This window comes from Nonomuraea sp. NPDC050547 (assembly GCF_044457345.1).
Classification (GTDB): Bacteria; Actinomycetota; Actinomycetes; order Streptosporangiales; family Streptosporangiaceae; genus Nonomuraea.
Map to the genome: position 1 here is coordinate 280,554 of NZ_JBITGW010000018.1, position 42,402 is coordinate 322,955.

The following is a 42,402-nucleotide window of genomic DNA, read 5'->3' on the forward strand; positions in this document are numbered from 1 at the left end:
CATCGGCGGCGGCCGGATCGTCGCGACCGCCGGCCGCCGCACCCTGCCGGGCGCGCTCACCACCGAACTCGTCACCTTCGACCCGCAGGGCAAGGTCGTGTCCCGCGCGCCCTTCGACCCCTCCCTCGACGTACGGCTCTCGCCCGACGGCAGGACACTCGCCGTCGTCACCTCCGCCGACGTGCTGACCATGGACCCGGCCACCGCCGAAGTGCTGACCCGCGAGCCGCTGAAACTCCCCGGCCCCGGCTACGAGCTCGCCCTGCTGGGATGGTCCGCTGACGGCCGGCTGCTGCTGCGCGCCGACATGGAGGAGCCCCACGTGTCCGGCCACTACCTGGTCGACCCGCTGACCGGCACGGCGCGGCGCCTGGAGGAGTGGCCGGAACCCGGCCAGATCGTGGCCGCGGGGAGAATCACGTGATCCGCAGAGGGCTGGCCGCCGGCGTGCTCGTGATCGCGGCGTGGGTCGTGCTTCCCGTCTGGCAGCCGCAGGATCAGGGCCCGCCGATGGCCAGGAGCATGCCCGGCGTCACCGCCACCCTGCCCCCCGCCACCGAGCTCAGGGGCCCGGCCCCCGCACCCATGCGCTACGCCTACCAGCCGGAATGCCCCGACCAGAGCGGTCCCTGCCTGCGGTGGCATCTGGTCTCCACGGGCGGCGAGCAGTGGTGGCTGCCCGGCGCGAGCGGGGAGGACACGTTCGTGCTCAGCGACGACGGCACCCGCGCCGCCTACTGGCGTGGCAAGGGATACGTCCTGCACGATCTGATGACCGGCACGGTCACGCCGCTGCCGGTGAGGGGCGAGCAGGAGCCGATCTTCTCCCTCGACGGCCGCCATCTGGCTGTCGGGCGCGAGGTCGCCGACCTGGCCACGGGCCGCGTACACCGGCTGAACGGCGAGGCGCGCGGCTGGACGTCCAGCGGCGTGATCACCTCCACGCTGAAGCCCGACGACCGCACCCCGGGCCAGGTCAGCGTCACCTTCTTCACCGTCAGCTCGCCCGAGGGCAGGAGGCTGCGCAGGTTCACCGCCCCCGGCGACCTGTCCTCCGACGGCGTCCTGTCACCCTCGGGCCGCCAGTTCGCCACGTTGACGAGGGAGGTGACGCCCACGTCCGTGACCACGACGAGCATCCTGATCAGCAGGGAGCGCTCCGTGACCCCGCGCCTGCCCACGGGCTGGACGATCACCGCGATCCTGCGCTGGACCGGCGAGGACACCCTCCTGGTACGGCTGCGCGGCCCCCTGAGCCGCATCGCCTACAACGTCGTCGACCTGACCACCGGCCGCCCGCTCCCCGGAGGCGTCGAGGAGCGGGGCCTGTCCACGGTCATCGGCCGCCTGGACTAGTACGGCAGCGCCCGCGCGGTGAAGTTCTTGCGCAGGAACGGCGCCTTGAACTTGGGAAAGGCCACCGTCTCGACGTCACCGTCGGAGGTGAAGCGCATGTCCGGGTTGTTCTTGAGCCAGTCCAGCCAGGCCGTCGAGCAGAACTGGGAGCAGTCGCCCTTCTTGTCCATCGCCTTGATCCGCGGGATCCCGAGCGGGTCGAACGTCTTGGTGTAGGGCGCCGGCGCGGGCGTGTACCCGGCCAGGAAGACGCCGCTGTGGTTGTAGGGCCCGTCACTGCCCTTGCCGCGCAGCGCCCACTCCTTCTTGCGCGGCTGGCTCCCGTACGGCAGGGCCAGCGTCACCGGGTCCTGCGAGGCGAGCGAGTGCACCTGCTGCCGGATGGCGGCGATCTGCTCGGCCACCTCCTTCTGCGAGCGGGTGCCGAGGTTGACGTGGTCGAGCGTGTGGTTGCCGATGTCGAAGCCGTTGTCCTTGAGCCAGAGCAGCGTCTGCGCCTGCTCCTCCTTCAGGGACTTGCCGAACATGTCGCGGGTGACGTAGAAGGTCGCCACGGGACGGAAGCCGGGGTTCTTCGCCGCCACGTCCTGCAGGATGGCGACCGCCGTGTCGGCCCTGGGGACGCCGAGGTCGTCCAGGGCGAGCTGGGAGGGCGAGGAGTCGTCGAAGGTGAGCACCACGGGGTGCTTGCCGGCGGGGATGCCGATCTTCCCGGTCGCGTACTCGGCCGCGGTGACGGGCACGTAGCCGTCGCGCACCAGCCGTTCCAGGTCGGCGCGGAACTTCTCCGGCGTCCTGTCGTCGTCGGAGCCGGGGTTCTTCACGATCCGGTGGTACATGAGCACCGGGACCTGGCCCAGTTCGTTGGCCTTGACCTTGGCCGCGGCGGCGGCTTTGGCCTGCTTGGCCTGCTGCACCTTCATGGCCGCGTCGGCTTTGCTGACCGTCTGCACGGCCGGCTGCGAGCCGCAACCGCCGACGATCGCGCCCACCGCGACCAACCCGAGAACACCCAGACGCATCGGGAACCTCCCTCATGACGCGATCGTCAATTACGCCCTGTGACCTCCCCATCGCTCCGCGGAACCACTCCGAACCGCTCCAAAAGAGATCGCCAAGCCGGGGACCTGAGGCCGCCACGGCCAGGTCGCGGGCGGCGCGGCCACCGGATATCTTGATGTCAAGCAATCTCAGACGTGGAGCGGACATCCGGTGACTGATTCGACCATCATTTACACGCACACCGACGAGGCCCCAGCGCTGGCCACGTACTCGTTCCTGCCGGTCATCCAGGCGTACGCCGCCAAGGCCGGAGTGCGGGTGGAAAGTCGGGACATCTCCCTGGCCGGGCGGATCATCGCCGGCTTCCCCGAGCGGCTCACGGAGAGCCGGCGCATCGGCGACGCCCTTGCCGAGCTCGGCGAGCTGGCGAAGACGCCCGCGGCGAACATCATCAAGCTGCCCAACATCTCGGCCTCGATCCCGCAGCTGAAGGCGGCTATCGCCGAGCTGCGCCAGCAGGGCTACGACCTGCCCGACTACCCCGAGGACCCGAAGACCGACGAGGAGCGCGACATCCGCGCCCGCTACGACAAGGTCAAGGGCAGCGCCGTCAACCCGGTGCTGCGCGAGGGCAACTCCGACCGCCGCGCCCCCGCCTCGGTGAAGGCCTACGCCAGGCAGCACCCGCACAGGATGGGCGCGTGGTCGCCCAGCTCCAAGACCGACGTGGCGCACATGACCGCCGACGACTTCCGCTCCTCCGAGAAGTCCGCGATCCTGCCCGAGGCCACCGAGCTGCGCATCGAGCTGGTCGGCGACGACGGCGCCACGACGGTCCTGCGCGAGTCCGTACCCGTGCTGGCCGGCGAGATCGTCGACTCCTCGGTCATGCGCGTGGCCGCCCTGCGCGAGTTCCTCACCGCGCAGATCGCCCGCGCCAAGGCCGAGGACGTGCTCTTCTCCGTCCACCTCAAGGCCACGATGATGAAGGTCTCCGACCCCATCATCTTCGGCCACGTGGTGCGCGCCTTCTTCCCGAAGACCTTCGCGCAGTACGGCGAGGCCCTCGCGCAGGCCGGTCTCAGCCCGAACGACGGCTTGGGCGGCATCCTCGGCGGCGCGAGCGACGAGATCAAGGCGTCGTTCGAGGCCGAGCTCGCCGAAGGCCCGGCGCTGGCCATGGTCGACTCCGACCGCGGCATCACCAACCTGCACGTGCCGAGCGACGTCATCGTCGACGCCTCGATGCCGGCGATGATCCGCCAGTCCGGCCACATGTGGGGCCCCGACGGCAACGAGGCCGACACCCTCGCCGTCATCCCCGACAGCAGCTACGCCGGCATCTACCAGGTCGTCATCGACGACTGCCGCGCCCACGGCGCACTCGACCCGGCGACCATGGGCTCGGTTCCGAACGTCGGCCTCATGGCGCAGAAGGCCGAGGAGTACGGCAGCCACGACAAGACCTTCGAGATCCCGGCCACCGGCACCGTACGCGTGGTGAACGCCGCCGGCGAGACCGTCCTTGAGCACGCGGTGAGCCAGGGCGACATCTGGCGCATGTGCCAGACCAAGGACATCCCCGTCCAGGACTGGGTGAAGCTGGCCGTCTCCCGGGCCCGCGCCACCGGCGACCCGGCGGTGTTCTGGCTCGACGCGACCCGCGCCCACGACGCCAGCCTCATCGAGAAGGTCAACGGCTACCTGGCCGAGCACGACACCAGCGGCCTGCAGATCGAGATCATGGCCCCGGTCGAGGCGATCGGCTTCTCGCTGGAGCGCATCCGCAAGGGCGAGAACACGATCTCGGTCACCGGCAACGTGCTGCGCGACTACCTGACCGACCTGTTCCCGATCCTGGAGCTGGGCACCAGCGCCAAGATGCTCTCGATCGTCCCGCTGCTCAGCGGCGGCGGCCTGTTCGAGACCGGCGCGGGCGGCTCGGCCCCCAAGCACGTGCAGCAGCTGGTCAAGGAGAACTACCTGCGCTGGGACAGCCTGGGCGAGTTCCTGGCGCTGGCGGCCAGCTTCGAGCACCTGGCGCGCACGACCGGCAACGCGCGGGCGCAGATCCTGGCCGACACGCTCGACCGGGCGACCGCGACGTTCCTCAACGAGAACAAGTCGCCGGCCCGCAAGCTGGGCTCGATCGACAACCGCGGCAGCCACTTCTACCTGTCCCTGTACTGGGCCCAGGAATTGGCCGCTCAGACCGACGACGCCGTGGTGGCGGCGGCGTTCGCCGGTCTGGCCAAGACCCTTGCCGAGCAGGAGCAGGCGATCGCGGCGGAGCTGCTGGCCGTACAGGGCTCGCCGGTGGACCTCGGCGGCTACTACCAGCCGGACCCGGCCAAGGCGGCGGCCGTGATGCGGCCCTCGAAGACCTTCAACCAGGCGATCGAGAGCCTCTAGGCGACATCGGAAGGGCGGTGGGCTTCGGCCCGCCGCCCTTTGTCATTCTCCCCCGAGGAGCTGGAGCACGGCGGGCTTGAGCACACTGCCGTATTCCAGGAACATGCCGACGGCCACCAGGCCCACGCCGAATCCCCCGTAGACCACCATGTCGGTCTTCCTCGTCCGGACGGCCATGAGCCCGCCGTACCCGGCGAAGCGCAGGGCGGCGGCGACCATCAGCACGGCGCCGAGCGCGAACGCGCCCCACTCGCCGTCCACGAAGAAGATCGTGAGCATGGCAAGAGCCGCTCCCGCCAGGATCAGCGGAAACGGCCCCCACTTCTGATCATCGTTCGTCAATCGGCTTCCACTTCTGGTCGCGTTCCCCGATGTACTCACTATCGGGCCGGATGAGCCGGTTGTCCGCGTGTTGCTCGATCACGTGGGCGGTCCAGCCGGACATGCGGCTGATGGAGAAGACCGGCGTGAACAGATCGGTCGGGATGCCCAGGTAGTGGTACACCGAGGCGGCGTAGAAGTCGACGTTGGGGTAGAGGCCCTTGGTCTCGAAGACGACCTCTTCCATCTCCTTGGACATCCGGTAGAACTTCGGCTCGTCGCCGGACAGTTCCTCCGACATCCGGCGCAGGTGCGTGGCGCGCGGGTCCTCGGTCTTGTAGACGCGGTGGCCGAAGCCCATGATCTTCTCGCCGGCGGCCAGCTTGTCGCGTACGGTCTGGGCCACGCCGTCGGGCGAGATCGACTCCAGCGTCTTCATGACCTGCTCGTTGGCGCCGCCGTGCAGCGGGCCCTTCAGCGTGCCGATCGCGGCCACGATGGCCGAGTGCATGTCCGACAGCGTCGCGGCGCAGACGCGGGCGGCGAACGTCGAGGCGTTCATCGTGTGGTCGGCGTGCAGCACCAGGCAGGCGTCGAAGATCTCCGCCTCGCGCGGGGAAGGGGTACGGCCGGTCACCTGGAGCAGGAAGTTGCCGGCGATGCTCAGGGCCGGGTCGCTCTCCGGGACACCCTTGCCCGAGCGGGCGGCGTGGTAGCGGGCGACCAGCAGCGGCTGCTGGGCGGTCAGCCGGGCGGCCTTGCGCAGGTCGGCTTCCGGCTCGATGGAGTCGCGGTCGGGGTCGTCGGCGCTGGCCAGCGAGACCAGCGAGCGCAACGCCTCCATGGGCTTCTGCTTCTCGGCGATCTCCGCGACGTTGGCGGAGACCAGCGGGCCCAGTTCGCGCCCGGCGACGAGCTCGTCACCGTAGGCCTGGAGCTCGGCACGGTCGGGGAGCGTACCGCGCTGGAGCAGATGGGCGGTCTCTTCGAACGTCGCTCGGCCGGCCAGATCGTGGATGTCGTATCCCCGATAGAACAGACGGCCGGCCTTCCCGTCGATGTCGCTGAGCGCTGTGGACGCGGCTACGACGTCGGCCAGGCCTTTGGTGGGCTTGTCCATCGTGCTCCTTGGCTCGCTCCGCTCGCGGTTGTGGCGGAGTTATCCGCTCTTCGTGGCAGATGTCCCGCCACGAGTGTTTCCTCCGCTTATCGTGCCTGGAAGTCTACCCGTGAGCTGGCAAAACCGTCCGCAAAGGTCCAGACCAATTTCACGCTGGATTCTCCTTATGGCAAAGGCGATTCCGCATCCCCTCGTTTGGGTAAGCCGGAGCTGTAGTAATAGTTACGGCGGGCTACCCGAGGAGGAACTGCCGCCGTCTCACGCTGCGTCCGCTAACGGAAGGGAACTGCCGTGGAGGGGCCGTTCATACGCATCGAGGACACTGGCGAGGTCGTCCCGTTGCGCCCCGAGATCACGACGGTCGGCAGAGGTCGCGGTGTCGACATCCGACTCACCGATCCCAGCGTGTCTCGGCTCCATGCCGAATTCGTCCGGAGAGGACCCTACCTGTACGTCGTTGACCTGGGACTGTCCCGCAACGGCACGCGGGTGAACGGCAGGCCGATCGCCCGGAGGGTTCTCGACGACGGCGACGTCGTCTCCTTCGGCGCCGCGCGTGGCCGGATCGGCGGGGTTCCGCGCGAGGACTTCACCCCCGAGGTGGAGCTGAGAAGGGCGGCGGCCCCCGAGCTGACCCGCAGAGAGGTCGACGTGCTGACCTCCCTGTGCCGCCCCGCGCTGTCGGACGAGGCGTTCGTCGCACCGGCGACCGCAAGGGAGATCGCCGACGACCTGGTGGTGACCGAAGCCGCGGTCAAGCAGCACCTGCTGCGGCTGTACCAGAAGTTCAGGATCCCTGAGGGCACCAACCGGCGCACGCGGCTGGCCAACGAGGTCGTCGCGCTGGGTCTGGTCCGCCCCACCCCCGTGGTGCCGCCACAGCGGTCAGGTTCCCCCACCGAGCAACCATCGGCGGCGGGGCGCAGGGCTTCATAGGAATCGGATCGCTACCGGGGCTTCGGCGAGGGGTTCCGGCAGCACGAGTGGCCCGGAGCCCGGCGTTATCGTGCCCAGGACGCGTGGCCCGGCTGCACCTGTGCAGCTGGGCACGGTGGCCGGCAGACCGTGCGCGGTCAGCCAGCCGAACAGCGAGAAGGCGATGGCCTCCTTCGCGTCCGAGGGCACGCCCAGCTCGTCGCTGGGTACGAGGCGGGCCGTCGTGCGTGCGCGCAGCATGCCCATGAGCGTGGGGTTGCGCACGCCGCCGCCGGAGACGACGACGGTGTCGAGTTCGTGCCGCCGGATCTCGGCGGCCACGGTCTCGGCCGTGAGCGCGGTCAGCGTGGCCACGAGGTCGGGCCGCGCGATCTCCGCGCGCCCCGCCAGCGCCCGCCGCACGTACCCGGGCGTGAACAGCTCCTTGCCCGTCGTCTTGGGCGCCGCCTCGCGGTAGTACGGCTCGGCGAGCAGCGCCTCCAGCAGGCTCTCGTCCACCGTCCCCGCGGCGCCGAGCACCCCGTCCTTGTCGTACGGCGGCGCCGCGGCGTCGATCAGCGCGCCCGCCGGCCCGGTGTCGTAGGCGATGGCCGCCCCGGCCACGGTCAGGTTGGCGATGCCGCCGAGATTGAGCGCCCCCGAGCGGCCCTCGACCCCGTTGAGCATGAGCAGGTCGAGGTAGGACACCAGCGGCGCGCCCTGCCCGCCGGCGGTCACGTCACGCACGCGTACGTCGGAGACGACCGGCAGCCCGGTGCGCTCGGCGATCCAGGCGGGCTGGCCGAGCTGGAGCGTGCCCAGGACCTGCCCGCCGGAGACCCAGTGGAAGAACGTCTGCCCGTGCGAGCAGATCAGGTCGGCGGGCCCGGCGTCACGGGCGGCCTCGGCGAACTCCTGGCCGATCAGCGTGTCCAGCGCGCAGACCTCACCCATGCTCACGTCGCCGGGCGGGAGGGCGGCGACGATGCGGGCTCTCAGGCCGCCGGGGTAGGGCCGCTCGCCGGTGGCGAGGATCGTCCCCGAGAGCAGGCCGTCCTCCATCGACCAGTCGACGATGGCGCTGTCGATCCCGTCGTGGGAGGTCCCCGACATCAACCCAAGAACCCGCATAAATCTCCCTAAAACACCACGCGGAAGGGGTTGCTGGGCCGGGACGTCCTGCTCACCCGGTCCACCGCCACCACGTAGTAGTAGTCGCCCCGCTTGCCGTCCGGGTCGGTCCAGCGCACGATCCGGTCGCCGGGCACCACGGCCACCAGGTTGCGCGCGTCCTCGAAGGAGGTGAGCCGGGTGGCGGAGCGGAAGACCGCGAACTGGAACGGCTCCTCGCGCCCGGTCGCCACCATCTTGACCTCGACCCCGTCCCCGACCTTGCGGGCCAGCGCGAGCACCGGACGACCGGGCGCGCGCCCGCCGGCCAGGCGCGGCAGCAGCGGCGCCAGCGCGGGCCGCTGATGGTGGTCGTTGACCGCGGTGGTGACGGACTTGAGGCGGTCCGCCCGGACGTCGCCGGCGCTGAACCAGATGTCGCCGGTGATCTCCGGGTGGTTGCGGTTGAGCGTGAGGTGCTTGGACAGCTCGCCCGTCTCCTGCCACTGCGGCGCCTGGGCGGGGTCGCCCGCCTTGTACGCGGCCTGGCCGATCCACAGCATGGTGCCGGTGCCCTTGGCCACGTCCGACCACCAGGGCACGAGCTTGGCGTAGTCGGCGGGCGGCTGGCCGATGTACCAGTAGAGCTGCGGCGCGATGTAGTCGAGCCAGCCCTTCTTCACCCATCCGCGGGTGTCGGCGTGCAGGCCGTCGTAGGACTGGCCGCCGGCGGTGTCGGAGCCGAGCGGGTCGCTGGCCTTGTTGCGCCAGATGCCCGACGGGCTGATGCCCCAGGAGACCTCGGGCTTGGCCTGCCGTACGCGCTGCTGCATCTCCGAGACCATGAGGTCGACGTTGTTGCGCCGCCAGGCGGCCAGGTCGGGGTAGCCCGCCCCGTACTTGGCGAAGGCGGCGCTGTCGTCGAAGGCCGCGGTGTTGGTCGGGTAGAAGTAGTCGTCGAAGTGCAGGCCGTCGATGTCGTAGCGGGTGATCGCGTCGAGCATCGCGTCCTGGCAGAACTTGCGGACCTCGGGCATGCCCGGGTTGTAGTAGAGCTTGCCGCCGAACGGCAGGATCCAGTCGGGGTTCTTGCGGCCGGGGTGGTCGGGGTGGAGCTTGGCCGGGTCGGGCTGCATCGAGACCCGGTAGGGGTTGAACCACGCGTGGAAGGCCAGGCCGCGCTTGTGGGTCTCCTCGACGGCGAAGCCGAGCGGGTCGTAACCCGGGTCCTGCCCCTGAACCCCGGTGATCCACTCCGACCACGGCTCGAACGGCGACGGCCAGAACGCGTCCGCCGTGGGCCGGATCTGCACGAACACCGAGTTGAGCTTGCGCTCGACGGCCAGGTCGAGCCAGGCCAGGTACTCGGCCTTCTGCTCCTCGACCGACAGCCCCTTCTTCGAGGGCCAGTTGATGTTGACCACGGAGGCGATCCACATGCCGCGCATCTGACGCAACGGCGGCACATAGTCGGCGGCGGCGTAGGCGGGCAGGGGGACGACGGAGGCTGCGGCGGCGAGGGCGAGACCCTTGAAAACGGTCCGTCTGCTGGGCATTGGGGGGGTGGCCTCTCGGGAAGTGGTTGTGTCTGGGGCGACGATGACAGAAAATTACCTTCAGATCAACGATTGTGAAGGAAAATGCCGTATGTCGCCTGACCTCCACCGACTCGCCATGGCCGTGCTCCAGCCTGGCTTCGAGGGGACCACCGCCCCCGACTGGCTGCGCAGGGCGCTCGGCGAGGGATTGGGGGGCGCCGTACTGTTCGCCCGCAACCTCCCGAGCGAACGCCTCATCCCCCAGATCCGCGCCGAGAACCCCGACACCGTGATCGCCGTCGACGAGGAAGGCGGCGTCGTCACCCGCTTCGAGGCCAGGTCGGGCAGCTCCTTCCCCGGCAACCGCGCGCTCGGCGTGGCCGACGACGAGGCGCTCACCGAGCGGGTCGGCAGGCAGATCGGCCGCATGCTGGCCGAGGCCGACGTCACCCTCGACTACGCGCCCTCCGTCGACGTCAACGCCAACCCCGCCAACCCGGTCATCGGCGTCCGCTCCTTCGGCCCTGCCCCCGACCTGGTGTCCAGGCACGCCGTCGCCTACATCCGCGGTCTCCAGAGCGCCGGGGTGGCCGCCTGCGCCAAGCACTTCCCGGGCCACGGCGACACCATCACCGACTCCCACCTGGCGCTGCCCACCGTGCACGCCTCCGTGGAGGAGCTGTGGGAGCGCGACCTGCCGCCGTTCCGCGCGGCGATCGCCGCCGGGGTGCGCTCGGTCATGTGCGGCCACCTGCTGGTGCCCGCCCTGGACCCGTCGCTGCCCGCGACGCTGAGCCGTACCGTGCTGACGGGGTTGCTGCGTGAGGAGCTCGGCTTCGACGGCATGCTCGTCACCGACGCGATCGAGATGAAGGCCGTCGCGGCCCGGTACACGCCCGGCGAGATCGCCGTGCGCGCGCTCGCCGCGGGCGTGGACGCCATCTGCGTCGGCATCACCACCGAGCGGGGCCTGCACGAACTGCGGGACGCGATCGCGGCCGCCGTGCGCTCCGGCGAGCTGGCCGAGTCGCGACTGGCGGAAGCGGCCGCGCGGGTGCGCGCGATCGCCGAGTGGTACGGCAAGCAGGACCGTTCGGCCGCCGAGGACCCCGGCGTGGGCCTGGAGGCGGCCAGGGCGGCGCTGACCGTCACCGGCGCCGCCACGCTGGCGGGGGCGCCGCTCGTCGTCGAGGTCAACACGCGGCTCAACCAGGCCGTCGACCCCTCGACGCCGACCGGCCTGACCGCGGCGCTGGCCGCCCGGCTGCCCGGCACCGAGCGGGTCGTGATGGCCGCCGAGGGCGAGCTGCCCGCCTTCGACGAGCGGCCCGTGGTGCTCGTGGTGCACGACTCGGCGCGGCACGACTGGGTCAGGGAGCGGATCGCGCAGGCCGTGCGGGCGCGCCCGGACGCGGTCGTCGTGGACACCGGCATTCCCGGCGAACCGGCGGGCGCCGCGTTCGTCGCGACCAACGGGCTCTCGCGCGTCTCGGCCGAGGCCGCGGCGGAATGGCTCACCACGTGAGCGAGCCGGCCAACCCGGTGGCGGCGGTGCGGGCCGTACTGCCGTCGCTGACTCCCGCCGCGCAGGCCATCGCCCGGATCATCCTCGACGATCCGGGCCTGGTCGTCAGGAGCACGATCACGGAGTTCAGCGCCGTCTCCGGCACCAGCGAGGCGACGATCGTGCGCACCGCCCGCGCGCTCGGCTTCGCCGGATACTCACAGATGCGCTTCGCGCTGGCCGCCGCGGTGGCCAAGGAGCCCGAACGGCTGGTGCCCGGCGACCTGGGCCCCGACGACCCGCTCACCGACGTGATCGCCAAGGTGGCCAGGGCCGAGTACGAGGCGCTGGCCGACACCGCCGCCCAGCTCGACCCCGACCAGCTCGACGAGGTCGTGGCGGCCATCGTCAGGGCACGCCGCGTGGACGTGTACGGCGTGGCCGCCTCCGGCCTGGTCGCCACCGACATGTCGCAGAAACTCCTGCGCATAGGCCTGTCCACCCACCCGTTCTGCGACGCCCACCTGGCGCTGACCAGCGCGGCCCTGCTGCGCGAGAACGATGTGGTGGTGGCGATCAGCTGCAGCGGCGAGACCCCGGACGTGCTCGTCCCGGCGAAGACCGGGAAGGACGCCGGGGCCACGCTCGTGGCCATCACCAACAACCCGCGCTCGTCCCTGGCGCACATGGCCGACCACACGCTGGTCTCGGCCGGTCGCGAGACCGCGTTCCGGCCGGGCGCGCTGGCCAGCCGGATCAGCCAGCTGCTCATCGTGGACTGCATCTTCGTCGGCCTTGCCCAGCGCACCTACGAGACCGCCGACGCCGCCATCCGCGCCACGAGGGAGGCCACCGACCGCTATCAGGGCCGCTAACGCCGGGGGTTGGGGCCCCGGTAGGGCAGGGTCTGACTGTAGACGAGGTTGGTGTTGGCGCTGCCGAACTCGGCCAGGTCGTTGACGATCTCTTCCAGGTGCGCCATCGAGGAGGCGGCGACCTTCATCACATAGCAGTCGTCGCCCGTGGTGCGCAGGCACTCCAGGATCTCCGGGCGCTGACCGAGCAGCCGGTGCAGTGGCTCGTGGCGGCTGCCCGGGTACTTCAGGCGCACGATGGCGAGCACCGCGTAGCCGACCGCCGCGAGGTCGACCGCGGCGGAGTAGCCGGTGATCACGCCGGTCGACTCCAGGCGCCGGACCCGTTCGGTGGTGGCCGAGGCGCTCAGGCTGACCCGGCGCCCCAGCTCGGACAGGGGGATGCGCCCGTCGCGCTGGAGCTCGGCCAGGATCGCCCAGTCGGTGGCGTCGAGATTCACGGCCATGGGTCCAAAATACCGGCGGATTCCCGGTGATCGCCCGCGTATGCCGTTGGGTCGGCCTTCCGGCTCCAGGCCGCCCGTGGATAGCCTGATCACGTGGAACTTGGCGTCAACGTACCCAACTTCGGGCCCGGCACCGACCCTGGCACTCTCCGGCGATGGGCGCAGACCGTCGAGGGGCTCGGATACGGGCTGCTCATGGTCTCCGACCACGTGGCCATCACGCCCGACGTGGCCGCGCAGTATCCCGCGCCCTTCTACGAGCCCTTCACCACGCTGTCCTGGCTGGCCGGGGTGACCGAGCGGGTCAGGCTCGGCACCACCGTGCTCATCGTGCCCTACCGGCATCCGCTGCTGGTCGCCCGGATGGCGGCCAATCTCGACCGGCTCAGCGGCGGGCGGTTCGTGCTGGGTGTGGGCGCCGGATGGGCGCGGCAGGAGTTCGAGGCGCTCGGCGTGCCGTACCAGGCACGAGGAAAGCTGACCGACGAGCATCTGCGGACCATCCGCTCGGCGTGGGCCGACACCGGCGACTACGGCGAGGGGGACATCCCCATCTGGGTGGGCGGCGGCGCCGACGCGGCGCTGCGCCGGGCGGTGCTGCTCGGCGAGGCCTGGCACCCGCTGCGCCTCACCCCGGCCGCGTTGCGCGAGCGTCTGTCGCGGCTGCATGAGCTCGCCGACGAGCTGGAACGGCCGGCGCCCGCGCTGGCCCCGCGCATCGTCCTGCGGCTGACCGACTCCCCCGAGACCGGCCAGGACCGCCCGGCGGGCGTCGGCACGATCGGCCAGATCCTCGGCGACCTGGAAGAACTGCGCTCGCTCGGCGCCCAGAGCGTCCTGCTCGACCCGTTCAACGGCGACCCGGACGAGACCCTTCACCCAGAGGTGGCCTGGCAGGCTCTGGCCACCGTCTCCGCACGATGGGAGCACCTGTGACACCCGACGAAGAAAGCCTGCTGCGCCGCGCCATCGCGCTGGCGGCCAAGGGCAGGGCCTCGGGCAACCCGCCCTTCGGCTCGCTGCTGGCCGCGGCCGACGGCAGCGTCCTGGTCGAGGACCACAACACCACGATCACCGACCGCGACATCACCGCGCACCCGGAGCTCAAGCTCGCCCGCTGGGCGGCGCGCGAGCTCGACCCGGCCACCGCGGCGGCCACCACGATGTACACGAGCTGCCAGCCCTGCGGCATGTGCGCCGGCGCGATCGAGCGCTCCGGCCTCGGCCGGGTCGTCTACGCGCTGTCCGGCGCCCAGCTCGACGGCCTCAAGTCGATCGTCACCTCGGCGGAGGTGCGCCTGGACGGCCCGGCGCTCTTCGACGAGGCCCGCGTCCCGGTGGAGGGCTACTACTGAGCCCGGATGAACTCGCGCAGGCGCCCCGCCTCCTCGGCCACGGCGGCGTCCTCCTCGTCCGACAGCGGGGTCAGCGGCTTCACGACCAGGTCCTGCCCGGCGACCGACCAGGTGCCGCGGACGAACCCGTCCACCAGGAACATGGGCACCCCGCCTGACGCGCCCTTGGCGAACCGCTTGCGGTGCTCCTCGCTGATCACCCGGGTGCGGTCGCGGTGGCCGAGCAGGGCGGTGTCGAACGCCGGCAGGAACCGTACCGGCACGGGCCGGTCGGGGTCGGCGATCGGGGCGCCGGGCAGGTCGAACAGCTCCTTGCCGCCCGGCCCCTCGTACACCGCCGGCTTCGGCCGCAGCCGGTCCACGATCTCGCGCAGCCGGGTCACGCCGGCCCAGGCCTGGATGTCCATCACGGTGGCCGGGCCGTACGCGGCGAGGTAGCGCAGCACCAGCGTCTCCAGCGCCGGTCCCGGCTCCATGGGCCGGCCCGTCCACTCCTCGGCCAGCGCCATCTCGATGCCCGTCCGGTTCCCCCACCGCCCCCAGGCCGCGGCGGGCGGCGTGTGCACCAGTGGCAGGAGCAGTTCCACCGCGTCGGCCAGCCGTCTGGGCACCGGTACCGGGAAGCGCTCGGCGAGCAGGGCGCCCAGCGCGCCCCGGGTGAGGCTGCGCCCGGCCAGCGCCGCCCGGCCCGCCTCGGCCAGCGCGGGCAGGTCGACTCCGGCGATCTCGTCGGCGTAGTAGGGGTGCGTGAGCGCCACCTCCACGATGGGCCGCACGCTCGGCCGCAACCACGCGAAGTCGGCGGCGTCGGCCAGGTGCATGGTCCTGCGCACCATCGTCGAGCGCACCACCGTGCGGCCGGCGACCAGCGACTCCAGGTCGGCACGGCGGAAACCCTCCACCCGCGACCACAGCCCGACGTACGGCCAGTTGGGCTCCTGGCCCTGCAGCACCACCACGTGCCGGATGACGTCGATCACGGACCTGCCGGTGCGCTCGGCCAGGAAGTGGCGTTCGAGCAGAGTCCGGTTGAGCTGGCGGAGGGAAATCGGCGTCATACCGCCATTAGTAGCAGCGAAGACCGACATAGGATTGTCGGGTACCGCTCCTTAACGTGGAGTCATGCTCATCAGCATCCACGCGCTGGTCCCCCGCGTCGAACGCCAGCACCGGCTGATCGAGGAGCTCAGGGCCACCGCGCCCCGGGGCCTCACCGCCGGGTCGCTGGCCGGGCGGCTGGGCGTCAGCGCGCGCACGGTCGAGCGCGACCTCGCCGACCTCCTGGAGGCCGGGGTGCCCGTCGTCTCCCGGCGCGGACCCGGAGGGGGCTACTCCATCGACGCCCGCTCCGTGCTGCCGCCGTTGATCTTCACACCCGGCGAGGCGGCCGCGCTGGTCGCCTCGCTGGCCGCCGTCGGGCCGCGCGCCTCGGCCGGCGCGCAGCGGGCGCTGGCCAAGCTCATCGACGCCCTGTGCCGGGACGGAGCCCCATGATCCTCGTGGAGAACCTCCGCAAGGCCTACCGGGGCGTCGTCGCCCTGGACGGGCTCGACCTGGACGTGGCGGAGGGCTCGATCACCGCGCTGCTCGGGCCCAACGGGGCAGGCAAGTCAACGGTGATCAGAATCCTGGCCACGCTCCTGCGGCCGGACTCCGGGCGGGCCGAGGTGGGCGGCAGGTCGGTGACGGCGCAGCCGTACCAGGTGCGTGCGCTCATCGGGCTGACCGGGCAGTTCACCGCGGTGGACGATCTGCTCACCGGGCGCGAGAACCTCGTGCTCGTCGGCCGTCTCTACCGCCTGTCGCGCAAGGAGGCCCACCGCCTGGCCGACGACCTCCTGACCGCCTTCGAGCTGGGCGCGGCCGCCGGACGCCGGGCCGGCACCTACTCCGGTGGCATGCGCCGCCGCCTCGACCTGGCCGCCAGCCTGATGACCCGGCCGCGCGCCCTCTTCCTCGACGAGCCCACCACCGGCCTCGACCCGCGCTCGCGCCGCACCCTGTGGTCGGCCATCCGGCGGCTGCCCGAGCAGGGCACCACGATCCTGCTCACCACCCAGTACCTGGAGGAGGCCGACCGCCTGGCCTCCGCCGTCACCGTCATCGACCGGGGCAGGGCCGTCGCCACCGGCACCCCTGAACAGCTCAAGGCCCGCGCCGGGGGCGCGCGCGCCGAGGTCGTCCTCGCCGACCCCCGCCAGGCCCCGGCCGCGATCGAGGCCATGAGCAGGTACGGCGCCCGCCCCACCCTGGAGGGCGAGACCATCACCGTCCCCGTGGCCGAGAGCGTGCTGCCCGACCTGCTGCGCGACCTCGACGCCGCCGGAGTGCCCATCACCGGCCTGGCCCTGCGCCGCCCCACCCTCGACGACGCCTTCCTCGCCCTCACCGGAGGAGACCGGTGAACCGGCTGACCGGCCCGCGATGGTGGCTGCGCGACGCCTGGCTGATGGCCGGCCGCAACACCAGGCGCATCGTGCGCGCCCCCGGCCTGCTGCTCATGTACGCGCTGATCCAGCCCGTCGTCTTCATCCTGCTGTTCGCCTACGTCTTCGGCGGCGCGATCGAGGTGCCCGGCGGCGACTACGTGCAGGCGCTCATCCCGGCCGTCTTCGTGCAGATGATCCTGTTCAGCTCGATCGGCGCGGTGGCCGTCGGCCTGGCCGAGGACATGCGAAACGGCGTCATGGACCGCTTCCGGTCACTGCCCATGACCCGCTCGTCGGTGCTGCTCGGCCGCATCGCCTCCGAGGTGCTGCGCGGCGTCATCACGCTGACCGTCATGCTCGGCTGCGGTCTGCTGGTGGGCTTCCGCTTCCACGGCTCGCCCGGCCGGATCGCGGCGGGGTTCGGGCTGCTGCTGGCGTTCGGCTTCGCCTTCTCCTGGGTGGCGGCGTGGATCGGGCTGATGGCCAGGAGCGGGGAGGCGGCCCAGGGCATGGGGCTGGTCTGGGTGCTGCCGTTCACGTTCGTCAGCTCGGCGTTCGTCCCCACCGCCACGATGCCGGGCCCGGTACGCGCGTTCGCCGACCACAGCCCGGTCACCGCTATGGTCGACACGCTCCGCGCCTGGTTCTCCGGCCGCGAGGCGGGCGAGGCCGCCCTCGTCACCGCGGTCTGGATACTCGCCCTGACCGCGGTCTTCATGACCCTGGCCGTGCTACGGCTGCGCCGTACGTCCGGCTGATTCCACGACGTTGGACAGCAGGAGGGCGCGCGTCATGGGGCCCACGCCGCCGGGGTTGGGGGTGAGGTGGCCGGCCACCTCGGCGACGTCGGGGGCCACGTCTCCGGCGATCTTGCCGTCCACCCGGGAGACGCCCACGTCGAGTACGGCCGCGCCCGGCTTCACCATGTCGGCGGTGATCAGCCCGGGTACGCCCGCCGCCGCCACCACGATGTCGGCCCTTCTGACGTGCCCGGCCAGGTCCTGGGTGCCGGTGTGGCACAGGGTGACGGTGGCGTTCTCGCTCCTGCGGGTCAGGAGCAGGCCGAGCGAGCGGCCCACGGTGATGCCGCGGCCCACCACGCAGACGTCGGCGCCCTTCAGCGGGATGCCGTACTCCTGCAGAAGCAGCACGATGCCGTGCGGGGTGCAGGGCAGCGGCGCGTCGACCATGTGGACCAGGCGCCCCAGGTTCACGGGGTGCAGGCCGTCGGCGTCCTTGGCGGGGTCCATGCGCTCCAGCAGCGCCATGGTGTCCAGGTGCTTCGGCAGCGGGAGCTGGACGATGTAGCCGGTGCACTCGGGGGCGGCGTTGAGCTCGTCGATGGCCGATTCCACCTCGGCCTGGGTGGCCGTCGCCGGCAGGTCCACGCGGATCGAGGTGATGCCGATCTCCTCGGAGTCGCGGTGCTTGCCCGCGACGTAGATCTGGCTGCCCGGGTCCTCGCCCACCAGGACGGTGCCGAGTCCGGGGGTGATGCCCCTGTCCTTCAGGGCTGCCACGTTGGTCGCCAGGTCTGCCTTGATCTTCGCGGCGGTGGCCTTGCCGTCGAGTTTCACTGCCGTCATGGCTCGCCATCCTGTCACGGCGCGAACTCCGCCGAGCCTCTGGGGATGAGCGTCACGGGGACGCGGACCTCGCGGGGTTCCGGGTGCGGTGACGACAGCAGGTCCATGACGGCGTTGCCGATGGCCTCCGGGTCCTGGGCCACGACGGTCAGCCCGGGGCGGAGCAGTTCGCCGAGTTCGAGGTCGTCGAAGGCCACCAGGGCCGGCCGGTCCTGAAGGTGGTCCAGTTGCCGCAGGGCCTCCACCGTCAGGCGGTTGTTGGCGGTGATCAGCGCGGTCACGGGGTCGGACGGGTCGAGCAGGGTCCGGAGGGCGGCGCCGACCGAGGAGGGGGTGGGGGCGCCGAGCCGTACCTCGTCCTCGTTGACCTGCAGGCCGCGCGCGGCCATGGCGGCGCGGAAGCCGGCCACCCGCTCGCGGGAGGTGAAGACGGCGGGGTCGTCGCCGAGGTAGCCGATGCGCCGATGGCCGTGGGCGGCGAGGTGGTCGACGGCCGCGCGGATGCCGCCGGTGTTGTCCGACAGTACGGCGTCGCAGGCGATCCCCTGGGCCGGCCGGTCCACGGCGCAGACCGGCAGCCCGTCGGCCATCTCGGGCAGGAGGTAGTCCTGCCGTTTGGCGATGGGCGCGATGATGAGCGCGTTGGGCCGGCGGGCGCAGAAGCCGAGGGCGACCTCGCGTTCGCGGGCGGGTTCGTCGTGGCTGGAGCCGATCATGACGACGAGTTCGCCGGTTTCCGCGCGGGTCTCGACGGCGCGGCCGATGGCGGCGAAGAACGGGTCGGCGATGTCGCGCACGACCATGGCGATCGCCTGGGAGCGGCCCTGGCGCAGCTGGCGGGCGCCTTCGTTGCGGCGGTAGCCGAGTTCGTGGATGGCCTGCCTGACCCGGTCGAGGGTGTCGGGGGCGACCGTGGACTCGCCGTTGACGACGCGCGAGACGGTCTTCAGGGCGACGCCCGCGGCCTGGGCCACGTCCTTCATGGTCGGACGGCGATGGAGCGGTGCTGACAACGGGGGACCTCGGATCGGACAGCGGTTTCGGGTAAGGGTAGGGGATGTGCCTGGCCAGCCAGAATGACATCGTTGTCATTCAAGATCGGATGACAACGTTGCCATCGGTTCGGCGAGCGCTTATCGTGACGGCGTCAGCGTCGCCCCCAGCGAGGAGTCCGCCTTGCCCGCTCGACTGTTGTCCGTGGAATCTACCGATCTGTTCGTGGGGTCGGAGGCCGCGCCGTACCAGATCTTGAAGGTCAGAGCCGCTCAGGGCGAGCAGGAGCAGGCGCTGGAGGTGCGCGGCGAGGGGGTCGCCCAGGCGCGGCCGGCGCGGGTGGGCGCCGGCGACGGCGAGGTGGTCGTGGAGGTGCCGCTCGACGTCTCCGTGGCTCCCGGGGCGGTCGTGTCCATCGTTGTCACCCTGGGCGGGGAGGTGCTGGAGGCCGAGTTCACCGCCGAGGAGCCGGGGTGGACGATGTTCCTGGTCTCGCACTTCCACTACGACCCGGTCTGGTGGAACACGCAGGCCGCCTACACCAGCCCGTGGGAGTTCCTGTCCGGGGACTCCACGACCCGGCCGCTCTGGGAGCGCAACGCGTTCGCGCTGGTGGAGGCGCACATCGAGCTGGCGCTGCGCGATCCTGACTACAAGTTCGTGCTGGCCGAGGTGGACTATCTCAAGCCGTTCTTCGACACCCACCCCGAGCGCAGGAACGACCTGCGCGCGCTCATGGCCGCCGGGCGGGTCGAGCTCCTCGGCGGCACCTACAACGAGCCCAACACCAACCTGACCGGCGCCGAGACCACGATCCGCAACATCGTCTACGGCGTCGGCTACCAGCGCGACATCCTCGGCGGCGACCCGCGCACCGCCTGGCAGCTCGACGCCTTCGGGCACGATCCGCAGTTCCCCGGCTACCTGGCCGCCGCCGGGCTGACCGGCAGCGCGTGGGCCCGCGGCCCGTTCCACCAGTGGGGCCCGATCAGCAAGAACTTCAAGGAGGCCAAGAACGACGCCACCTTGATGCAGTTCCCCAGCGAGTTCGAGTGGATCTCGCCGTCGGGGCTGGGCGTGCTGACGCACTACATGCCCGCGCACTACTCCGCGGGCTGGTGGATGGACTCCTCGCCCTCGCTGGAGGAGGCCACGCAGGCCGTCTTCGAGCTCTACCGCGCGCTGAAGCCCGTCGCCGCCTCGAAGAACATCCTGCTGCCCGTCGGCACCGACTACACGCCGCCGAACAAATGGGTCACCGACATCCACCGCACCTGGGCCGAGCACTACGTGTGGCCGAAGTTCGTCTGCGGCACGCCGCGCGACTTCCTGGACGCCGTCCGCGCCGAGATCACGTCCTTCAGCCCGCAGACCCGGGACATGAACCCCGTCTACACCGGCAAGGACGTCTCCTACATCGACACCAAGCAGGCCCAGCGCGCCGCCGAGGTGGCCGCGCTGGACGCCGAGCGGCTGTCGGTGTTCGCCGCCCTGCTCGGCCACGGCGGCTACCCGCACACCGCGCTGGACAAGGTCTGGCGGCAGCTCGCCTACGGAGCCCACCACGACGCGATCACCGGCTCGGAGTCCGACCAGGTCTACATCGACCTGCTCACGGGCTGGCGAGAGGCGTACGACCTGGCCGCCGAGGCCCGCGACCAGGCGCTCGACGCCCTGACCTGCCAGATCTCCGCCGACGGCCGCGGCGTCGTGGTGACGAACACGCTGTCGTTCGCGCGCGACGGCCTGGTGTCGGTACGGCTCGCGCCCGGCCTCACCGTCGAGGGCGTGCCCTCGGTCACCGAGGACGGCACCACGACCTTCCTGGCCGGGGACGTGCCGTCGATGGGCTGGCGCACCTATCCGGTTGTTTCAGGAAACAGCGGGGTCTGGGTGGGCGACAGCGGTACCACGATCGAGAACGAGCGATGGCGGATCCAGGCCGACCCCGCCCAGGGCGGCACGCTCACGTCCGTCCACGACAAGGCGGACGGCCGGGAGATCCTCACCGGGCTCGGCAACGAACTGCGCCTCTACGAGGAATACCCCGCCCACCCCGACATGGGCGAGGGCCCCTGGCACCTCATGCCCAACGGGCGCTCCACCGGATCGAGCACGACCGCCGCGACCGTCCGCGCGGAATCCAGCCCGCTGGGCCGGCGGCTGATCGTCACCGGCCGGGTCGGCGAGCTCGCCTACGAGCAGACGATCACCCTGCTGACCGGCTCCGACCGGATCGACTTCGGCACCCGCGTCCTCGACTACACCGGCGCCGACCGGCTCCTGCGGGTCAGCTTCCCCGCCGGCGTGCCCGGCGCGCTGCCGGTCTCCGACGTCGCCGGCGCCGTCGTCGGCCGCGGCTTCGCGCTGCCCGACGTGGACACCGCCGAGCACCCCTGGACGCTCGACAACCCGGCCAACACCTGGTTCGGCCTGTCCGCGACGGCCCGTGTCGACCTCGGCGAGGCGGGCTCGCGGGCGCTCGGCGTCGCCGAAGTGGTCGTCCCGTCCCCGGAGGACGCGCCGAAGGCGCGCGAGCTGGTCGTGGCGCTCGCCCGCGCGGGCGTGACCGCCACCACCTCCACCGCCTCCGGCAGCAGGTACGGCTGGCTGGACGTCGACTCGAACCTGCCCGACTTCCGCGTCATCATCGGCGGCCCGCAGGACAACCCACTGGCCGACGAGCTGCTGTCCCGCAGCGACCCCGCCTACCTGGACGCGTTGAAGTCCGGCGCCCCGCTGGTCTGGGTACCGGCGGAGAAGCCGCTGGCCGAGGTGTGGCAGCCCAGCGCGGACCTGCGCGACGTACGCTCCCTGCCGGCCCTGGTCGTGGCCGGGCCGGTGAGCGAGCTGGTGGCCGACCTGGCCGACGCGCGGATCACGGCCGTCTGCCCGGCGGGCACCGAGGAGCTGGAGGACCGGACGGTGGCGCTGCTCACCTACGGGCTGCCCGGGTTCGCGGTGGATCCTGCCGGGGCGCTGCATCTGTCGCTGATGCGCTCGTGCACCGGGTGGCCTTCGGGGATCTGGCTGGATCCGCCCCGCCGTACGACGCCCGACGGGTCGGGGTTCCAGCTGCAGCACTGGACGCACGAGTTCCACTACTCGCTGGTGGCCGGGCAGGGCGACTGGCGGGAGCTGAACCTGCCGGCGGCCGGGCAGGAGTTCGTCACGCCGATGCTGCCCCGGGTGGTCGAGGCCCGGCAGGGCACACTGCCGCCTGCTCACTCGCTGCTGAGCGTCTCGCCCGCCCGCGACGTGCTGTTCGGCACCGTCAAGGCCACCGGGAACCCGCACGCCCACGGCACGCTCGACCGGCCGGACGGCGTCACGATCCGGCTGGTGGAGTCGACCGGGCTGGGCTCCACGGCCTCCCTTGACTCACCGGTGCTCCCCCTGGACGGGCTCGTCCGCTCCGACCTGCTGGAATCCTCCCGCGTGCCCGGCGCCTCGCTGGAGCTGTCGGGCTCCGAGGTGGCGACGTTCATCGCGCCCGTTCCTCTGGGCGACGCGGAGTCCGGCGCGGTCGCCGAGATCGCCCAGCCCGTCTACAGCCGCTACTGGCTGCACAACAAGGGTCCCGCCCCGCTCGGCTACCTGCCGCTGTCGGTCGCCGTCACCCCCGGCCTGGTCACGCCCACCGGTCCGTTCGAGGTCGAGGTGGTCGTCGCGGGCCGCCACGCCCACGAGGGCGTCGTGGACGTTCAGGTCCCGGACGGCTGGGCCGTGACTCCCGAGCGCCGTCCGTTCCGCCTGGAGGCCGACGGCCACGTGCGCTTCACCGCCACCGTCACCCCCGCCCCCGGCCAGGGCCTCCACTACGTCTCCGCCCGCACCCTCGCCCACGGCCAGCTCATCGAGGACGTCGCCACCGTGGCGCTCGGCGAGGCCCCCGAACTCCCGGTCGCCGGGACGCCGCCCGAGGACGACTGGGCCGCCGCCCAGGGCACCAAGGCCGCCGAGGGCCGCGCCACCGGCCTGACGGTCACGATGGCCGCGGAGTCGCTCTCCCTCCGTCCCGGCGCACGCGACACGGTCACGGTACGGCTGGCCAACACCACCGCCGGTGAGATCCGCGGCGAGGCCCAGCTGGCGGCGCCCTGGGGAACGTGGGAGATGCTGCCCCAGGTCATCCGCGGCTTCACCGTGCCCGCCGGGCAGAGCGTCGAGGTGGACTTCCCCGTGGAGGTGCCGCAGGACGCGGCGCCCGGCCATGCTTGGGCTCTCGCGAAGGTGATGTGGTTCGGCCGGTGCCAGTACGCGCCGGTCGTGCGGCTGGAGGTGACCCGATGAGCCATGGCCACGGACATGGGCACGGACATGAACATGGACATGAACACGGACACGGCGTCGAGCGGGCGCCCGTCCGCACCCGCCCGCCCGCGACCGGAGCGCCGTCCGCGCCCGGCGTGGGCGCGGTGATCGGCTGGGTCGGCGGCCGGCCGATCCCCCGCGAACCCCTCGACCGGCGCGTCGCCGAACTGCGCGACGGGCCGCTCAGCGCCGCGCTGCCGGTGCCGGGCAGCTCCGAGGACCGGCAGTTGGCCCGCTGGCTGACCCAGGTGATCCTGACCGAGGTGTTGTGCGAGGACGAGGCGCTGCGGCTGGGGTTGCCCCCGGTCGAAGGTCCCGCCCTGGACCGGCTGGCCGCGGTCGAGCTGGGCTCCATCAACGCCTCCGCCTACAACGGCAGCCCGTGGGTGAAGGCGCTGTTCGAGCACGTCCGGGCGGAGGTTCCGACGGCCTGGCGGGCTCGGTCCGCCACGCCTGCCGCGGAGGTCGCCGAGGTACGCCACCGCCTCTACGCGGAACGGCCCGCCGCCTGGTCTTCAGAGGAACTGGAGTCCCTGGGGGAGGTCGCGCTCGCCACCCTGCCCGCCGCCGTGGCCGAGGCCTTGGGCGGGCAGCCGTACGGAACCCTGGCCGGGCCGGTCGAGGACGCCCTGGGCTGGCACGTGGCCGTCGCCCTTCCCGCCTCCGGCCGGGCGGGCGTACCGGATGGGGGGCTGGAATCGGCCGCCCGGCGGCGAGCGTTCGCGCGGTGGCTGGACCGGCTGCGGGCCGAGCGGGTGGAGCTCGTGCCGGGTCTTGAACACCCGGGCGACCCGCGCCAGCCCGACAACCATCACAAGCACTGATGGGCAGCGTTCTCGCGATCGACATCGGCGGCACCAAGCTGGCCGCCGCGCTGGTCGACGACCGGGGGGCGGTGCTGCGCGACGGCACCGTCCCCACGCCGCGCGACGACGTGATGGACGCGCTCGCCGGCCTCGTCCGCAAGGTCACGGAGGGCGGCCCCCGGCCGCTGGCGGTCGGCATCGGCAGCGCCGGGCCGCTCGACGCGGTCGCGGGCACGGTCAGCCCGGTGAACATGCCGAGCTGGCGCGGCTTCCCGCTGCGCGACCGGGTGGGCGAGCTCACCGGGCTGCCCACGGTGCTGGCCGGGGACGCGCAGTGCTTCGCGGTCGGCGAGCACTGGCTGGGCGCCGGCCGGGGCAGCGCGTCGCTGCTCGGCATGGTGGTGTCCACCGGCATCGGCGGCGGACTGGTGATCGACGGTGTCCCGCTGCTCGGCCCCACCGGAAACGCCGGACATGTCGGCCACATGACCGTGGACCCGTACGGCGAGGAATGCGAGTGCGGCGGCCGAGGCTGCGTCGAACGCTACGCCAGCGGGCCCAACCTCGTCCGCTGGGCCCGCGAACACGGCTGGACCGGCGCCGACGCCAAAGACCTGGCCGCCGACGCCGGGAACGGCGACGCGACGGCCGTCGCCGCCTTCGAACGCGGCGCCCGCGCGCTGGCCGCGATGATCGCGTCCATGGCCGCCGCGGTCGAGGTGAGCACCGTGGTCATCGGCGGCGGCGTGGCCGGGGCGGGCGAGGTCCTGTTCGAGCCGCTGGAGCGCGCCATCGCGGAGGTGGCGGGACTCGCGTTCGTGAAGGCGGTCGAGGTCCGCCCCACCACGCTCGGCGTCCGGGCGGCCCTCGCCGGCGCCGCCAGGCTCGCCTGGACTACTCTCGCTCCGCCGCCTGAGCCTCGCGGCGCTCGATGATGCGGCGCGTGAACGGGATGCGCTCCACGGCCTTCACGCCCAGGTACGCGCCGAGGAAGGCGAGCCCCACCAGGACGAACGGACTGGTCGCGAAGTCCATCGTCGCCACGTAGGCGCGCAGGATCACATCGAGCATCGAGGCACTCCGGGAGAGGAAACCGGCACGGAGCCATCAGGGTAACCGGATTTTTGCCGCTCTTTGACCACAAAATCCACACCCGGGAGCCCAGGTGTGGATTCAGCGTGATCAGTGGAAGAAGTGCCGGGTTCCGGTGAAGTAGAGGGTGATGCCGGCCTTCTCGGCTGCGGCGATGACCTCCTCGTCACGGACCGACCCGCCAGGCTCCACGACCGCCTTCACACCGGCCTCGATGAGCACCTCCAGCCCGTCGGCGAACGGGAAGAACGCGTCCGAGGCCGCCACGGAGTCGGCGGCCCGCTCGCCCGCCCGCGTCACCGCGAGCCGGCAGGAGTCGACCCGGTTGACCTGGCCCATGCCCACGCCGACCGTGGCGCGGTCGCTGGCCAGCAGGATCGCGTTCGACTTGACCGAGCGGCTCGCCCGCCACGCGAACTCCAGGTCCGCCAGCACCTCGGGCGAGGCCGCCGCGCCCGCCTTGAGCTCCCACCGCGCCGCCGCGTCACCGGGCGCGTCGATCCGGTCGACCTGCTGCACCAGCAGCCCGCCGTCGATGCGGCGGAACTCCGTCGGGTTCGCCGGGCCCTGCGGGCAGACCAGCAGGCGCAGGTTCTTCTTCTTCGTCAGTACGGCCAGCGCGTCCTCGGCGAACGCCGGGGCCACCACGACCTCGGTGAACACCTCGGCGATCTGCCCGGCCAGCTCCGCCGTGACCTCGCCGTTGACCGCGATGACGCCGCCGTAGGCGGAGACCGGGTCGCAGGCGTGCGCCTTGCGGTGAGCCTCCGCCACGTCGGCGCCGGTGGCGATGCCGCACGGGTTCTGGTGCTTGATGATCGCCACGCAGGGCTCGGTGAAGTCCCAGGCGGCACGCCAGGCGGCGTCGGCGTCGAGGTAGTTGTTGTAGGACATCTCCTTGCCGTGGAGCTGCCGGGCGTCGGCCAGGCCGCCTTCGCCCTCGGTGTAGAGCCTGGCCTCCTGGTGCGGGTTCTCGCCGTAACGCAGCACCGCCTTGCGCTCCCAGGCAGCGCCCAGGAAGCCGCCGTCACCGGCGTACACGTCGGCGAACCAGGTCGCCACGGCCACGTCGTACGCGGCGGTGTGCGCGTAGGCGGCGCCGGCCAGGTTCCTGCGCTGCTCCAGCGTGAAACCGCCCTCCTCCAGGGCCGCGTGGATCCCGGAGTAGCCGGCGGGATCGACGACGACCGCGCAGGTGGCGTGGTTCTTCGCGGCGCCGCGGATCATCGCGGGGCCACCGATGTCGATCTGCTCCACGCACTCCTCAGGAGAGGCGCCGGAGGCCACCGTCTGCCGGAACGGGTACAGGTTGACCACGACCAGCTGGAACGGATCGATCTCCAGCTCGTCGAGCTGCGCCACATGATGCGGCTTGGTGAGGTCGGCCAGCAGGCCCGCGTGGACGCGCGGGTGCAGGGTCTTGACCCGGCCGTCGAGGCACTCGGGGAAGCCGGTCAGCTGCTCCACCTTGGTGACCGGGATGCCGGCCGCGGCGATGGCGGCTGCCGTACCCCCGGTGGAGACGATCTCGACGCCGGCGGCGTCGAGAGCCCGCGCGAGCTCCTCAAGCCCCGACTTGTCGTATACCGCGATCAGCGCCCGCCTGAGAGCGATCCGTCGCCCAAGGCCTCCTTCGTCGGCCTTGAACGACAGTGTGCTCCGCTGATCTGTTCCCTCGCTGCGCTCAGTCACGCGCCCCTCCAATGATCACTGTCCGCCCGTGGACGGCCCAGCCTTCTCGGGCCATGCGGCCCACGATGTCGACGAGCAGCTCCCGCTCGACGGTCTTGATGCGCTCGTGCAGCGTCGCCTCGTCGTCGCCGTCGAGAACCTTCACGGTCTCCTGCGCGATGATCGGGCCGGTGTCGACGCCCGCGTCGGCCAGCATCACGGTGCAGCCGGTGACCTTGACGCCGTGGGCGAGCGCGTCCCGCACCCCATGCGCGCCGGGGAACGACGGCAGCAGCGCGGGGTGGGTGTTGAGCACGGGGTACGCCTCCAGCGTGGGCGCGCCGAGGATCTTCATGAAGCCGGCCGAGACCACCAGGTCGGGTTCGTGCTCCGCGATGCGCGCCGCGAACGCCTCATCCCATTCGGCCCGGCCGGGGTGATCGCGCAGCTTCTCCACGAACGTCGGGACCTGTGCGCGTTCCGCCCTGGCGAGCCCTTCGATGCCGTCCCGGTCCGCACCCACCGCCACCACACACGCTCCGTACGCCGGGTCGGCGGAAGCGTCCAGCAAGGCCTGTAGGTTGGTGCCAGAGCCGGAAACGAGGACGACGAGCCGCCCAGCCTTAGACACGCGCACTCCAATTGGAAGCCGGGATGGGCTGACAGCGTATCTGCTCACTCGCCCGGCGACGCAGAGGAGGTCAGGTGTCGACACCTGTTCAGGCGCCGGCAGGCCAGCAGCCCGCGGAATCCGCGGGACGCCGCGCGATCTGGTTGTCCATCGCAGCGCTGGCCATGACGTTCATGCTGCCCCTCGCCGGGCTGGTGATGGCCGTCTTCGCCATGATGACCGGCATACGGGCGCTGCCGTTGCTACGCGCCTCCAAGAAGCCCACCGGGACCGCGACCGGCGGCATCGCCGTCTCCACCGTGGCCCTGGTGCTGTCGGCCATCGCGACCGCGTTGCAGCTGTACCTGATGGACGAGTACTCCGCCTACCAGGAGTGCATGAAGGGGGCGGGGACGGTGGCGTCGCAGGGCGAGTGCTACACCCAGTTCCGGGACGCCACGGAGAAGAAGCTGCCGCCGGAGGTCCTCCGCATCCTCAACACCGTCCAGCCCTGACCACCCGGCCTGACACGCCCACGCAGCCCCGGACCCGCGAGCCTCCACCCCCGGCACCCCGGATCGCCTCCAAGGCAGCCTCGGGGTCGCCGGGTCCGGGGCCTCGCGGGCGCTCCAGGCCAAGCGCTCCGCGGCTCACCCACACGCTCTGGCATGCAGGGCTTGTCCCCGGCTCTTCGGGGTGGCGGCGCCCAAAGGGTCGGCCGGGTGGTTGTGCCTGGGATTGCTAGTCGCGGTCCCAGGCGTAGGGGTCGATGTAGATGACGTGGCCGCCCCGGTCGTCCGACTCGTCGATGATGTCGCGGCGCGGTGGGCGGTCGGGTTCGCGGCGGATGTGGGGGGCGGTGTCGGCCCCGGCCGCCGAGGCGTGCTCGTCCTGCCAGTCGTCGCGGATCACCGGGATCGCCTGCGTGTCCGCCTCGGTGGCGTCCATCCAGTGGCCTGGCAGCGGGCGCGCGTCGGCTTCTGCCAGGCCGACCTTGCTGGCGGCCTTCGCGAGTACGGCACCGGCCTTGCGCACCGGCGTGGCCGCCTTGTCCAGCGGCTTGCGTGCCTTCCTGTTCAGCAGCAACCAGTTGGCCACCCCGGCGGAGATGCCCGCCGCGACCCCGACCTCCAGGCAGATCGAGAGCGCCACCTCCCAGGGCGACGGCCCGACCGCGGCCAGCCGTCCACCCCGCAGCGGCCCGCCGGACAACGCCGCCAGCAACCCCGCCACCAGCCCGGTGCTCACCCCGGAGAAGAACCCCCACAGCGGAGCCACCTCATACGACGGCGACGGCGCGATCCGCGCCACCATGACCCCCGCCACCGCCCCGGCCGCGAACGGCAGCGCGATCACCGCCATCATCGGCGCCGGCACGGGCCCGCTGTCGGGCAGCGCCCCGAGCAGCGGCAGGCTGGGTACCATCCCAAGTTGCACCCCGGTGGGCGCGACGAGCGTACCCGTGCCGAAAGCGAACCCCGGACCGGCGATGTACGACATCGCCCACACCACGGCGTTGGGCAGGTAAAGCCCCTGGACGAGCAGCAGCAGCGCCCCGCCCACGAACCCGGTCGACAGTTGCCCGGACAGCGCCCTGACGTCGCCGAAGTTCAGGGCGACGGCCACGACCACGAGCACCAGCCCGCCGGCCAGCATGATCGCGGTGGCGACGGCCGTACCCACGGTGACCGCGCGCACCCGCTCGGGCAGCAGCCGCAACATCGACCGCCACGGCCCGATCGTCCGCGCGGTGGCCAGCGCCCCCACGACGAACGCCAGCAGAAAGTGGCTCAGCAGCGCCTCGCCGATGTAGGGCTGGGTGATGTCGTTGCGCGCGACCAGCGCGATCAACCCCGCCAGCAGCGCGTACGGCGCAGCCAGCGAGACCCCCGCCTGCGCCACGAGGATCAGCTGGGCGCGGCGGCGGGCGTTGGCCTTCTCCTTGGGCGAGTTCTTGGGCAGCCGGGCGGGCAGCCGCAACCGCAGATCGGCGTCCCTGGCCATCCACCGCCCGGCTTTGTACAGCAGGAAGGCCGGCAGAACGAGCAACCCCAGCGGCAGCAGCCCGACCCGCCCACCGGGAATCGCGAACCCGGCGTGGTGCGCCGCCAGCCAGAGCTGCGCCGCGGTACGGAACACCCCCGGCAGACCCGGCCCCAACGCCCCGCGGGGCGCCGCCATCCAGCCGATCAGGGTGAGGGTGGTGAGGACCGCCAGCCCGACGCCCAACGTGCAGGCGGCGGCCAGCATGCCCGACACCGGCAGCGGCCGCCTGGACTCGTCGTCGTCGCCAGTGACCCCGGGGATCTTGCCGAGGACGGCGCGGGGAGCCGTCCGTAGCTGGTCGAGTAGCGCCGTCACGGGAACCTATTTTCCTCAACTTTGACGCCTACACCCCCATCGCCGCGCCGTCCGGGCTGCTATTAGTCCCCTTTACGCCTTCCAACCAGCAAGATCTCCCACGAGGAGGTGGGGTTCCAGGCGCTCTCACGCCTCGCGATCCCTGAAGCGGATTGCCCGTCTGGGTTGCCCGGCGGAAGCGGCGGCGGGGCCGTACACCCGGGAAAAGCCGAAACCCCCGCGCGCCGGAAAGGCGACGCGGGGGCTCGGTGAAAGCGGTGCGGCTCAGCGGGCCTGCATGATCTCCCGCATCAGCCGGGCGGTCTCGGACGGCGTCTTGCCGACCCGGACGCCGACCTTCTCCAGGGCTTCCTTCTTGGCCTGCGCCGTTCCGGCCGAACCCGAGACGATGGCGCCGGCGTGGCCCATCGTCTTGCCCTCCGGCGCGGTGAAGCCGGCCACGTAGGCGACCACGGGCTTGGTGACGTGCTGCTCGATGTAGGCCGCTGCCCGCTCCTCGGCGTCGCCGCCGATCTCACCGATCATCACGACCGCGTCGGTTCCCGGGTCGTCCTGGAACGCCTGGAGCGCGTCGATGTGCGTGGTGCCGATGACCGGGTCGCCGCCGATGCCGACCGCGGTGGAGAAACCGAAGTCGCGCAGCTCGTACATGAGCTGGTAGGTGAGCGTGCCGGACTTCGACACCAGGCCGATGCGGCCCTGGGGCGTGATGTCGGCGGGGATGATGCCGGCGTTGGAGGCGCCGGGCGAGGCGATGCCGGGGCAGTTCGGACCGATGATGCGGGTCTTGTTGCCCTTTTCGACGGCGTAGGCCCAGAACTCGGTGGAGTCGTGAACCGGGACGCCCTCGGTGATGACCACACAGAGCGGGATCTCGGCGTCGATGGCCTCCTTGACCGCGTCCTTGGTGAACGCCGGGGGCACGAAGACGACCGACACGTCGGCGCGGGTGGCCTCCATGGCCTCCTTGACCGTGCCGAAGACGGGCAGGTCGAGGTGGGTGGTGCCGGCCTTGCGGGCGTTGACGCCGCCCACGACGCGGGCGCCGGCGGCGAGCATGCGCTTGGCGTGCTTGGTGCCCTCACCGCCGGTCATGCCCTGGACGATGATCTTGCTGTTCTCGGTCAGCCAGATTGCCATTACGCACCTACCGCAGCGAGCTGGGCGGCGCGCTTGGCCGCGTCGTCCATGGTGTCGACCAGTTCGACGCCCTTGAGCTTGGCGTCGTGCAGGATCTGCCGTCCGAGGGCGGCGTTGTTGCCGTCGAGGCGGACCACCAGCGGGTGGGTCACGGCCTCGCCGCGCTCCTCCAGGAGCTTGAACGCCGCGACGATGCCGTTGGCCACGGCGTCGCAGGCGGTGATGCCGCCGAAGACGTTCACGAAGATCGACTTTACGGCCGGGTCGGAGAGGATGATCTCCAGGCCGGAGGCCATGACCTCGGCCGAGGCGCCGCCGCCGATGTCGAGGAAGTTGGCGGGCGACGGCTTGCCGGCGAAGGCCTCACCGGCGTAGGCGACCACGTCGAGCGTGGACATGACCAGGCCGGCGCCGTTGCCGATGATGCCGACGTTGCCGTCGAGCTTGACGTAGTTGAGGTCCTTCTCCTTGGCCTTGGCCTCAAGAGGGTCCTCTGCCGCCTTGTCGGCGAACTTCTCGTGGTCCTTCTGGCGGAACTCGGCGTTGTCGTCGAGCGTGACCTTGCCGTCGAGCGCCTTCACCTGGCCGTCGGCCGACAGGATCATCGGGTTGACCTCGACCAGCGTGGCGTCCTCGTCGACGAAGCAGCACCAGAGCTTCTCGATGAGCTCGGCGGCGCCGTCCAGCGACTTCTCCGGCAGGCCGCCGGCCACGGCGATCTCGCGCGCCGTGGCGCGGTCGATGCCCTTGATGGCCGAGACGGGCACCTTGGCGACCTTCTCGGGGGTGCTGTGGGCGACCTCTTCGATGTCCATGCCGCCCGCTGCCGAGCAGATCGCCAGGAATGTCCGGTTGGCACGGTCGAGCAGGAAGGAGAAGTAGTACTCCTCCGCGATCGCGCTGGCCTCCTCCACAAGCACCTTGTGGACCGTGTGGCCCTTGATGTCCATGCCCAGGATGGCGGTGGCCTTGTCCACGGCGTCGGCGGCGTCGTCGGCCACCTTGACCCCGCCGGCCTTGCCGCGCCCACCGGTCTTCACCTGGGCCTTGACCACGACACGGCCGGTCAGCTGTTCAGCCGCCGCGCGTGCTTCCTCCACGGTGTGGGCGACGATGCCGCGCGGCACCGGGATGCCGTAGTCCGCGAAGAGCTCCTTCGCCTGATGTTCGAACAGGTCCACGAGGGTCCGTCCTTGCTATTCCGACTGAGTGTTCGACGGCCCGGGCCACCCCGTGCGTGCCGGGCGTTTTCCGCCAACGAAGCCTAGCCCCAAGCTTGACCTGCCCAGGTCATCGGGTCACGCGAATCCCGTGATGTGACAGTGATCTCACCCCGCGATGATGCCCTGGCATATGTCAATAAGGGGGCATAAATGAGGCGATTGATCGCCGTTGCCGCGGCGGCTGCCGCGATGGTCGTGGCTCCTCCGGCGTTCGCCCAGGTCAAACCGGTGGACGCGCTGAAGAAGCAGTTCGTCGCCGGTCAGGGCGTCAGGATCAAGGAGACCTCGCGTACCTGGGTGGACAAGCAGGACTACATCGGCGTCGTACGCGAGGGCGCCGCGGCCTTCGGGCCGAAGGGCGTCGTCGCCGCCGAGGGCGAGCGCACCCCGGTGCTCGGCCCGGTGCTCAAGAAGCAGTTCGCCGCCCAGGCGAAGAAGGACCCGAAGGCGGCCGACATGGTCGACCTGCTGACCCAGCGGACGTACATGGTCAGCTCGGGCAAGCACTACTACATCCACGGCGGGCTCTTCTCCAGGGCGCTGCCCGACGACAAGTTCTGGATCCGCGGCGACGGCGACCCGTCCTTCGCGATCATGGGCGACCAGCTCATCAACGTGCTGGAACCGGCCACGCTCAAGCACCTGCTGGCCACCGGCAAGCACACGGGCCCGCGCTACCGCGGCTCGCTCACCTTCGCCCAGTTGCACAAGGTCTCGCCGTCCTTCCGCACCCTGATGCCCGGGATCTCGTACGGCGAGATCGGAAAGTCGCGCATCTCGTGGCGGCTGACTCTCGGTGAGGGGCAGCTCCCCCAGCGTCTGGCGATCGACTGGACGATGCCGCTGACCAAGAAGGCGACCATCAAGGGCACGACCGAGACCAGGTACTCCGACTGGGGCGCCGACATCTCCGTCAAGACGCCGACCGCCGAGTCGATCATCAGCCTCGATGACCTGGTCGACCACATCCTGAAGCCGCCGACGCCGATCGACGAGGACTACGTCGCGGTGCCGCCGAGCGACGACGGCACGGTGCAGTAGGGGCTCACGGGGCCGGAGTTCTGCATGGTTTCTGCATGGAAACTCCCATAACAGATGGGTTGGCGGAGACATTGCCGTGATCTCCGATTGCCAAGCTTCGGCCCCATGAAGCGCATCTTCGCCGGCGTCGCCCTCACCGTGGCCGCCGCAGCCCTCACCGCCGCCCCCGCTCAGGCGGCAGCGCCCAAGGACCCCGTTGTGGCGCTCAAGAAGCAGTTCGTCGCGGGAACCGGTGTGAAGTTCGTCGACCGCACCATCCTCGCCAACGGGGGTCAGCGCGAGATCTTCATGCGCCGCACCGGCACCTTCGCCTTCTCGAAGGCCGGCCTGGCCGCCTCGGACATCACGGGCAAGTTCAACTTCAAGCAGTCCGACCTGCCTGAGGACACCCCCGATCTGATCAAGGGCTTCTTCGCGACGGAGCGGACCATCCGCATCGGCACCACGTCGTACATCTCCGGCGGCATGTTCGGCACCCTGCTTCCCGAAGACAAGACGTGGATCAAGTTCCCCAAGGGCCCGACCGGCGGGCTCACCGGCCTCTACGGCCAGATCGTCAACATCACCGAGCCGAACACGCTGAAGACCCTGCTCAAGAGCGGCAAGGCGATCAAGGGTGGCTACGCGGGCGCCATCACGGTCGGGCAGCTGAACAAGGTCTCCGCCTGGTACCGGGCCTCGCTCTTCGATAAGCCGAGCAAGAAGCAGCAGAAGGTCGTCATCAGCTGGAAGCTGCAGCTTGACGGCAAGGGCCTGCCGAAGCGCCTGGTCACCACGTACTCGCCGGCCGCGATCGGCATGGACGCCGAGGGCAAGGAGACCCTGAGCGTCGACACCCGCTACACCGGCTGGGGCTCCAAGGTCACGGTCACGGCACCGCCCGCCGACGAGGTCACCACCGAGTTCAAGGACGGCACCAGCGAGATCCCCGACGGCCTGACGCTGCCCAACGGCGACGTCGTCGCCAAGTAGCTTTTCGGCAGTTTCCCGCAGTCACGGCGGGGCCGCGCCCACCGCGCCCCGCCGTACCCACGCCCGGCCTCGAGCGCCGGCCGGCAGTCTCACGTGGTCCCCGCCGTGACGCCGCCCCCTTGACCGGCCGACGGCGGTCACGCCAGGCGTGTGTCCCGGATCCTCGCCCACTCCAGCGAGTGCCGGATCCCCTCGGCGACCGAGTGCTCGGCCGTCCAGCCCAGGAGTTCACCGGCCAGCGTGCTGCGGGTGTAGGCGCCGGCCACGTCCCCGGGCCTGGCGCCGGTCTCGACCACCTCGACGGGCCGGTCCACGACCGCGTTGAACGCGTCCGCCAGCTCCCTCACCGTCGTGCCCTCGCCCGTGCCCAGGTTGATCACCCGAGCCCGCGAGATGACCGTGTCGAACCGCTTGAGCGCGGCCACGTGCGCGGTGGCCAGGTCCCAGACGTGGATGTAGTCGCGGATGCCGGAGCCGTCGCGGGTCGGCCAGCCGGTGCCGGTGATCTGGAAGGGCTCCCCCAGCTCGTACGCCTCGATCATCTTGCCCAGCGCGTGGCTCGGGCGGCGCAGTTGCAGGCCGGTGCGCATCTTCGGGTCGGCGCCGATCGGGTTGAAGTAGCGCAGCGACAGCACGTCGATCGGCTGTGTGGCCGCGACGTCGGCGAACATCGCCTCACAGTGCGCCTTGGTGCGGGCGTAGGGGCTCTGCGGGCCGAGGGCGGACTCCTCGTCCACGGTGAAGTCGTCGCCCGCCCGGTAGATCGAGGCGGACGAGCTGAAGATCAGGCGGCGGCAGCCGTTCCTGAGCAGGTGGTCCACGAAGTCGAGGCTCTTGGAGACGTTGGCGCGGTAGTAGCCGACCGGGTCGGCCACCGAGTCGGGCACGACGATCAGCGCGGCGCAGTGGATGACCGCCTCGATGTCCGGGTGGTCGGCGAAGATCCGGTCGATCAGCGCGCCGTCCGCGATGTCGCCTTCGTAGAAGTCCCGCTCCTCGGCGAACTCTCTGCGCCCCGTCACCAGGTTGTCCAGGATGACCGGGGCGATGCCCGCGTCCTGGCACGCCGAGGCGATCGTGCTGCCGATGTAACCCGCTCCACCGCTGATGAGTACTCGCACAGCCCGCACCCTACCCACCGCGACTCAAGCGTCGCGCCAAGGGCCGATGCAAGATCGTTACACGGATCGGACGCACCAACCCCGCCCGTCACTTGTCTTACTTCTGGAACGCACCACCCTCTTTGTCCCCGGAGTATCCACGTGAGATTGCTCGTCGCCGTCGCGCTGGCATGCGGCCTGCTGGCCGTACCCTCTGTCGCGCACGCGAAGCCCGCCGCTGCTGCGAAAAAGCTCGACATCGCCGACATCACCCCGATGGGGCAGGACAAGGAGAAGGTCGGCGTCGGCTTCCCGATCATCGTGACGTTCGACCGCGACGTGCCGGACAGGGCGGCGGTCGAGGCGCTGCTCCAGGTGCAGTCGGAGCGGCCGGTGGACGGCGCCTGGCGGTGGGTGTCGGCGCGCAAGGTCATCTACCGCACCAAGTTCTACTGGAAGCCGCACCAGAAGGTCACCTTCACCGCCCAGCTCAGCAAGCTGGCCGGCAACGAGTCCGTCAAGGACGTCACCCAGCGCTTCGCCGTGGGCCCCGCCAACATCTCCGTCGTCGACACCCGCAAGCACGTCATGCGCGTCACCCGCGACGGCAAGCTCGCCAAGAAGATCCCGATCAGCGCCGGCAAGGGCGGCCTGGTCAAGAACGGCGTCGACGTCTACCTGACCACCAGCGGCATCCACCTCGCCATGAACAAGAAGCCCATCGAGACCATGACCTCCTCGTGGCTCGGCGTCACCGACCCCAAGGACCCCCGCTACTACAAGGAGGAGATCCCCTGGGCGGTGCGGATCTCCGACAGCGGCGAGTACGTCCACCAGAGCGCCGGCTACTACCATTTCCTCGGCCGCAGCAACCAGAGCCACGGCTGCGTACGCGCCACCCCGGCGGGCGCCAAGTGGTTCTACGGCATCGCGCAGCGCGGCGACGTCATCAAGATCACCGGCACGAAGCGCAAGCTCGACTGGAACAACGGCTGGAGCTACTGGCAGCTCAACTGGACCGAGTGGAAGAAGGGCAGCGCCCTGGCCCGCTGAGTTCCCGGGGGCGGGGGACCTCAGCCGTCGAGCGCCTGGAATGGCACGCTCGCGGGGAAGGGCCGCTCGAGTTCGAGAACGCCTTCATGTGTCTCGGCCAAGCGGTAGGTACGGCTTGGCCAGTCCAGGCGGTACTCCCGGATGGATCGCACATAGAACTCGTCATCCAGATAGACCACGAGGTAGATCGGGATGCCTTCGTGAGCGTACTCGGCGAGTTTGTCGACGGTGTCGGTGTATCCGGATCCGGGGGAAACGACCTCGACGACCAGCTTGGCGTCCGCGGTCGCGACCTTGCCACCTCGTTCGATGCACTCGTATACAAGGACGTCGGGGCGACGGAAGGACAGCTTCCCGTCCAACCGGCGGCGTTTGACGAAGTACATGTCGATGTCAGTGGAAACCCGTTGACAGGGCTCCTCGGGTTTCGCGGCCTCCAGCGCATTGGCCAGACGGTGGCACACGTCGCCGTGCTCCGGTGCGCCGCTCTGGCGGAAGATCACGTTCCCGTCGATCACTTCGATGAGCTTGCGCACCTGATCGGGAAGGATGTCGTACCGGTCTTCTGTCAGGGTGAGCGTCTGGGGGTCCGACGCCCACTCAGGGCAAGCCGTTCATCATCGTCTCCGGCACCACTCCATCGTAGGCAGATCTGTCTAGGGTCATCGCGGTTCCGCGGCGAGTGGCGGGGACCAGAGGCCGGTGGCGGTGCCGGTTTTGACGTGGTGCTCGTAGACGACGACCTTGTCGTGGATCACCGCCAGGCAGGCGCGCAGGTCGTCGATCCTGGCCTCCACCTGGCGTTCGTGTTCGCGCAGGAGCGCCAGGCGGTCGGGCTCGTTGCCGGGGCCCTCGCGGACCAGGTCGGTGAAGCGCTTGACGGTGGCGATCGGCATGCCGGACTCGCGCAGCCTGTTGCACAGCAGGAGCCAGTCGACGTCGGACCGCTCGTAGGCCCGCTGACCGCCGAGGGTGCGGGGGATGTCGCGCAGGAAGAGGCCCTCGCGCTCGAAGAAGCGCAGGGCGTGCACGCTCAGGCCGGTGGCCTGTGACACCTCGCCGATCGTCAGGGACATATGCGGGCCTCTCCTAGCTTGACCTAGAGCACACTCTAGATTTTAGCCTCCTCCACATGACGACATTCGGGGCATGGAGCACGGCCGACGAAGTGCTCACCGGGATGGACCTGCGGGGTTCCAACGCGCTGGTGACCGGCGGGTACTCGGGACTCGGGCTGGAGATCACACGGGCGTTGAGCCGCGCGGGGGCGCGGGTGATCGTGCCCGCCCGGCGGACCGACATGGCCAGACGGGCTCTGCTCGGGACCGAGCGGGTGGACGTCCTGGCGCTCGATCTGGCGGATCTGGCGAGCGTCAGGGCGTTCTCCCCACCGGTCGCCAGCCTCGACATCGTGATCGCCAACGCGGGCATCATGGCCTGGCCGGAGACCCGGGTCGGGGACGGGTGGGAGGCGCACTTCGCGATCAACCACCTCGGGCACTACGCGCTGGTCAACCACCTGCGACCGGCGCTGGTGCCGGGGCGGACGCGGGTGGTGTCGGTGAGCTCGTCCGGGCATTTCCTGTCCGGTATGCGGTGGGACGATCCGCACTTCGAGCGCGGGTACGACCGGTGGACGGCGTACGCGCAGTCGAAGACGGCCAACGCCCTGTTCGCCGTACACCTGAACCGGATGGGGATCCAGGCGCATGCCGTACATCCGGGGAGTATCCTCACGCCACTCCAGCGGCACATCTCGCGCGAGGAGCAGGTGGCGCAGGGGTGGATCACGGCCGACGGGCGACCCGCGGAGGGGTTCAAGACGCCCGCGCAGGGCGCGGCGACCGCGACGTGGGCGGCCACCTCGCCCGCGCTCGACGGGCTCGGCGGCACCTACCTCCAGGACTGCGCGGTCGCCGCGCCCGCGGCCACGGACGACATGCTCGTCGGCGGTGTCAAGCCGTGGGCCGTCGACCCGGTCGGCGCCGCGCGGCTCTGGCAACTCTCCGCGAAGCTGACCGGCATGGACGTCTTCACCTGATCGGCTCCGTTGAGTCGCGCCACGGCGAGGGCGCACAGGCATGGAGCCGGGCTCGGCCGGCGATTTCAGCCGCCGAGGTACGCCCCGCCGTTGACGTGCACGACCTGGCCGGTGATGTGACCGGCGCCGGAGGATGCGAGAAAGGCGATCGTGGCGGCGACGTCGCCGACCTGACCGGCGCGTCCGTTCGCGGTTTGGGCGACCAGCGCCGTACGGCGCTGCTCGGCCAGCCCGTCGCCGAAGAACTCGGTCTCCTCGACCAGCCCCGGCGCCACGACGTTGGCGGTGATGCCGCGACCGCCGAGCTGAAACGCCAGTTCGGCGTTCCAGGCGAGCACCCCGGCCTTGGCCGCGCCGTATCCCGCCGCACCCTTGGCCGCGGCGATCGATCCGAGGGTGACGACCCGGCCTCCGTCCGCCAGCCGCGGCGTGAGCGCCGTCGTCATCAGCACCGCGCTCACCAGATTGGCCTCCAGGTTGGCCAGCCACGCCGCCCGCAGCCCCGCCAGGCCCGGGTCCCCGGCACGCCCGAAGTCGGTGTTGCCGCCCGCGTTGTTGACCAGTACCTCCACCCTCTCCGGCAGCTCGGGCAGCGCGGCCTCGATCTCGGCGGGCACCGTCGCGTCGAACGGCACGGCCCGCACCCCGTCACCCAGCTCGGCCACCGCTCTGTCCAGGACGTCCCGGCGGCGGCCGGTGATCACTACGTCCAGCCCGCCGGCTGCCAGCGCCGCCGCCGTAGCCTTCCCGATCCCCGTGCCGCCACCCGTAACCACGGCCGTACGTGTCATCTTCAGACTCCTTGTTTAGACCTAAACTTCTCCTTGTACGATAGGCAACGTGACCCAGCACAGCAACCCCGACGCCGTCGACGAGATCCAACTGGCCTGGCGCCGGGAGCGCCCCGGCACCCCTGTCGCGTCGATCGGGATCATCACCCGCGTCTGGCGCGCCGCCAAACTGCTCGGCGACGAGCGCCGCCGCACGCTGGCCCGGCTCGGCATCGACGGCGCCACCCTCGACCTGCTGTCCACGCTGCGGCGAAGCGGCCCGCCGTACACCATGACCCCGGCGGAACTGAGCGCCTCCTGCCTGGTCACGGCGGGCGCCATCAGCCAGCGCGTCACCCGCGCCGAGAAGGCGGACCTGGTGCGCACCACACGGGGCCCGCGCGGACGCACCCACACCATCACCCTGTCCGATGCCGGTCACCGGCTCGTCGAGGACACCGTCGACGCCCTGCTGACCCACGAAGCCGCCCTCGTCGCCCACCTCGACGAGGACCAGCGCGAACTCCTGACCGACCTGCTCCGCCACCTCCTGGACGGCCTCACCGAACACCTCAACGCCGACGAACGCCCCGGCCAGGTCGGCGACGACGCCCCAGGACCGTAACCGCTCCCGAGAGACGCCCTCCGTCCGAGCTGAGCCACCCGCGGGCCCCGGCACGAGAGTCCGATCACAGCGAGAACGAAACAGTTGGCAATCAGCCGTGCGTGTGCGCCCTAAGAAGTGGGGCCGATCTGACGCGGTGCCGGCGGACCGTACAGTTCGTGATAGACCTCGCGAAGCTCGTCGGCCTCGGGGATACCGCGCTGTTCGACACCTACGATGACCTCTTTGGCCCGCCAGTAATTCGAGGGGACGAGCAGCCGGGTCATCATCGCCTGGAGTGCGACATGCCCGGCCTCTCCCGGCTCGTCGGTGGCGAGCAGCGCAAGGGCAAGGTCAAGGCGTGCCGAGGCGGCGCGGCGCGGGCGAGGTCCACCGTCCTCCCGGGACTCCAGACGGTCGAGCACCTGACGCGCGCACTGCACGGCGGCCGGATCGCCGAGCCATGACAAGGTCGTGGCCATGTACGCCTCGCTCTTGGCCGGGTCATAGCGGAAGTGGTGCTCAGGCCGATCCGGCATCGGCATGGGCGATACCAGCGCCTGGGTACGGGTGAGCGCAGCCCGGGTCTCTGGGCCTCTTCCCATGCGTGCCCACGCGCGACCTTCTTGCCCGGTCGCCTGGATGAAGGCGGAGCTGTTGCGTGGTGCGACAGCCTGAGCCCCTCGGGAGAGAACCATGGCGTGGTGATACTCACCCTCGGTGAGGGCCTGCCATGCCTCTGTCTCCAGACACCACGCCCTGATCTCCTGGTGCTCAGCGTGAGCGGCCAACTGGGCGGCAGTCCGCAGCCGCGCGGCTGCGGCTGGGTATTGGCGCAGGTCGATGTGGCAGGTCGCGCCCAGCAGAGACAGCCAGCCGGCGGCCACGAGAAGCCGGCGGTGCTCAGTCAGAGTCTTCTTGCCGTCGAGGAGGCGGTCGACATACTCCAGGTGTCGCCTCACACGTCCGAGAAGCTGGGCCGGCGGCGTGCGAGGGTAGGCGGACGCCAGGTCGTCCACCGCGAGTTCCAGCCGCTCAAGGGTCTCCGTACCAACGTCGCTCGCTGCTGCCCGGCGGGCGAGCTCCATCGCGTCGATCTCGTCGCCAGGGTCGGTGTCGTCGGCCCGGTCGCCGAAGAGCGCATGCTCGCTCAGCCCGTAAACGCGACAGTACAGCTCGGCGTACTCGTCGTCGGGCCGGTGCCTGCCCCTCTCGTGGTCGCGGATGCGGCGCACCACGCTCTCCGCTTCGGGGAACGGCCTGCCCGCGACAGCCGCCAGCTGGCCCGCGAGGTCTCGCTGAGACCATCCACGCCTGGTCCGCTCGGTGTGAAGCCGACGTGACCAGGCGGGAACCTTGCTCATCACGGATACCTCCGGAGGGCGGGGCGGACACGACGGATGTCCAGGGTCCGCCTCCAGTGTCCTCTTCGCAGTCGTATCACAGGCCGATGAGATGGGTCTCGTGGATGAACCCGCAGGCAGTGCCACAGGCCAAGCACCTGAGTACTCGCTCGCCGAACAGGACGACCGGTGGCGTCGGCTCACGTGCTCACACCTCCACGACCGTGATGCCCGCTTCCGTCTCGCCGAGGTCGAGGCCCTGGTGAAGTTGTGGAAGCCATGGGCCGCGGGACAGACCGTGCTGTTCGTCCAGGGCTACGGCATGGTCTCACCGCAAGGCCGTCTGCTTGCCCGGGAGCAGATGTGAGCGGGATGTCGCGACTGCGTGTGCCGTACATCACCGCCTACGACGAGGAGTTCGCCGAGCGGCCGTTCACGCTCGTCCCCGACGCGTGCGCCACGGACGGCTGGAGGCTCGGGTTCGCCGGTGCCGGCGGGCGGGATTGGCTGTTCGGCGTGCTCTGGCATCGGCCGGGCCTGCACCGTGGAGGCCGCCCCGAATGGAAGATGGTCAACACGCTGCGGCAGCGTCGCTGCATGCTGCGCCTGCTCTGCCAGGTGTGCGGCGGCCCGGCCCGCGACGCGTCCACCGGCCGTGTCTCGTGGCTCCTGGCCGACCCGCCCGTGACTGGTTCGACCGGCAAGCCGTTCACTAATGCGCCACCCACCTGCCGCGGTTGTATCCCCGGAGCGCTGGCCAGCTGCCCGCGGCTGCGCCGCGCGGCCTGCGTGTACACCGCGCGGTCCGCCGAGCCGTACGGCGTGGTGGGCGACGCGGTGCAGCCGTCCCCGCAGGGCCTCGTGAAGGTGGAATGGGACCTGCACATCCCGCTGGACGCCTTCCACCGGCTGGAGTACACCCTCGCCAAGCAGCTGCTCGTGACGCTGGAGGACCTTCAGCCGTTCACAGCATGAGCGGTCATCCCCACACTTTGCCGAGGCGCCCGTGGAACCAGCCCACCCGTATCCTGTGCCGGGACAACGCCGGGGGCTGGGCTGTTCAACAGACCCCTTCAGGCGCGTGGCGCCCCTACGCGCCCTTCACTCACCGTGCCCGCCCCACGCTCGGGGGACCGGGGGTCGGAAGACCCCCGGCCAGGGGGCGTGGGGGGGGGGGGGGGCCCCCCCCCCACCCCCCCCCCCCCCCCCCCAGGGCCCCCGCCCCCCCCCCCCCATCGGGGGGGGGGGGCCAGCCCCCACAGCTAATCTCCCCCCCCCCCCACCAGGAGCGTTAGGTAG

General features: G+C 71.0%; 42 protein-coding genes (1 of these 42 cut by a window edge). 22 read left to right on the plus strand and 20 right to left on the minus strand.

The features are described 5' to 3' along the window. Together ACIBHY_RS39155 and ACIBHY_RS39160 are read left to right on the plus strand one after the other, a co-directional pair. Positions 1 to 424, plus strand: partial view of a hypothetical protein gene (locus ACIBHY_RS39155; RefSeq protein ID WP_397309329.1) — the final stretch only. The gene continues 965 nt to the left of window position 1, outside the view; 424 of the gene's 1,389 nt are visible here — the last part of the coding sequence; its start codon lies off the left edge, out of view; it ends in the stop codon at positions 422 to 424. Further along, the gene (locus ACIBHY_RS39160; RefSeq protein ID WP_397309330.1) at positions 421 to 1,356 is read left to right on the plus strand and encodes a hypothetical protein; all 936 of its coding nucleotides are present in this window, start codon (positions 421 to 423) and stop codon (positions 1,354 to 1,356) included. The genes ACIBHY_RS39155 and ACIBHY_RS39160 overlap by 4 nt, the downstream gene beginning before the upstream one ends. On the opposite strand, the gene ACIBHY_RS39165 is transcribed toward ACIBHY_RS39160, so the two are convergent. Continuing rightward, the gene (locus ACIBHY_RS39165; RefSeq protein ID WP_397256476.1) at positions 1,353 to 2,378 is read right to left on the minus strand and encodes a polysaccharide deacetylase family protein; all 1,026 of its coding nucleotides are present in this window, start codon (positions 2,376 to 2,378) and stop codon (positions 1,353 to 1,355) included. The two genes, ACIBHY_RS39160 and ACIBHY_RS39165, sit on opposite strands and share 4 nt — an antisense overlap. A gap of 190 nt (positions 2,379 to 2,568) precedes the next feature. Between ACIBHY_RS39165 and ACIBHY_RS39170 the strand changes: the two genes are divergently transcribed. Further along, positions 2,569 to 4,770: an NADP-dependent isocitrate dehydrogenase gene (locus ACIBHY_RS39170; RefSeq protein ID WP_397256478.1), complete on the plus strand. Its 2,202-nt coding sequence runs from the start codon at positions 2,569 to 2,571 to the stop codon at positions 4,768 to 4,770. Positions 4,771 to 4,812: 42 nt separating this feature from the next. On the opposite strand, the gene ACIBHY_RS39175 is transcribed toward ACIBHY_RS39170, so the two are convergent. Then, positions 4,813 to 5,112 (minus strand): DUF3017 domain-containing protein, encoded by a 300-nt coding sequence (locus tag ACIBHY_RS39175; protein WP_397309331.1) that lies wholly within the window; start codon positions 5,110 to 5,112, stop codon positions 4,813 to 4,815. Next, positions 5,099 to 6,211 carry a citrate/2-methylcitrate synthase gene (locus tag ACIBHY_RS39180; protein ID WP_397309332.1) on the minus strand — a complete coding sequence of 371 codons (1,113 nt, stop codon included), beginning with the start codon at positions 6,209 to 6,211 and terminating at the stop codon, positions 5,099 to 5,101. The genes ACIBHY_RS39175 and ACIBHY_RS39180 overlap by 14 nt, the downstream gene beginning before the upstream one ends. Before the next feature lie 291 nt (positions 6,212 to 6,502). Here ACIBHY_RS39180 and ACIBHY_RS39185 point away from each other — a divergent pair, with 291 nt between their 5' ends. Next, positions 6,503 to 7,147 carry an FHA domain-containing protein gene (locus tag ACIBHY_RS39185; protein WP_184957917.1) on the plus strand — a complete coding sequence of 215 codons (645 nt, stop codon included), beginning with the start codon at positions 6,503 to 6,505 and terminating at the stop codon, positions 7,145 to 7,147. Here ACIBHY_RS39185 and ACIBHY_RS39190 read toward each other — a convergent pair. Next, positions 7,142 to 8,257: an anhydro-N-acetylmuramic acid kinase gene (locus ACIBHY_RS39190; RefSeq protein WP_397256484.1), complete on the minus strand. Its 1,116-nt coding sequence runs from the start codon at positions 8,255 to 8,257 to the stop codon at positions 7,142 to 7,144. The genes ACIBHY_RS39185 and ACIBHY_RS39190 overlap by 6 nt on opposite strands. Before the next feature lie 8 nt (positions 8,258 to 8,265). Next, positions 8,266 to 9,792 (minus strand): glycoside hydrolase family 10 protein, encoded by a 1,527-nt coding sequence (locus ACIBHY_RS39195; protein ID WP_397309333.1) that lies wholly within the window; start codon positions 9,790 to 9,792, stop codon positions 8,266 to 8,268. Between the two features lie 91 nt (positions 9,793 to 9,883). Here ACIBHY_RS39195 and ACIBHY_RS39200 point away from each other — a divergent pair, with 91 nt between their 5' ends. Continuing rightward, entirely contained in the window at positions 9,884 to 11,299 is a 1,416-nt protein-coding gene (locus tag ACIBHY_RS39200; protein ID WP_397309334.1) for a glycoside hydrolase family 3 protein, read from the plus strand. Beyond that, a complete protein-coding gene (locus tag ACIBHY_RS39205; RefSeq protein ID WP_397256490.1) occupies positions 11,296 to 12,153 on the plus strand; it encodes a MurR/RpiR family transcriptional regulator in 858 nt (285 codons plus the stop codon). The genes ACIBHY_RS39200 and ACIBHY_RS39205 overlap by 4 nt, the downstream gene beginning before the upstream one ends. On the opposite strand, the gene ACIBHY_RS39210 is transcribed toward ACIBHY_RS39205, so the two are convergent. Next, positions 12,150 to 12,599 (minus strand): Lrp/AsnC family transcriptional regulator, encoded by a 450-nt coding sequence (locus ACIBHY_RS39210; RefSeq protein WP_379610072.1) that lies wholly within the window; start codon positions 12,597 to 12,599, stop codon positions 12,150 to 12,152. The genes ACIBHY_RS39205 and ACIBHY_RS39210 overlap by 4 nt on opposite strands. Positions 12,600 to 12,692: 93 nt before the next feature. On the opposite strand from ACIBHY_RS39210, the gene ACIBHY_RS39215 reads away from it, so the two are divergent. Then, positions 12,693 to 13,535 carry an LLM class flavin-dependent oxidoreductase gene (locus ACIBHY_RS39215; RefSeq protein WP_397256493.1) on the plus strand — a complete coding sequence of 281 codons (843 nt, stop codon included), beginning with the start codon at positions 12,693 to 12,695 and terminating at the stop codon, positions 13,533 to 13,535. Then, on the plus strand, positions 13,532 to 13,954 hold the full coding sequence (locus ACIBHY_RS39220) for a nucleoside deaminase (protein WP_397309335.1): 423 nt from the start codon (positions 13,532 to 13,534) through the stop codon (positions 13,952 to 13,954). The genes ACIBHY_RS39215 and ACIBHY_RS39220 overlap by 4 nt, the downstream gene beginning before the upstream one ends. Here the strand turns inward: ACIBHY_RS39220 and ACIBHY_RS39225 are convergent. After that, the gene (locus tag ACIBHY_RS39225; RefSeq protein WP_397256496.1) at positions 13,948 to 15,012 is read right to left on the minus strand and encodes a winged helix DNA-binding domain-containing protein; all 1,065 of its coding nucleotides are present in this window, start codon (positions 15,010 to 15,012) and stop codon (positions 13,948 to 13,950) included. The two genes, ACIBHY_RS39220 and ACIBHY_RS39225, sit on opposite strands and share 7 nt — an antisense overlap. Before the next feature lie 64 nt (positions 15,013 to 15,076). Between ACIBHY_RS39225 and ACIBHY_RS39230 the strand changes: the two genes are divergently transcribed. The 3 genes from ACIBHY_RS39230 to ACIBHY_RS39240 are packed head-to-tail and all read left to right on the plus strand — an operon-like array spanning position 15,077 to position 17,141. Then, a complete protein-coding gene (locus ACIBHY_RS39230; RefSeq protein WP_397256498.1) occupies positions 15,077 to 15,448 on the plus strand; it encodes a helix-turn-helix transcriptional regulator in 372 nt (123 codons plus the stop codon). Beyond that, positions 15,445 to 16,359 (plus strand): ATP-binding cassette domain-containing protein, encoded by a 915-nt coding sequence (locus tag ACIBHY_RS39235; protein ID WP_397256500.1) that lies wholly within the window; start codon positions 15,445 to 15,447, stop codon positions 16,357 to 16,359. The genes ACIBHY_RS39230 and ACIBHY_RS39235 overlap by 4 nt, the downstream gene beginning before the upstream one ends. Further along, complete coding sequence (locus tag ACIBHY_RS39240) at positions 16,356 to 17,141, plus strand: ABC transporter permease (RefSeq protein ID WP_397256502.1); 786 nt, start codon at positions 16,356 to 16,358, stop codon at positions 17,139 to 17,141. Before ACIBHY_RS39235 ends, ACIBHY_RS39240 begins: the two co-directional genes overlap by 4 nt. Here the strand turns inward: ACIBHY_RS39240 and ACIBHY_RS39245 are convergent. Both ACIBHY_RS39245 and ACIBHY_RS39250 read right to left on the minus strand, forming a co-directional pair. Continuing rightward, complete coding sequence (locus ACIBHY_RS39245) at positions 17,115 to 17,969, minus strand: bifunctional methylenetetrahydrofolate dehydrogenase/methenyltetrahydrofolate cyclohydrolase (RefSeq protein ID WP_397256504.1); 855 nt, start codon at positions 17,967 to 17,969, stop codon at positions 17,115 to 17,117. The two genes, ACIBHY_RS39240 and ACIBHY_RS39245, sit on opposite strands and share 27 nt — an antisense overlap. A 14-nt stretch (positions 17,970 to 17,983) precedes the next feature. Beyond that, positions 17,984 to 18,952, minus strand: coding sequence for a LacI family DNA-binding transcriptional regulator (locus tag ACIBHY_RS39250; protein ID WP_397256506.1), 969 nt, complete (start codon positions 18,950 to 18,952; stop codon positions 17,984 to 17,986). A 214-nt stretch (positions 18,953 to 19,166) separates the two neighbouring features. Between ACIBHY_RS39250 and ACIBHY_RS39255 the strand changes: the two genes are divergently transcribed. Genes ACIBHY_RS39255 through ACIBHY_RS39265 form a run of 3 tightly spaced genes read left to right on the plus strand, consistent with a single transcriptional unit; the run spans position 19,167 to position 25,017 of the window. Next, positions 19,167 to 23,255, plus strand: a complete 4,089-nt coding sequence (locus tag ACIBHY_RS39255) for a glycoside hydrolase family 38 C-terminal domain-containing protein (RefSeq protein WP_397309336.1) — start codon at positions 19,167 to 19,169, stop codon at positions 23,253 to 23,255. After that, the gene (locus ACIBHY_RS39260) at positions 23,252 to 24,100 is read left to right on the plus strand and encodes a hypothetical protein (RefSeq protein WP_397309337.1); all 849 of its coding nucleotides are present in this window, start codon (positions 23,252 to 23,254) and stop codon (positions 24,098 to 24,100) included. Before ACIBHY_RS39255 ends, ACIBHY_RS39260 begins: the two co-directional genes overlap by 4 nt. Further along, on the plus strand, positions 24,100 to 25,017 hold the full coding sequence (locus ACIBHY_RS39265) for an ROK family protein (RefSeq protein WP_397309338.1): 918 nt from the start codon (positions 24,100 to 24,102) through the stop codon (positions 25,015 to 25,017). Before ACIBHY_RS39260 ends, ACIBHY_RS39265 begins: the two co-directional genes overlap by 1 nt. Here the strand turns inward: ACIBHY_RS39265 and ACIBHY_RS39270 are convergent. From ACIBHY_RS39270 to purN, 3 genes are all read right to left on the minus strand, one after another. Continuing rightward, positions 24,977 to 25,153, minus strand: coding sequence for a hypothetical protein (locus tag ACIBHY_RS39270; RefSeq protein ID WP_397093627.1), 177 nt, complete (start codon positions 25,151 to 25,153; stop codon positions 24,977 to 24,979). The two genes, ACIBHY_RS39265 and ACIBHY_RS39270, sit on opposite strands and share 41 nt — an antisense overlap. A 111-nt stretch (positions 25,154 to 25,264) precedes the next feature. Further along, positions 25,265 to 26,827: a bifunctional phosphoribosylaminoimidazolecarboxamide formyltransferase/IMP cyclohydrolase gene (purH, locus tag ACIBHY_RS39275; protein ID WP_397256739.1), complete on the minus strand. Its 1,563-nt coding sequence runs from the start codon at positions 26,825 to 26,827 to the stop codon at positions 25,265 to 25,267. A gap of 31 nt (positions 26,828 to 26,858) precedes the next feature. Further along, positions 26,859 to 27,476: a phosphoribosylglycinamide formyltransferase gene (purN, locus tag ACIBHY_RS39280; protein ID WP_397256513.1), complete on the minus strand. Its 618-nt coding sequence runs from the start codon at positions 27,474 to 27,476 to the stop codon at positions 26,859 to 26,861. A 74-nt stretch (positions 27,477 to 27,550) separates the two neighbouring features. Between purN and ACIBHY_RS39285 the strand changes: the two genes are divergently transcribed. After that, positions 27,551 to 27,970 carry a hypothetical protein gene (locus ACIBHY_RS39285; protein WP_379630580.1) on the plus strand — a complete coding sequence of 140 codons (420 nt, stop codon included), beginning with the start codon at positions 27,551 to 27,553 and terminating at the stop codon, positions 27,968 to 27,970. Between the two features lie 226 nt (positions 27,971 to 28,196). Here ACIBHY_RS39285 and ACIBHY_RS39290 read toward each other — a convergent pair whose 3' ends face one another. The 3 genes from ACIBHY_RS39290 to sucC form a co-directional block, all read right to left on the minus strand. Continuing rightward, positions 28,197 to 29,816 (minus strand): DUF6350 family protein, encoded by a 1,620-nt coding sequence (locus ACIBHY_RS39290; RefSeq protein ID WP_397256515.1) that lies wholly within the window; start codon positions 29,814 to 29,816, stop codon positions 28,197 to 28,199. 264 nt (positions 29,817 to 30,080) lie between these two features. Beyond that, on the minus strand, positions 30,081 to 30,956 hold the full coding sequence (sucD, locus tag ACIBHY_RS39295) for a succinate--CoA ligase subunit alpha (RefSeq protein ID WP_379610089.1): 876 nt from the start codon (positions 30,954 to 30,956) through the stop codon (positions 30,081 to 30,083). Then, positions 30,956 to 32,137, minus strand: a complete 1,182-nt coding sequence (sucC, locus tag ACIBHY_RS39300; protein WP_397093621.1) for an ADP-forming succinate--CoA ligase subunit beta — start codon at positions 32,135 to 32,137, stop codon at positions 30,956 to 30,958. Before sucC ends, sucD begins: the two co-directional genes overlap by 1 nt. 192 nt (positions 32,138 to 32,329) lie before the next feature. Between sucC and ACIBHY_RS39305 the strand changes: the two genes are divergently transcribed. Together ACIBHY_RS39305 and ACIBHY_RS39310 are read left to right on the plus strand one after the other, a co-directional pair. Then, on the plus strand, positions 32,330 to 33,220 hold the full coding sequence (locus ACIBHY_RS39305) for a hypothetical protein (RefSeq protein ID WP_397093620.1): 891 nt from the start codon (positions 32,330 to 32,332) through the stop codon (positions 33,218 to 33,220). Positions 33,221 to 33,325: 105 nt separating this feature from the next. Then, a complete protein-coding gene (locus ACIBHY_RS39310; RefSeq protein WP_397256519.1) occupies positions 33,326 to 34,192 on the plus strand; it encodes a hypothetical protein in 867 nt (288 codons plus the stop codon). Positions 34,193 to 34,329: 137 nt separating this feature from the next. Here ACIBHY_RS39310 and galE read toward each other — a convergent pair whose 3' ends face one another. Then, positions 34,330 to 35,313 carry a UDP-glucose 4-epimerase GalE gene (gene galE, locus ACIBHY_RS39315; RefSeq protein ID WP_397309339.1) on the minus strand — a complete coding sequence of 328 codons (984 nt, stop codon included), beginning with the start codon at positions 35,311 to 35,313 and terminating at the stop codon, positions 34,330 to 34,332. Between the two features lie 141 nt (positions 35,314 to 35,454). On the opposite strand from galE, the gene ACIBHY_RS39320 reads away from it, so the two are divergent. Continuing rightward, positions 35,455 to 36,345 (plus strand): L,D-transpeptidase, encoded by an 891-nt coding sequence (locus ACIBHY_RS39320; RefSeq protein WP_397309340.1) that lies wholly within the window; start codon positions 35,455 to 35,457, stop codon positions 36,343 to 36,345. 20 nt (positions 36,346 to 36,365) lie between these two features. Here ACIBHY_RS39320 and ACIBHY_RS39325 read toward each other — a convergent pair whose 3' ends face one another. Next, positions 36,366 to 36,917, minus strand: coding sequence for a Uma2 family endonuclease (locus ACIBHY_RS39325; protein WP_397309343.1), 552 nt, complete (start codon positions 36,915 to 36,917; stop codon positions 36,366 to 36,368). Positions 36,918 to 37,007: 90 nt separating this feature from the next. Continuing rightward, the gene (locus ACIBHY_RS39330; RefSeq protein ID WP_397256527.1) at positions 37,008 to 37,421 is read right to left on the minus strand and encodes a MerR family transcriptional regulator; all 414 of its coding nucleotides are present in this window, start codon (positions 37,419 to 37,421) and stop codon (positions 37,008 to 37,010) included. 56 nt (positions 37,422 to 37,477) lie between these two features. On the opposite strand from ACIBHY_RS39330, the gene ACIBHY_RS39335 reads away from it, so the two are divergent. Next, entirely contained in the window at positions 37,478 to 38,386 is a 909-nt protein-coding gene (locus ACIBHY_RS39335) for an oxidoreductase (protein WP_397309341.1), read from the plus strand. 65 nt (positions 38,387 to 38,451) lie between these two features. Here the strand turns inward: ACIBHY_RS39335 and ACIBHY_RS39340 are convergent, their stop codons facing one another. Then, positions 38,452 to 39,177 carry an SDR family oxidoreductase gene (locus tag ACIBHY_RS39340; protein ID WP_397309342.1) on the minus strand — a complete coding sequence of 242 codons (726 nt, stop codon included), beginning with the start codon at positions 39,175 to 39,177 and terminating at the stop codon, positions 38,452 to 38,454. Between the two features lie 49 nt (positions 39,178 to 39,226). Here ACIBHY_RS39340 and ACIBHY_RS39345 point away from each other — a divergent pair, with 49 nt between their 5' ends. After that, entirely contained in the window at positions 39,227 to 39,781 is a 555-nt protein-coding gene (locus tag ACIBHY_RS39345) for a MarR family winged helix-turn-helix transcriptional regulator (protein ID WP_397256533.1), read from the plus strand. Between the two features lie 110 nt (positions 39,782 to 39,891). On the opposite strand, the gene ACIBHY_RS39350 is transcribed toward ACIBHY_RS39345, so the two are convergent. Then, positions 39,892 to 40,998 (minus strand): hypothetical protein, encoded by a 1,107-nt coding sequence (locus ACIBHY_RS39350; protein ID WP_397256535.1) that lies wholly within the window; start codon positions 40,996 to 40,998, stop codon positions 39,892 to 39,894. Positions 40,999 to 41,224: 226 nt separating this feature from the next. Here ACIBHY_RS39350 and ACIBHY_RS39355 point away from each other — a divergent pair, with 226 nt between their 5' ends. Both ACIBHY_RS39355 and ACIBHY_RS39360 read left to right on the plus strand, forming a co-directional pair. Further along, a complete protein-coding gene (locus tag ACIBHY_RS39355) occupies positions 41,225 to 41,470 on the plus strand; it encodes a hypothetical protein (RefSeq protein ID WP_397256537.1) in 246 nt (81 codons plus the stop codon). Positions 41,471 to 41,475: 5 nt separating this feature from the next. Further along, positions 41,476 to 42,078: a hypothetical protein gene (locus tag ACIBHY_RS39360; RefSeq protein WP_397256539.1), complete on the plus strand. Its 603-nt coding sequence runs from the start codon at positions 41,476 to 41,478 to the stop codon at positions 42,076 to 42,078. The last annotated feature ends 324 nt before the right edge of the window (positions 42,079 to 42,402 follow it).

What these genes read in the sequence shown, in the direction of transcription:
- ACIBHY_RS39165 (WP_397256476.1), bottom strand. Translation starts at nt 2,378, where the DNA reads ATGCGTCTGGGTGTTCTCGGGTTGGTCGCGGTGGGCGCGATCGTCGGC.
- ACIBHY_RS39180 (WP_397309332.1), bottom strand. Translation starts at nt 6,211, where the DNA reads ATGGACAAGCCCACCAAAGGCCTGGCCGACGTCGTAGCCGCGTCCACA.
- ACIBHY_RS39190 (WP_397256484.1), bottom strand. Translation starts at nt 8,257, where the DNA reads ATGCGGGTTCTTGGGTTGATGTCGGGGACCTCCCACGACGGGATCGAC.
- ACIBHY_RS39195 (WP_397309333.1), bottom strand. Translation starts at nt 9,792, where the DNA reads ATGCCCAGCAGACGGACCGTTTTCAAGGGTCTCGCCCTCGCCGCCGCA.
- ACIBHY_RS39200 (WP_397309334.1), top strand. Translation starts at nt 9,884, where the DNA reads ATGTCGCCTGACCTCCACCGACTCGCCATGGCCGTGCTCCAGCCTGGC.
- ACIBHY_RS39210 (WP_379610072.1), bottom strand. Translation starts at nt 12,599, where the DNA reads ATGGCCGTGAATCTCGACGCCACCGACTGGGCGATCCTGGCCGAGCTC.
- ACIBHY_RS39225 (WP_397256496.1), bottom strand. Translation starts at nt 15,012, where the DNA reads ATGACGCCGATTTCCCTCCGCCAGCTCAACCGGACTCTGCTCGAACGC.
- ACIBHY_RS39230 (WP_397256498.1), top strand. Translation starts at nt 15,077, where the DNA reads ATGCTCATCAGCATCCACGCGCTGGTCCCCCGCGTCGAACGCCAGCAC.
- ACIBHY_RS39235 (WP_397256500.1), top strand. Translation starts at nt 15,445, where the DNA reads ATGATCCTCGTGGAGAACCTCCGCAAGGCCTACCGGGGCGTCGTCGCC.
- ACIBHY_RS39245 (WP_397256504.1), bottom strand. Translation starts at nt 17,969, where the DNA reads ATGACGGCAGTGAAACTCGACGGCAAGGCCACCGCCGCGAAGATCAAG.
- ACIBHY_RS39250 (WP_397256506.1), bottom strand. Translation starts at nt 18,952, where the DNA reads ATGAAGGACGTGGCCCAGGCCGCGGGCGTCGCCCTGAAGACCGTCTCG.
- ACIBHY_RS39260 (WP_397309337.1), top strand. Translation starts at nt 23,252, where the DNA reads ATGAGCCATGGCCACGGACATGGGCACGGACATGAACATGGACATGAA.
- ACIBHY_RS39265 (WP_397309338.1), top strand. Translation starts at nt 24,100, where the DNA reads ATGGGCAGCGTTCTCGCGATCGACATCGGCGGCACCAAGCTGGCCGCC.
- ACIBHY_RS39270 (WP_397093627.1), bottom strand. Translation starts at nt 25,153, where the DNA reads ATGCTCGATGTGATCCTGCGCGCCTACGTGGCGACGATGGACTTCGCG.
- sucD (WP_379610089.1), bottom strand. Translation starts at nt 30,956, where the DNA reads ATGGCAATCTGGCTGACCGAGAACAGCAAGATCATCGTCCAGGGCATG.
- ACIBHY_RS39305 (WP_397093620.1), top strand. Translation starts at nt 32,330, where the DNA reads ATGAGGCGATTGATCGCCGTTGCCGCGGCGGCTGCCGCGATGGTCGTG.
- ACIBHY_RS39310 (WP_397256519.1), top strand. Translation starts at nt 33,326, where the DNA reads ATGAAGCGCATCTTCGCCGGCGTCGCCCTCACCGTGGCCGCCGCAGCC.
- ACIBHY_RS39330 (WP_397256527.1), bottom strand. Translation starts at nt 37,421, where the DNA reads ATGTCCCTGACGATCGGCGAGGTGTCACAGGCCACCGGCCTGAGCGTG.
- ACIBHY_RS39335 (WP_397309341.1), top strand. Translation starts at nt 37,478, where the DNA reads ATGACGACATTCGGGGCATGGAGCACGGCCGACGAAGTGCTCACCGGG.
- ACIBHY_RS39340 (WP_397309342.1), bottom strand. Translation starts at nt 39,177, where the DNA reads ATGACACGTACGGCCGTGGTTACGGGTGGCGGCACGGGGATCGGGAAG.
- ACIBHY_RS39360 (WP_397256539.1), top strand. Translation starts at nt 41,476, where the DNA reads ATGTCGCGACTGCGTGTGCCGTACATCACCGCCTACGACGAGGAGTTC.